The organism is Chitinophagales bacterium (assembly GCA_020636495.1).
Classification (GTDB): domain Bacteria; phylum Bacteroidota; class Bacteroidia; order Chitinophagales; family Chitinophagaceae; genus UBA5543.
The window spans coordinates 1-56,170 of record JACJXQ010000010.1 but is presented as its reverse complement, the minus strand read 5'-3'; the positions used below and the strand labels follow the sequence as shown (position 1 = coordinate 56,170).

The window sequence follows — 56,170 nt, the reverse complement described above, 5'->3', positions numbered from 1 at the left end:
GAAATTCCGGTGTTGATATAGGCCAGCCATAAATCCAGTCACCCGTAGCTATTGAGATGCCACGGAATTTGAAATTGTTTATATATGGTTTTACTTGGGTCATGTTAGCTGTTTTTTTTTGGTTCTGCTACGAATAGTTGATAATAACCGGCGGGGTGTTTTATCTTACGCACCTTACGGTAAAGCTCTTTAGCCTCCTTGATCATACCAGCATTACGTTCATCGGTCATACACAAATCAGCATAGTTTACCATGCGTACTCCGTTTATTGTCCTGTAACAATCTGATTGATGTTTCATACCACAAATGTAAACACTTGCCGACATTTAGTACATACTTATATTTTATCGGGCGTATAGACAAATCCTATGTAGCAAAAAACGGGTAACAATCTTTACACGTCAGGGTAATGTGTAAAATATCTTTACATAAAAATACCCCGTAGAAACGGGGCAGGAAATAATTATAAATGTTCAGCTCTTGGACCACAAATATAGCAAAACCCGCTGGTACGAAAAAATTAACTCACTTAATTTTTCACATTTCAAATCACATAAAAATCGTATTTGTATTTACGGGTAAAAGCACCGTAACTTTGTACCCAACGGGTCTTAAAGTTTTCACCCCCGGTGGTTAGGAAAAACCACAAATGAAAGTTCTACGCTCTTTATAAGAAAGCCCCACGGTAGAGATAATATCAAGTTACGTGAGGAAAGTATGGACATCCCCGAAATACCTGCGCTGAATTAAAGGCCGTCAACAGGTAACCTATACGATACTGTTCAATCAGTCACAGAGGATGATCCCCGTCAAGGTATGCGGATTTATAATTAGCCCGATTATCTGCCACTTAGTCAGTTGACAAGCCTGGATAATACAAACCTTAAGATAATTTACTGGTGTATTCATTTATTGAATATTTAGTGGTCAAATGTCGTGATGACACAAATCCCCGCCCCAGTCAGTTATCGGTAGGTAAAGGGCCTGATATACCCCGAGGGGACGAGGGGAAATACTAAAACATAAGAAAGGAAAACCCCCGGGACGGGTAAGTATTAAAAAGGGGGATACCCCCGAATAGAAAAAGGGGCAGAGATAACTCCCCGCCCCCGCATATAGTAGGACAAATGCGCTATTAATCAGTACACTCAGACCATTCACTACACTCCCGGGTACCTCCCCAGGTCTCATCGTTTATACCCGTACCGTTCGCATTACTAAGCCAGTACTGCTGGTAATCTTCGTTCGCAGCATACCCGTAGCCCGCCGGATCAGTAGGATTAATGTTATCAAACCCGTAGGCTACATTTTCAGCATCTTTGAGCACATCCATGTCAATATCATAAGATGTTATCAACCCACCGCAATCGGTGATGACGTGCAGGCTTTGTGATATTACGTAGGGTATCCCCGCAAATGTACCGTAGTGGGTTTTCTTTATCTCAGTCACCTGGCACCCGTTGTTGTCTGTGTAATACCTGGTAGATGTTGTGTAGAACAGGGCACTGGCCACTGTAGGTAGTGCTATTGCTATGCACATGAATAACCCGATCAACGCTATTAGTTTTTTCATAAGTTTTAACTGTTTTTTTTTAAGTAAATTAATTAGTGTAAAAATGTATATAATTCCCCGTACCGGGCGGCGCTCTTGTGACCATGCTGATTATTTTTTAGATTTTAATAATGCTTCAACGAGTTCATTATCCATTTTTTCCCGCATACGGACCATGTTATGCTTCACCTACAGGCATTCCTGCGAACATACTACCCACCACGTCATCAGGTGGTTCCGGTGTAAACCTGTACAGATCACACACCATAATATGCCCGATGTCATGGAGGTCATGCAGCAGGTTGTGTAGTATCTCCATAAAAGTACCAACCTGGTATGCAACTTTTCTACGCACCAGGTATTTATCCTTATACTTCTTAACCACGTCCTGCCCGCCATCCAGCTCATCCGTATTCAATAGTACCAAGTTATCGAATACTATAAACTTGCCTTTATCCAAGTTACATAGCTTTACTACCATCTTGGACGGGTTACCGGTAAGTGTGGTTGATCTGTATATGCGGGTAAGCACATACCCGTCTGTGTAACCAATCTTAAATGCTTTCTGTAATTTTTCTGTTGTCATGCTCTGTATACTTTAAGTAGTTTGATTGTCCAGTCATACTCGTTGCATAAGCCAGGGTATGTATATACCATACTTATCGCCGATAATATACACTTAAATTTGCCTATCTTTCTGCCTGCGAGGTGCGTATCGTATAAATTCCATAGTTCGTCATGGCCTGTCAGCGATTGGTGAAAACTGTCGGGTAGGCCGTCTACTCTAATGTTCCCATTATTAGTTTTTACGGTACACTTATACAACCCGTAAGATGCCGTGCAGACATCACCGCCGAATATGTGCGTTGAATATGACGGTCTGTACCGTAAATACCCGTGCACATTAAACGGGTTAAGTGCTTTTATACGGCGTATCATGTGCATGGCTTTGTATACCATACGGTCTTTAGATGCTGTGCGGGTAAATGATGCTTGTTTGGTCATACTTTATAGATTGTGTATTATGTAATTAATAATCCCGCAGATAGCCGCCATAATAGCCAGCATGAGCAGGAATACAAACCCCCGGATGTAATGATGTTTGCTCATATTATTCAGATTTAGTTATAGCTAACCCCGCATCTACCAAGTCCCATATGGTAATACGCTCCGTACCGTTGACACCAGTATATTCTGTAAGATACCCCCGCATACGTAGATAATCCAATACGGCAGGTCCGAAAAAACCAGCTAACCAACCCTCACTCTGAGCAATTCTGCCCACAAAGTCAGAAAATTTCAGGTTTACGTGTATGCCCGCATCTATGGACTTGGAACAATCAACGAAATATGTGTACGTATTACCCGATACTTTACCCTCTGTGGCTATATTGTTGCCTGTTATTATTTTGGCTACTACCAAACGGTCCATAGCTGTTATTTTAGATAACGGCGTAAGTACCAGCTTACCGTTAGCAAAATTTTCCTGTATGGCAAAGTCAAGTGTTTTAGCGTCTACCCGACAGGGTGTGCCCTCATCATCTACATAAGTAGTAAGGCATCCCCAGTAGGATGCGTATAACCTTGCCATAAATTCATTAGTGTATTTCATACTATAGTTTTTTAGTCTATGATACTTTGCCAATATTTGCCGCTTTTAAAGCTGCAAAACCATTTACGGGTAGTTGTATATACCCTGACGGAGAATTTGCCTGTACGGTGGAGATATACCCCCAATACGTGCGGGTTTTCATAAGACACCCGCTTACATTCCTGTACCGCATCCTCAAAGCTATCAAATAATGTGGTCCTCATATCAATTAATTGAGTTAATGTTATACGCATCTATACCCGTTGCTTTGTTGTAGGCTGTCATCAGTTTCCTTACCTGAGCTTTCCATGCGGGTAATTCCCGTTTATTGCGGGGACGATTATCCAGCAGGGTAGTTACCCGTTCAGATAGCCTTACGGGGCAATCATCGGGGTATTTGGTATCTGTGACGTGCTTAATCACCGGATACCTCATTTACTTGCCCCTGGTGCTTTTCCTCTAACGCTGCGATGTATGCGTCTGCTGTGGCGATAGCTCTACGTATTAAGTAGTCGGTGCTGGCACCACTGTTTACGGAATTAGCCAGCACGCCCTGCAAAGCGGCTGAGTAGATTTGGTTCTTTTCAGATCGTGTCATATGAAAATTGTTTAGAACTCAAAACTACAAAACCAAAGAATAATAAGTAATACTTATAATTTATAGGTACTATAACATTTGGTTATAATAAAAAACCCCGATGTAGAAACACCAGGGCTTAGGAAAATTGCAATTAAGCATCTTTATAGTTCCAGCACGGACAGCAGGTCATCCTTTCGGTACTTACGCCAGTCCATAGCGATTAAGTCAAAATAGTTCTGCCAATCGGGGTTAGGTGTAGGTGCCTTACGACCTACCGTTGGAGAAATGAGCTTGTCGAGTGCTTCTATATGCGGTTGTATGGAACTAAAGAATGAGGACCCGTCACTCTCTGAATCAGACTCATCCAGCCTATACGCACTGGTAATGCTCTCAGCCAGGTTGCGCACCTGCCGTAACTTAGCTGTTTCTTTAGCATCATTCAGTAATGCCGGGTGTAGTGTACCTACGGTCTGTTTAACACTCCCGTCTTTTTTGGTGTATGAGAATATGCATACCCCGTGATTCATGCGGTCCAGTGCCAGTTCCTGTAATTGTACGGGGTCTGCAGCGGTTGCGTTGTCTACCCGTAGTGCCGGGTCCCCGATGTGTGTTGCTTTTAGTTCAAACATTTGTATCTGTTTTTAAGTTAATTAATTTTTTATTCCCCGCATAGCTTTTCGGCGGTTAATGTGAGTTGTTAACGTCTGTCTCTTGTGAACGATGTTACCCTCCTGCTCTTTTTGGGCTTTCCTACCTTAATCCTAATGCTATCATCTGTACCGTCTGTTAACAGCAGTGATGTTATTTCATTTGACCTGCGCATGTCTTTAGGGCTTATAAATGCAGCATTTTTCATTTTAATAGTTAACTGCTCCTGTTCTGATATTAAAGCATTACGTTCGTCTTGTGTCATACTTTTTATTTTGCCCTTTACAGGTGATTAGTCAATTAAGTAATTCTATTCCGGGGATTGCCCGCTGTTCGGCGTACAATCGTGCGGGGGCATTAACAAGGCAATTGATCGCAGCGAGTAAAGCCCCGCGGTGTACATAACTCAGGCTGTGCACCTGGTTATCATCATAATAGTCAACCGTGCGCCAGTCCCCGTAGGGTGACCTGAAAGTGACTATGTAGTTTTTTACCTGTGTATCCATTGTTATATAGCATTAGTTAAGTACTTTAATGATAACGTCCAAAGGCTTTACCCCCGCCTCCACGGGGTTTACTAAATCTTTAGCCTGCCCGATAAGTTTGTATTCACCGTCAGGTAGTTTAACAGACTGTGGTACATAATATGACCTGAATGACAGGAACGCCCCATTGTCGTTGTGGGTGATACACAGTCTGTCTATCCTGCCCTTACCGTTCATAGGTACTATCAGGAACTTATCATTTTTGTAAGTAAACAGTCGTATTTCATCAACCATAATAGGGGCAAAGTCTGTACAATCAGTCTCCTCTGTTTGTACTTCTGTAGGGTCACCATTTTCCCAGTGACCTTTGGTACATTCAGCTATACCCGTACATGGTGGATACTCATCCATACCCGTTCTGTATGCTGTGTAGTGTATGCAATTATTGCATATGCGCTTAATGTCTCCCATTATTTATGCTTTTACTGCCAACCCCGCTTCTATCAGGCTCGGCACGGTTATGAATTTAGTGTCACGTAGGTTCATAGGATCAGGGCTATCAAACCCCGAATACCCGCAATCGTACCCGAGTTGCTGCAATAACCTCACCGCTACGGGGGATTCCTTAACGGTATCGTCTACCCGAAGTTTTATAGGAGTTAATGGAATAACATCAGTAGAATTTGTCATAGGTATATGTACGTCTATGACAAATTTATTATTACCGAACCTACTGGCTATGGTCAATACCGGTTCGTGCCCGCCGGTCCTGTATTTATCCAATAGGTGCTTATGCAGCACCGAGGCCAGTAACAATACATGCTCTCCTGATATATCATACAGCGGGGTTAACCTGAGTTTCACATCTTCAAACGGCCAGGTATTTACCCGGTGGGCATAAACGCTCGTAGCCAACAGATCATAGTCATAATGCGCTACCCGAACACGGCATGGGCAATAAGTATGGAACATGCCGCTTAAAAATCTGTCGCTATACATATCTATATTTTATTTACTATTTATTTTAATGCCCCGTGCTGGCGTTATTTTTTCTAAAAGGTATAATCTACCGTCACGGTCATAGATAACCTCGTCAGTGGAAGATATGGCCGCCCCGCTGTATGTACAGCGTACCACATCATCTGAATTACCCGCTGGTTTTATTACCCGTGTTTGCCGGTACGCTTTTAGTGCCTGGTAGCGGGCAAGTCTTTTCATATTCACGGGCAGTCTGTGCAATAGTATCAAGTAAGTTCTGAACGTCTTTAGCATATCCTAATATTTTTTCCCCCGCTTCGGTGGTGGTTATGATCGAACCAGTGTTCCCCGCAGTACGGTTAATGAGTTGAACGTTTAATGAAGTTTCCAGTGCGGATATACCCGTGGTCACCGCAGGCTGAGAGATGCCGAGTACTTTTGCTGCCTGCTTTAAAGTCCCCGCTGTTACCGCTACCCGTAGGTATTCCAGTTGTTTTAGTGTCATTGATCTGTTTTTTGTTGTTTAATTTATACGGTTTGTGGAATTACTTCCAGTTCCTCAATAAGTTCCTCGGCTGTTATGTCGGATAATTCGTGTTTGGGTTCTACCTCACGGAAATATTTTACCCACACACCCCACGGTTCCCCGGTAAACGGGCATAATACTATATTCAACCTCATATACGGTTATGCAGATTTTACCTGTTTTGGTACACTTATCAACACATGATACTGTGTACTCATTGCCTATGACAAACGGTGCCGATACTACCTCACCGCCTATATAAACTACTCTACTACCTACTTGCATACTTTTGACTTTTAAGAACCCAAAACTACAAAACCAAAGAATAATAAGTAATACTTATAATTTATGGGTACTATAAAGTTTGGTTATAATAAAAAAGGCAGGGTAGAAACCCCGCCTGTAACCCTTAAACTAATAAACCATATCATTCGGCTGTATCGGAATCCTTTTCGGGTATTTCGATAGCAGGCTCAGGACGGCGGTCAATACCGAATATATCAGTACCACGCACCAGCTTGTACACCTGCCCATCTATTTCAAGTTCATTCCCCGCAAAACGGGAATAAGCAACGTAGTCCCCCGGATTAACTTCTATCACCCGGCCTTCCAGGTTAGTTCCTACGGCAAGTACCACACCCCAATGTGTTTTCTCATCCTCTTTCTTTTTGTTGATGGCGGTGATGATACCACTCTGTGATACTTTTTCCTCACCCTCTGGGTCGGGCATGATAAGCACACGGTCATCGAACACCCCGAAATCAGGGCAAGCCCCGATGGCATATTTCATACGACTCACCTGCGTTGTAACAGGTATACCGTGCGGTGCTTTGGATGTTTCGTAGTACTTCCCGTTTTTCTGTGAGTACGTGTACTCTGTCTGATCTGTTGTATTCATATGTCTGTAAAAATTAAGTTACTTAATTAAACCATTTAAGTTCTGTTATACCCGAGTATCCTTTCTCCCAAACAAACCAGGCATAAGACACAGCACTACTGCCTGACTGTGAAAAATCCCCGTTAATGGCACACTTTATACGGGAGGATGATACATAAACAGTTTTTGGTGGATACTCAGTAAACAATTCCTGTCGGCCCTTGGATTCAAGGAAAAGTGTCTTTAGGAACATAATAACATGCCTGCCATCAGGTACTAAACTCAATGCCTTTCGTACAAATTCTTCAGCGTATTTGTACGGGGGGTTTGTAATAATATCCCCGTCAAACGATTTATCCCAGTTAAGGAAATCTATACCGGCTTTACCGTAGCCGCGATCTATTAGGTCAGAACTGCGTACCTTAAACCCGGCAGCGGCAAATACTTTACTTAGATGCCCCGCACCGCACGCACACTCCCATATATTAGGGGACAACGGCAATAACCCCATTAGTAGTTCTGCAGCAATTGGGTCAGTAGCATAATAGTCGTGCGCTTCCCTATCGTGTGCTACATGGTTGGATGCCCCGAGTGCTGCATACGTACTGCGCTTATTCCCCGTCCAATCTTTATTTGCCATATGTCTGTAAAAATTAAGTTACTTAATCAATGTACTTTATGTCACCCTGTCCTAAAGGTCTTATACGCTTATCTATCATGGGACCTGAGCATAACGCAGCCGAAATTATGCTAAAATTAGTGAGTATCTTATCGGGGGTCTGCGTCCAATCATAATCACCCCGCATGATCGGCGTTATGTACGTATCACTGGTACCCAACGCATGTAACTTGTCCTTGTACATGGATACCTCTCCCACTATAAATCCCCCCTCCTGTACACCTAAAAAGAAAAACAGATCAACATACCCTACCGCATTACTTGGGCTATAATCCCCAACTGTCGCAAACAACGGTACCCGCCTACCCGCCTGATCCAACAACATCCCACGTGTTATAACATAGTACTGTTTCGAGCTCACGTCATTGTTATTGGGATAAGTCCCCTCGTATAATAGTTTTATCATAATACTTAGTTTTACTATCGTATTGAGTATTCCTGTGAAATAAACCTGTAAGTGTGCTCCCCGTGGTAAACACCTACCTGAGCAAGCCCCCTTGGGACCATTTCTTTGCCCGCCAAAAGTATCAGTGTAGGTAAGTTGGTCGGGGTCAGTAAAAATGTGTCACCATCCTGCTGTAAAGATACCCCGACCTTGAACGGGTATTCATACGGTAGTAATCTGTTATACACCGTGGCCAGTGCTACTAATAGCTGTTCGGGGTCGGGTTGCGTAAGTCCTGTCAGCAATACCGCGCAATGCTTCATACATACGTGTATATCGTTTATCATTATAGCTGCGGGGCTGTAACGGGGTAATGAATGTGCTTTCTGCTCTATGCCCCGTGCCCAGGAGGCCATGAACGCCCGTAATGCGGGTTGTTGCATTGTCAATTTGATGTTACCTGATAGCATATGTTATTGTTTTGGTTGATCCTTTATTTCATTGGCCATCCCCTCAAATACTTCCAGCATATCTTCCATCCAAGCTGCCCGTAGTGTCACCATCAGTATCAACTGGTCAAACTTATAGATTTGATATACCAGTATCCCCGAGAGTACGTAATCTGCCGTGTCCGACAAAGTTACATTACCCGTATAGTCCAGCACGCCCAACATTACTATAACGGCTATCACCGCGAGTCTGAATGCTTGCGTAACTATAAGTCGGGTTGTCGCAAGTTTCCTGAAATCTTTCATATCATTTATCATTTAGTAACTCAAATATGTGCCATACATAACCACTGCTCTGTACAGTAGCTAAGTAGATATGGTCAACCCCCTCAAACCCGAATAATTCGCGCGTACCGGTGGGGAATATCTGAAACCTGCGGGTTACAGTATCCTCCACGGGTATCAACTGATTAGATACCTCCGCAGTGTCCTTAACCCTGAACCTGTACCATATGATTATACTCCTGTGCTGTTCTTGTACTGATAAGATAACAGCGTCTTTTGGAAGTTGTAAACGCTGTGGGTCATCTACAAGTGTTAACGCCTGCTTATGTATAGTGAACTGTACTTTTTCCATAACACTTAATTTAGTATAGTATCAAAAATATAGGTAATAACATCAACATTCCACGCATTACCTATAAGGCGCACAGCCGTTGCCCTTGATACGGGCTTAGTGTAGCCGTCAGGCAACCCCTGCAGCCTCTCTAACTCTACCTGTGTATAGTACCTGAACGGTAGGTTACGCTTGAATGCATCCCTATACCTGCCTGGGGGTAAGGGTGACAACACATTATCCTTATCAACCGTAGTGATGGTACAGGCCTTATTGGGGTTATACGCCCTGACTTCTAAGCACTGCGTTATAGGTATCTGTTTATTATAGTCCTCCCGCACCCCAGATGCGTTCAAACGCCTACTTACTATACAAGCCTTATTAGGGGCACCCAAAAAATAATCAGACGGTTCCAGTATATCCTTAAGCAATATACCGCGATCCGCGGGTTGTGTAACACCGGGTATGTTTGTCCAATACAACCGCTTACGCGATTGTGCTGATACCAATGCAGCATCTATCATTATAGGGGGCAGTAATCTTGCCTGAATAGTAATAATGTCTCTCCACGTAGGACGCATTACTACATTTTCAAGTAATACCCGCGCTTTAGGATTAATACCCAGCAATTCACGCCATATACGTACAAACTCAAAAAACAACGCACTACGTGGGTCACTAAAATTAAGCCCTTTACCTGCTGAGGAAAACCCCTGACACGGAGAACCTGCGAGTAGTAGATCAGGTACATCAGGCAACGACTTAATAGTGATGCCCTTAACGTCACCTAATTGTACAATGTCAGGGTAGTTAGTCGAGCTAACAAGGATAGCCGATTTATCCACCTCTGACACATAGTATTTAGAAACACTGATACCAGCCCGTTGTAGTGCCACGCGCCCACATGATATACCGTCAAATAAGCTCAATACAATCATAGCCTAATTTAAATAATGAATAATCGGTGACGGGGGCGGCTGAATGCGGTATACAGAATACGGTTACGTTCCCGTTCTTTTCTGTTAGCACGGATGTCCCATTCCAGCACCACCGCGTTATCATAGGTACTGCCCTGGCTGCGGTGAGCAGTTATCGCGTAATTATACCCCACACGGGCGAATTTGCGCATGAACTTGTAATACTGCTTCCATGCTGCAGACGCTTCCCGGGAACCGGGTATCTGAGCTTTAGCCCCCGCTTTCATCATACCAAGCAGTTTCTCATATACTTCCTCACCCTCGTGTGTTGTGATGCGGAATACCTTACGTACGGGTAACCCGTCTATGCCTATACTTTCTACAGTGGTTGAGTAGTAAGGTATAACGAACTGTCCGTCATTTATGTCCTCAACGGACTCCCTGAATGATATGACCGTGCACTCCTCATTGGCTGACGCTATAATATCGTCCCCGTCAAATACGGGGTCAAGGGCTATCAACCGTTCACCGGGTTCTATGCGTTGCAGTGACTCAGGGTACAGCATTCCCCGGATGCGGGTATTTATACCATCCACCGTTTTATTACGCCAGGCTATTACTTTAGCGAAGTCGCTGTCTACTGCAAAGTTCTGAGAAGTGAAAAGCAGCCGTAACAGATCATCTAATCCCTTTGTGTCTGATTTATCCAGCACATACACCCCCATGTCATCCTTTACGGTATTTTCCGCTGGTTTGAACGGGGCGGTGGATGATATGTTCAATCGTACCTTGGTGGTTAACGCGAGTATAGGACTATCAGACGTTTGCCTCACCGTATCAGGCATGGTAACGTACTGGCACCTGAATTTCCTGCGCTGCCGGTTAATGAATAGGGTGAAATCATCCGTACCTACTGGCGGGATTTGTACCTGATCTCCTACGAATATCACCTTTAACCCGTCCTCGGCGTATTCCCAAAGTCCTTTTACCTGGGAATCCCCGGTGAATAATGTACTGTCCAACATAGAACACTCATCTATCACCAGCAGGTCGTATGTTGACAGGTCCACCTTATTCATCTTACGATCGTAGTCCTGTACGAACTTTATAGTACCATCCATCTGTATCTGCTCTTTCAGGCCAAGCAGGGAGTGTACGGTCATGTACTCTAAACTCGGGTGTGCATAATCAGCCATAGCCACACATACCCGTACTGCTTTGTTCGTAGTAGCGGTGTGTACCAGCTTAGGGCCTGACCCGGTGACCATGAAGTATTCCATGAATACTGACATGAGGAAGGACTTACCCGCACCGGCGGGGCAATCCAGCATCAGCAGGTTGGTGGCCTCATCATCCATGAACCCTATTATTTGCTGTAATGCATCCTGCTGTTGCGGGTATAACGTTGAGAAGTCAGGCATAGCTATACTACGCTTAGGCTTTGCCAACTTTAGTTTAACGGGTGGGAGTGTGAACATCAGTATATATTTTACGGTTCTATTTCAAATCTTATATAATGCGCGGATAACTCTTTATGCGGGTCGGTTATCAGCTTGGTATAATACCCGAAGCGGCATAGGTAAATGTACCCGGGTTGTGACGTAGCTATAGTAAACGAATGTGACTTAGATACCACCACGGGGCGGTGGATGCAGGCTATATCAGTTTTACTGTACACGTACATCAGGAGAAAAAAAGTAACGATGCGTAGCCACAGAGTATCTACATAACAAAATGATATACCATTAGCAAGATCGTAACCCACCCGATTTGTTCGTTCACCGGTGGGTAATTGCTTGTTGGGTAGTTTAAAGTCGTACGCCCGTTGCAGTGCGTTCATGTAACTTTCATACACCCAGTTCGGTATTTTTATATTGTCTGCCATATTAACTCAGTTAATTTTTTAGTATTATAACCTTAACTGGCAACAAAGTAAATCGAAATATCGGCAATTACCAACATATTTCTTTCTATCGGGGGTATAAGGAATATCTATAGCACAAAAAACCCCCGCAGTAGACACTACGGAGGTAAACCTATTTATAACCTGGAATGAAAAACTTATTTACCGTTCGGGGCGTACGCTAAGGTAGTTTCAGTAAGTACTACCTGCAGCAGCGGTTTGTCATGCGTACCTAAATCCACATAGTCCACATCCCCGCGTTTGATGGCTGCATAAATAGCATCAGAGGTAACCCCCATACTATCTGCGAACCCGCTGACACTCTTTATGTCAACCCCCGGCTTTAATATTGAATCTTTATCTAAAAGCATATGCAAACATACAAAAATATCGGCAATTACCTAAAAGCTATATACGCCAGCATACCTATGAATACAATGACCAAAGCCCCCCGTTCTATCTTTAACCAGCGTATCTTACGTTCCTGTTTCTTTAGGGCAGTGTCAAGTTGATTGATCAGTCCACGGGAATAGACCACATTACGCATACACGAATCCCGTTGTGTTTCCAGTATAACAATAGCCGTATCACGTTGTGATATAGATACCCGCATTGCGGTGACTATACCATTCAACATAATAACACTATCACGGGAAGCATTGAGTTGGATGTAACCCATACTGTACAGGGTATCCATCTGAGCTACGGTGATAGCTATAACACTGTCACCGTTGTAGTTAATCAGTTTCGGGTAACCACCTTTTGAATACCCCGATACGACCGCTATCAGGCAGGCTGCGATAGTTAGTAAGCACTTTCTCATATTTGTGTTGGATTAAATTAAGTGAGTCTATTTTATCGGCTACCACCGAATCCTGCATCACCGTACGTTTGCGCAGACTATCCAGGTCGGACTGTAAAGCGGCGTACATGCTGTCGAATATGCGGGCTTGCTGCTTGTAGTGCTCTACCTGTTCCCGTACCCCGTACATAGTAGTACGCTGTTGGTTGAACAGGGAAATAGATATAACTATCCCGAGCATTGATAACCCGAGCAGGATCGCAATAGCTACCCGCATATTCTTTACTTGCCTTGATTGTGTCATTTGTCTGTTTTTACTTTCTTAATAAGTTTTATGACGTAACACAGGATAGTATCATAGAAAGTAGTACCGATGCCAAAGGTTACAGCCAGCTTGAACCCATACACGGAATTATCGTCAGCACCCGCTACGGTGAGTTCATCAGTACCTAAATGTCTGAGCGCGGGTATGAAAAAGAAAGGCAGGGCTACCAGTATGCCTATGATAGCAACCGTCCAGTGCTTAGATGCCCGCTTACCCGTGATGTACAGGTCCCGGTACCATACCTTGCTCAGCACATCGTTCAACCCGTCCTTGGCCATGTAAGAGAACAGCATGAACGCTACCAGGTACACCGTATCGGTTATAGCCAATAGTGAGTTGATCAGTCCCTGAATGAAGTCAAAAAAGAATGAAGTATCCATCGTAGTAATGTTTAGGATGTAAATATATGAAAAATAAAAACCCCGCTGGTAAGAATACCGGCAGGGTAATATATAATGCTCATCATTAGGATACTTTTCGCAGGCGGTCATCCACTGTACGTGTTCCTGTTACCATAACCGATATATAACTGCAATTATACCCCGGCGGCCTACGAGTAAGGTTAATTCACTTAATTTTTTATTGACGGTTATGCTGGTTCAACAGATAACACCCTTCGGTACTGAACCTGTCGTATATCCGTTGCAGATCAGCTATTACCAGCTCTAAACGCTGCTTGTCCGTACTCCACTGCAATACACCATTAACATCACCCGACTTGGTAGCTGCATCCAACATACCCGTTACAAAGGTAAGAATACTCTTGTAATCCCGTATCTGCAGCCTGAGTGTGAACAGTAACATTACTTTGACAATTTAGCGTAGGCATCTGCCATACGGGTATCGTAGTTATTTTTCTTGTAAGCGGACCCGTTGTAGCGCAGTGCGAACCCCGCCCAGTCTTTAGCTATCAGGTATTTCTGCAGTTTCTTATATTTTATGAATGCTATAAACATTCTCAGGTGCCCGTCAGCCCCTTCAAACGCATCATTGATAAAGTCCTGCAGGCTGGCATACCCGAGGTCTTTCCACTGGTATGCCATTACCTGAAAAGCCCCCCAACTACAAGATGCCAAAGCTGCATCACGGTGTATCTTAACCGCCCGTTGTAGTTTACGGTGCTGTTCTGATTCTGTACCATACCTTACCTGCCCGTAACGTTCCGCGATAAGTCCCCGGTTAGTGGGGTCACGCATCAACTGTTTCGGATCAAGCCCGTGCAGTTCCAGTTGTTCATAGAATACGTGCGCCTCGAAAAGTATCTTAGGCTGTCCGTCAGGTAAGAACCCGCTACCCCGGCTTTCAACCGTTGCCACCGCTTTGATCGCGGCTATTTCGCAGCCTAACTCTATGGCAGCCTGCCTGTACATAGCTTCGCTTATTGTCTTTTGCATATTACTTAGTTTGATGAGTGTCTATGTAATTTACCAAAAATTGTAGTTTATTCACTACGTAAATGAACCGGTCATACGGATAACGCTTCACCAGGTCACTTAAAAGATATGCTACAATACCATCACCTGTGAACTCCTGCGGTACCAGCAGATCGGGTACAGACCCTCCGTAATCGGTGGCCAGCACTACCAAATAATCCTGGTACTTCTCACCGTCATGCATAAACTTACCAAGCCCGTTATAACGTATCATAGCCATAGGTAACCGTTGGGAACGCACCGCATCGGTGGTAGCCTGCTTCCATATCTTATATACTTTGGAGTTTGCCCGTAATTCTTTAGTGTAAGGAACCGCTGCCAGGTGCTTTGTTTCTACTGAGAACGGAAAATCAAATCCTTTGGTATCACATACTATATCCCCGGTTACTTTAGCATTGTCCTCCCAACGCAGTCCTCCCGATTGAGGTACCCGAACGAACCTTGCCCCCGTCCAAAGTCCGAGAGACTTCGCAGCTTCCCGTTCATTGGCATTACCTTTCTGCTTCCCGTTTATACTACGGGTGCGTACGGGTAAATTGAATATATCATGCCTCATCGTTCTCTTTGGTTCCGTCATCTATAAACTGTTTAAACCTGTCAGCGTATTTTAAGGGTACATCCTTTACATTTTTCCGGTGACTGGTGACATGTACCATATCACAAAATTCGCATCTATATGACCGCAACTGCTTACCTGTACAGAACTTCTCAGCTTCCCGTAGTGTCGGGAACGTAACCTTACCCGATGGGCACGGTTTCAATGCTCTGCGTATCTTGGCCTTATGCGATGTCATGGCACATATGTAGGTGGAGATTTGACATTACCTTCTGCCGCGCCCTCAGCATCATAATCGAGTACCACATCCCCGTCATCTTTGCCTATACGCATGATGAGTATGGTGCATAAAACTACCAGTAACAATAGTAGCAAAACCACGCATACTACAAACGCTGTATTTAAAGTATTCTCAACAGACATATACCTATTTTTTACGCAAGTCTAATATGATCTTTACAATGCCCCAAGCGGTGATACCTAACGTAAGCACTACCAGTAGCCCCAAACAGGCAACTACCCCATAACTTAATACCGTGTTATCCATATAACAAATTTACAAAGATTAATTAAGTTCACTTGGCTGCCCGTCAGTACCCCCGGATATTTCTATGCGCACAGCATCGTTTACCTCAACGAACGGGGAGTGTGACACCACATACACCGCCTGTTGTTCAGACTTCCTGCGGATAACCTCATAAGCCAATTCAATACCCGCCTGATCGAGTGACTCGAACAACTCATCCAATATAAGCAGGTTACACGGGTTCTTGTAACAGGCAAGGTCATTCATAGCGAATGCCAGTACCACATCTACCCGTTGACGCTGCCCGCCTGACAAGTCTGAGTAATCCAGTTCGTGCCCGTCCTTGTATATGGTAGTGACAAACGGTTTCGACTTCTTATCGAGGTCAATAAAGAACTTGACGTGGTACCCGAAATAAACCGCGTACTGTGCTGCGAACTCATTGAGCTTGGCCAGCATGGCACTGAATATATAAGACTTCAAGCCTTTTGAACTGAAACCCTCAGTTATCCACCAGGTTACCTTATCCAGCCTGTTAGTGAGTTCTTTTGTCTTAACTGAATTTTCCCGTTGTTTGGCCTCGGCCTGCGCTATGGTATCATCAAACGCGGTGATGTCCTGTTCAACGGGTTCCTCGTCCTGTGCTTTGGTCAGTCGTTGCTTAGTACGTTCCAGTGCTGTGCGTGTCTCCTCTATGCGTGCTTCTATAGAGGTCACATCATCAGATACTGTTGACTCGAATTTAGCTTTAACTAGCTCATACTCTTTGTACGCGGCATCGTAGGTAGCCCCCGCTTCCTGCAGTTCCTTATCTAACCGTTCCAGTGCGGTGACGTAATCTCCCTTGAAACTGTTCAACCGAGCGCGTTCAAGTTCCTGCTCCTTCATCTGATCACTCAGATTTTTCTTTAATGTCTTTATCTTGTCAGGTTTCACCGGGGCACCGCATGTCGGGCATTCAGTGGCTATATTTGTAGCCTGCCCAGAAAGCTCCTCAATTTTACGGGCAATTCCAGCCGTTTTACGGTCAATATCATCCAGGTTGGACTTCTGTACCCTGATGTCTCTTTTAAGTGCGTCCTGAGCTTCCTGTGCAGCCGTAGCGGCATTTAAAGCAGACTTGACATCGGCAGCGGTAGTATTACCCGCTTTTTTCTTATTGGCAGCTACCATGGCATCCCGTTGGGCCTTCAAGTCCTCATACCGCTGCTTAAGTTCCCTACCCTCAGATTTGATGTCATTTATGCGCTCCTCTTTAGCCGCATTGAAGTTATCCAGGTAGGCCTTAGCCTGATTACGTTGTGCGGTGGCTGAATCTATCTGCACCTGTAATTTGTAGTCCTCCGTGGATAACGCGGTTATCTGATTGTTCAGGTCTACTTTTTCGAGATCGGCCTTGGCCTTAGCATCCTCTACCCACCCGAGATCAAAGAACTCCTCGAACAATTCCCGCTTCTCAACCCCCGATGCTTTTATCAGCCGGGCAAGCCCCTGACCGAATACCAGCGAGTTTATAAAGGCTTTTGCGGATAACCCAATGATACCGTTTATGTACTGCTGCTGGTCTTTTTTGTACAAAGCATCATTGACCATATGTTCGGATGTGAACTTACCCTTATCGGTAACAGGTTTGGAAAATATCATCAATTTTGATTCCCCTTTTAATCCGAAGGTAGCCCCCGAGTAGTTAAGGTGGCGGGCTATCATGTACACCGTACCCGCTATCTGCATACGCAGCATTACCCGGGTACCTTTGTACTCTTTGCCCTGCATCCATTTATAGGTCTGTACTGCTTTGTTGTCTGTCTCATGCAGGTTCTGCCCGTACAGTGCCCAAACCAGTGCGGAAAACAGGGTGGTTTTACCCACCCCGTTCGGACCGCTTACCTGGTATAAACCCTTATCCCCGAATTTGAAATCTATCGGGTTGACATATGATCTGAACCCTTCAATACGAATAGCTGATATATTAACCATAATTACGCTTTTAATATTCCATTTTTATGCGGTGGGGGCAGGACTCGAACCTGCATGTAGACTTAGGTGCTTCACCAATGACCCAAACAACAGTGTGCATGTGCCGTCAATCAACTTACGTCTATGGCTAATAGTCAGCGGGTGCTAACTGTCTACTTCCAGCGGCTACCAATTTCGCCACCCCACCGGTTACAGGCGGGGAGATGCTGGTTATGTTGCTTTATGCATCTCCCCTGTTATACGACTACCTGTAAGTTTATACTATACTATTCCCCGAAGTCATCGAACTCATCCTCAGCATCGGGGGCGGGTTCGTCCTTTTTCTTAGCTACCTCTTTTTTCTTTGCGGTAGCTTTAGGGGCTGCAGCCTTTTTAGTGGTTGCTTTCTTTGCTGCTTTTTTAGTAGCAGGCTTGTCATCCTCAGCGGCTGCTTCCTCCATCCTGTCTTTTAGGGATTTTTTCTTTTCAGGTGCAGCCGGTGCGGGAGTCTCCATAACGATAAACAACGGAGCTATCTCTACCACCTCGCATTTACCCGATACCAGCCTGATGAGGGCATCGAGTATTTCCAGCGGTTCAGGCTTCACCGTTTCTTTAGGCTGCGCAGTTATTGACTTGTACAGGCCTTCCAGTATATCTAAAGCTGGTGCCATCTTTGACTTGGCCGGTGCGGGTTTACCTTCCGGCTGTTCAGTGTCCTCATCTTCGGGGTCGGCTGTGCGTTTCTTAGTAGCCGCCTTAACAGAACTTTCACCGACACGTTTTTTACCTGACTTCTCAGCATGTTCAGCCGCTTCTTTGGCTATCTCATCTGCCTCCTCCTGGTTAGCTGCCGCATTCAGAATATCCAGCGCAGCCGCCATGGTAACAGCACCCGCTTTTACCTGTTCTTTCAATGTAGGGGACGCTTCTTTCATGAACTTAAGACAGTTGGTAACATAGGCGGGGGTTTTACCTATTTTATCAGCGATGTCTTTACCTTTCATTTTCAGTTTGGCCAGCCTTTCGATACCCTTTGCCTGCTCGTACGGGGTAAGTTGCTTCTGCTCAGTACCCGTTATCAGCATAGCCAGCAGCATCTGTGTCTCAGTTGTCTCTTTAGGGTAGATACTCAACGGTATAAGCACCGGGTTGTCAGGATTCTCCTCAGTCAGCATAGTAGCCACCCCGAGCCTGCGTGCCCCGTCAAATATCTCGTAGATAGGCTGCGTGTTACCTGCATCGTCTGTTATCGGATTGTTCGCACCATCCATCAGGATGCGGTCCGTTTCCCGCACAAGACAGTTAACCAATATACCTTCCTCCTTAATAGAGGTCTTTAATTCGGCTTGTTGTTCAGCCGTTCCGAAATCTTCACGGGTATTGAACCCTGGTATGATCTCGATCTGATCGCAATATGCGTAACCCATTTCATGTTTCATATAAACTATTTATTTTTTGGACTGTAAAAATATACAATATCGGCAATTACTAAAATTTTATTCTACGAACCTGACACCCATATCCACCAGGTCGGGGTCATCATTACCTTTCTCAGCTACGAAGTTGGCAACCAAATCCCGCCTCGGGAGATTATTGCTGAATGCTCCCGCATCAGCTAACCCATCTATTTTAACATCTACCTCGGGTTGTTGGATGATGAAATTGTTGTCATCTATTACACCTTCCCCGGCGGGTACTTTGATGAACTCAGGGTATTTACCCCTACGCGATACGAACTTTATAGTGTTAAGCGGGTCTGATAAATCCAGCAGCCATATGCCTTTATCCCTCCCCGCATCGTTGGCATCTTTATGCAGCGGGTTACCACCCAACAGAAACTTGTCAGTTACCCACTCAGAGGCATGTATATCCCCGCAGAGTATGAGATCAAACATATCATACAGTGGGTCTGTTGGATCGGTATCAGCCTTTACAAGCGGGTTAGACTTATGAGGTGGCTTCTGATGTATCATAAGTATCTTACTTTTAGCCCCCTTATAGTTAACGTCCAACTGTGTAGCATTTTCCAGCATCTGCCTGTAATGCTCAGGGAACTCGTAGTTAGGGATGCCGTAAACTACCGCGTCCCCAATAACAGTGTAGGCATTGTCCAGTAATACTATATTGTCAGGGAATGCCTGCGTAAGAAACTCTATGGAAGATATAGCAGGCTTGTCAGGAAGATTCTTACTGCCGAAATCATGGTTACCCGTAATGCAATACCAGGTAATGTCAGGATATGCGTCTATCCAACGGGCAAACCGTGCGGTTGTCTTATTGATAACCTCGGTGAGCAGGTATTTTACCGTGTCAAACATATCCCCTGACATAAGTATATGCTGCGCCCCGTGTGATGCTGCCAGTTCATAGCAATCATCTATGACCCGCAGGCAATCTTCCAACCTGTCTGACTTATCAGCGAAGTTGTTATACTTGTTAATGTGTATATCGGTTACGTATACCGCTTTCATATCAAAAAATTAAGTGAGTTAATTTATCTGTTGTCTAAGAAATCATGCAGGTTATTATTCTTTGTAGGTTCGGGTATATCGCATCCCCGTTCCATCATCTCTTTGCGTATCGTTTCAACGGCATTGTTGAACTCAGTGGTAGACATGGCTGAGAATTTCTTACTGGTAAGTATGATCACTTCCTCACCCATTATAGTACGCACTACCGGCTTCTGCCCTAATATATGCGTACGTAACCATGTATATACATCATCGGCTGTGAACGTTTCCCCCTGGGTTTCTTTAAGCCACATCCTGACAGTAGGTACAACCACTCCCCACATGTACCTGTTCTGTGCGGCGGTTCGTAATTCCTTATAGGGCTTTATGGTCAGTTCCAGCTTGATGCCTGTAAGCGTACCCAATATGTACCTGTTGAGTGCGTGCGGGTCGAGCTTGATAGTAGTACAATCATCTGACATAGTACCTGTTAAATCGAACTCCCGTTCCTGTGGATTGATACCCATTACAATGTATTGTGCGGGCAATGCATAACTACTGCGTAGAATCACCGATACCCGCGGTGAATAAAAAGCGTGGTAACCGTTAAGCTACCACGCTCTAATAGTATTAATTGAACTCGTCAAAATCATCTTCACCGGCGTTGTCTGCCGCCTCAGCCTCATCTTTTATCGCTGCTGCCACGTTAACCTTACGAGTGGCCGGTTTACGAACGTTACCCGTAGCCGGTGCTTTTTTAGCTGGCGGTGGTGCAGGTGCTTCGTCCTCCATATCAAACGGTAATTCATCGTTATCCTCAAAGTCATCCGCTGCTGACGAGGCACGATTCGCAGTAGCCTTAGCGGGTGCTGGTGCGGGAGTTTCTGCCTGTTTAGCTGCCTGCCTTTCTTTGACTGCTGCCTGTTTCTTGGCCTTGAACTGGTTCTCCTTTTCTATAACCGCTGCAGGAATCTCCTCACCGTACAGTACCTCACGTATGAATGCCCGTTGGTAATCGGCGCATGGTGTGAACAGTTTAGCCAGTTCGTACAGGTCGGGGAGTGAATTAAATACAGACTCGTCAACAGCCGATTTATCTATCACATTAGCGGAGTACTCCACCTGGTCCTTACCATCAGCACGCTTTGAAGTCTTACGTAGCAGTTCCACGTTAACGCCTTCTACTGTATCAAATATACCCAACTCAGTACCGTTCCTGCCCCAACGGGAGCCAATGATGCTGGATATGTCTTTACGCAGACCAACAGAGTTAAATTCCAGTATCTTCGCATCATCCGTTGGCACCAGTGTACCATCTGCCTGTTCAGCCATAACCACACCGCCCATCCATAATATAGACTCCTTGCGTATGATCTTGTCATCATGTGCGATACGGGCAGCTTTGGCATCACCGGATTGTACTGCCTCTGTAAGCTCCTGTTCTATAACACAAGGCTTATCAAATGTGTGCAGTGAAATTATCGGGGTTTTCTTTATCCAATAGCGCGTAACTACTAACCAGGGAAGCCCGTTAAGTGATAACGGTGGAGGTGCGAATCTGAAAATCATTGATCCGTCTATTTCCTTCTGACGCAGGAAATTGCTGTTACCGCCCCTTTCTTTGTCTAACTGTTTTTCTGACTCTGCCAGTAGCGACATGTCAATTCTTGTCTTTGCCATTTGTAATTGTTTTAATTGTTGTTATTGTTTTAATTGCTCTAACGAGACTTCAAAGGTATAAAATATCGGCAATTACCAAAATTTTTACCTATCGTTATTATTTATACACTGAATAGATTTTGCATATAGTGCTGTAACCGTTCCTTGTAGTGCGTTTCAGTGTCCCCGTTATGCGCTATACGTACACCTGCCCAAATCATAGCAGATAACTGCCGTGACTCTACCTGCATACATGCTGCTACAACCCTTACCCAATCCTCTATCATACTGTACTGCCTATCCGTAGCCCCCGAATTACGTAGCTTACCAAGCGCGTACCCGTCTGTATTACCAAACAGATCAACAGGCATATCCGTCAACTTAGTTTTAGTCTGAAACTTCCTATGCATGTCAAAAGCCCGGAGTAACCATATGTCCACTACAACAGCATTCTTATCCCCCGACATCGCAGCAGCGAATGAACTTATCTTACGCCCCGATAACGGCTTACGCTGCTTCATAGGGTTTCAGGCTTAACCAATTCGTAGTAGAGTACTCCATGTCAGCCGCTAATTGTAGTTTGGTCAGTTTAGCGTTAAAGTACTGTTCCGTAGGTAAGTTCTCCGCGGTGTGTTTCATCAGCTTGGCTGCATAGTTTACATGCTCATTACGTACCAGCACCATTACGTTATCGTGGATAGTATTAACGAACATGGATGATGCGGGTACACGGTAATGTATAAGCGCAGCCGCGAGTAAGGTCAGTTCACCACATGTCCCCTGTACGGGGCTGTTGATGGCAGCACGTTCAGCTTCCCCGCGCAGGAACTCGTCATCACTATTTATGTCAACAAGTTCCCGTGTCCTGCCCAGTAATGTCCGTACGTGCCCGTACATCCTTGCCTTGGCTATGTACTCCGCGTGGTAATCCCTGAGCTTGGGGTATGCTGCAAAGAACGCATCCCGTAACTCCGTTGCCTCCTCTATGGTCATATCAACCCCGTAGTTGTTACGGGCGTATTCCATGAACCCTTTAGCCTCCTGACCGTATATCAACCCGAAGTTGGCTGCCTTGGCCTTACTACGTAGTTGCTTCTGCTTATCGGTAGGTAATTTATAGAAATCATCCAATGAATACCCCGATAACCTGGCTGCAGTAACAGCGTGCAGGTCCTGCCCGTTATTGTAGGCTTCTATCATAGCGTCATCACCGGCCAGTTCGGCTATGATGCGCAGTTCGGCTTGTGACAGGTCCATGGATAGTAATGTGTACCCGTCAGGCACCTTAAACACCGCCATGATCATCCTAACTACTTCCTCCACCGCGGGGTCATCTATCTTCACATGCTTGGGCACATTTTGCAGGTTTGGGGCTACTGATGAGGCCCGGCCTGTGCGGGTGCCGTGCAATAAGAACCCCGTATGTATCCTGTCGTTATCATCCAACAGTTCAAGGAAAGCACGCAGGTAAGTACTCAGGTTCTTAGCTATCGTACGATGCACCATAAGGTCGGTGATAAACCCGGTAGTGTCCCCTAATTGTTTTAAGAATTTGTTGTCAGTGTTCGGGTGTTCTTTACGTTTACGGCGATCATATGGCATTTTGAACCCGAACCCTTCTTTACTGTATAGTAATTCCCCGAGTTGCTTCGGCGATGCCATGTTGAATCCCTCATATGCAGTAACCAACCCGAGCTTTATATCACTGATACGCTTCTCCAACTTTTCAAGGTTTTTACCAACAGCGGTACGTGCCCGTGTCTGCAGGTCACCTATCTTAGCCCCGTCAACCATACGCTGCTTATACAGCGTAAAAGCCTTAACCTGCGGGTATGACATCAGCTTATCTTCCCGTTCCTGTAAAAGCTGCTCAGCACGCGCTATATATTGTTCCAGTAACTTGCGGTCTACCAGCATACCATTGTGTTCGGCGTGCCACATCGGTTTCAGCATGAACATTACCTGGTTACGGTATACCCGGTATTGCTGCATATCCTGCAACAATTCATACTCGAATATAGAACACATTCTGAATGTAAGGTCAGTATCCATACCCGCATACGGGGCGAGTACTGACAGGGGGGCTTTAGCATACCCGTATTTCTTTACCTCGTCCTCGTACCCACCGGCTTCGGGGTAATAGTCAGGGGCGAAATCTTTAAGACCATGCCGCTTATAGTCCCAAAGCAGATGGTGCATTAGCATCGTGTCATCCAACCTGCCACGGAATAACGGGAAACCAACAGCACGCGATACACTCATATCAAAATTTATGTTCTGTGCTATTTTCCGTATGGCGGGGTTAGCGAATATATCTGTACTCACTTTCTCCATTATCTGCATACACTCTTTGTCGGAGAACGGACTCTCGTAATGCCACAGAGGTATAATGTGTGCAGACCCGTGCTGGAAAGATATAGACAACACCGTAGGCCTGAAACCGGGTTCGTATGTTTTCAACCCAGTCAGTTCGGGGGATTCATAGTCAAAGCAGCACTCCCCAGTTGTATGAACGTATTCTATGACCTTGTTTACCTTATCCATGGTATCGGCCATAACTATCTTTGTCATGTCGGCTCCCTGGGTATCATCCATAGCGGCATTATAAGCACGCACTATAGACTTCGCAAATGGGTGCAGCAGTTTAGCGTTAGACTTTACGACAGACGGTGAGTAGGTTATGTATGCCTTTGTAGTGAAAGCCGTTTTACCCTTACCCACCGTTACGTCTTTGGCAGATGCTGCCAGTTTATCTATGTCACCTATAAACCCGAAAGATTCAGCGGGTATGGTACCCATGAGTAGTATAGCCTTCGGTCGGATAGTCTGTATCTCGTTTACAAGATATTCATGACAAGCCTCTATACTTTCTAACTCGGGGCGTACCCCGGCGGTTCCTGTACCACACTTCACCGCATAGGTAACATACATATCCTCATTGGGTATGCCGCATACGTTATTCGCTATGTGCCAAAAAAGTTCATCCTTGGCACTGGCTGCTATCGTACCCTTATTGTCATCCGTAACAGACGGGTAATCTACTATGACCATCAGGCGGTCACCGTCAGTTACCGGCATCTTAGGTTCTATACAGACGCTTGACGCTACTGTACATAGATCGCACTTGTTGCACTTCAATCCATTCATAGGTTATTACTTTAACGACTCGGAATAACTACATCAGCGGTATCGCCGTGTTCAGGTGATTGGGTGTATACGGTGTAGTCTTTACCAGGTAAAGCTACATCAACCCCGCCCCATACAGAGGTTACATGTACAGCGGCTGGTACCATAGCCTGATGGTATACCGTTTTAACTACATCTACCCTATCACTGGAATACGGTGACACTACCTGTTCTATACGCTGTGATACCGCAAACCCGTGGGGTACATACCCCTTAGCTATCAAAGCGTTTACCTCATCGGTGAATGCCCCGATGTCATCTGATTCGACTATTGTGTAAGTGTTCATAAGAACATAAATTAAGTGAATTAATTATTTATGTGATGTTGCACTGATAACATCCAGCACAGCCTTTATAGCGGTGATGTCGCTATCAGTAAAGAAAGCCGCTTTTTTATACACAGCATCACCAGCTATACAAGCATCTGCGATACCGGTCATAGTTATACCTATCTCAGCAGCGAGTACGGCTGTGACGCATACTACGGTGCCTGCCTGTATAGTGCCCAAATCCTCCGAACGGCATATCGCATATTCCCGCTGCGGGGTGTTCAGGATATACCGCCCCTCGTTTATTTTAAGAGCTATCTTACCCTGCTTTGTCATCGTGTTTACCAACCACTCAAAGTTGTGGGGAGATGCCAGTACTACTATATCGTGCTTTGCCATTGTAGTTATTTTTTAAAGTAGATAGTCCCTTTTTCCGCGGTGAGGTGGTCATTATCCAGTACAAAACTCTTGCACCAATATCTGACAGTTTCTTTATCAGAACACCCCGCCATTGCGTATACGTAGTCCACCATCTCAGAAAATTTACGCGGTTTGGTCTGTATCCATATGATAACCGCATTCCTATCAACCCCATCCAGGTCTGTTTTATCCAAGAACGGGGCAGGTTCACTCTCCTCAACCTTGGCTACCAGTTTCTTTACGTTGGCATGGAATACCATACCACATATGTCTATATCGTGGCACATCGCACACAACCGTTCATTTGGTGCCCATTCCTTACCAAAACATGTATCCCCGAACTTTTTCTGATCGTAAGCCATTACCTTATCCGTTTTTACAGGTATTGTATAATCAACCTTTTCGTAATTATTCTTGTCCCTTGGTTCGCGCATACTATATAATATTATTAACAGTTTTTACCTATGGTGTGTTGCATCCTTTACCCCACAAAAACCATTACATTCCATTAGTGGTTCTGCCATTCTACCCTTCATCATAGATATGTCTTTAATATTCGGATAATCTGGGTGTGGTTTCAAGAATACTAGTCCACCGCCTTTTGACTGGTCTTTACATATAGTTACCGGCTCCCCTTTTTCGTTTGTCAGCTTGTGTTCCATTTCTGCCATCCTATCAAACCTATCAGGGAAGTCTTTTTGGAATTTCTGCCAATAGCCGATACCTCCTTTTACACAACCAGTTTTAAGGCAATTGTTGTTTGAATAACCCATTCTATATGAAAGCGGTGGTTCTATCCCATTTTTTTGCAAAACCTTTAATGCTTCACCTTTTTTATACATTTCGTATATAAGTGGGAATATCGGCTTACTGTCAGGGTAATTGCGCTTCATGTTTTTTGCTCTACGTATCTCATCTGCGTCAAACCCGAAAACCTGATGTGAAAAGTTATTTTTCATTTGAAAGTCCTGCCTAACTACACGCTTTAGTTCGGTAGAGCATATTGCACCAGTAGCAACATTTAATGATAAATAATGTTCCCATACTTCTTGTATATTGTCCCATTTCTTGGATGAAATTCGATATATTGTTACACCATACCACCTTTCACAGTCATACATAAAACGAACAGTATCGTCATCTTCATTGCGAGTATCTATAAAAATTACCACGACACAATCTTTACCCCACCAATCTAGAGCCAACTTGCAAGCCAATGCACTATCAACCCCACCACTCCACCACGCTATTACTGGATTATCTTTACTTATATGGTTGAACATACTATTATCATTTAAACAAAAGTAACAGTTACTTATATACCGGCTGATACTATTATCCTATACCCCGTATTGGTTTATTCTATGGGGTCATCTGTTATGAACTGCGGTTTAGCTTTCGGAAACAGTTTAAGACTTATGTAGTAATAAGACGGTTGGTGGCGTAGCACCCCCATACGCATATAGGTCCTGGGGGGTTTCTCACGTAGTGTGAGCTTACATAAATCAGGTATAACACACTGCCCCGTTTCAAGCATCTCCTGCATCAGTATAGCTTCTATGGTCACCAATACATCATCGGCATGTGGGCGGGCAACTTGTACCTGTTGCAGTGCCGACCGTAGTGCCGCCCGAAATTCATTGCGCTTTAATGCTTTCCATCTTCCCATATACTACTGCTTTTTAGGTATCCCACGTTTGTCTGCGTTATACTGGTAATTAATATCAAACCCCTCTTTCTTATAGTAACGGATGCGGTCACGGGAATGCTTGCTCACCCACTCTCCCTCATCGTATATGTCTACCCAAGTATAGGTAGTAGCGTCACCATTACGGCGTTCACCGCGCCCGCCCCACTGGCTTAAAGCTACCTCGGCTTTCTCACCTTGGGCGAATATAATAACTTCTATCTCTTTTATATTTATACCTTGGGTAAGTATAGATGACCCGAACAGCACACGGGTAGTTCCATCCCTGAACCTATCCAGCCGGTCCGACCTGTCCTTATGTTCACCATGCACCCAGTCCACATTACCGGTGTTGAACTCCAACGAGTATTTTTCCAGCAATATATCCATCATCAACTGCCCGTGCTTACGCTCAAAGAATGTTACTATGATCTGTTTGTCAGCATGTTCCGCTATAATATCGGCTATAAGCTCCGCACGGTGAGCAGACGTAGTAATTACCTTACTGAACTCGTCCCCGTAATCGGCTGCTACCGTCTTAGCAGAATTATGGTACATTTTAATGACAGGCCGTAAACTAAAACCTATATCCATCAGTTCTGCCTTACGGATGCTGCATAATACACCGCCTGTGATCCCAGTAAGTTTATAGGCTTTCATTTCGTCACTCATATCTAACGGGGTTCCTGACATACCCAATATGCACCCCGCATTGGCCGCCTGAGCTATCGAAGTCCCCGCGGTTGCTACAGCACTGGTATGACACTCGTCATAGGCAAGTACATTAACCTTGTTTAAGAACCACGCTGCCAGGGTAAGGTCTTTCTTAAGACGATTGGCGAATGTTTGGACCATTACTATCGTCAATGTTTTACCTGTTTTATTGTAGGACTTACCCTTATAGTTGCCTACCATGCCCACATCCCCGAGCACACTCCTGTAGTAATCTACATGCTGTTCAAATAACTGGGTAGTATCTACCACCAGCACCGCGCACGGGTCTACCATATTGTTCAACACCCCGTAGAAAGAAGCCGTTTTACCCGAATTAGTGGCAGCTTTCCACATACCCCGCGGGAAGTACAGCCGTTGCCCTTTATACTCTATGCAGTTGTTGACACTTTTTACAAGTCGTTGTTGGTGAGGGGCGAGGTCAAATTCAGGTGTTGAAAAATCGTAAGAATCTTTGAACTCAGGTAAATTGGTTCTACGGTCATCGAACTCAACCTCCAGGTCGTAATGTGGTATGAATGTTTTGAACAGTACCGGCAGAAACCCTGTTGCGAACTCCCCCGAGTTATTCATAAAGTTGTGCACCCCATCCCATTTGAACTTCTTACCCATCTCCCGCATCTTTTTCTGTATAAAGAAACTACCGGGCACCTTAACAGATAAGAACTCCTTAAGTTCCTTATTGAAGTCGGGACACCTCACATAATCATCACCGTCCGTCACCACCCGGGTCTTTAAGTTCTCTACTATAAATCTCATCAGTTTATTTTTTTAATGTCTGACAAAAAATCCTCCTTATTCACATCAGACAGATGTTCGCTCACCGTCTTGCGGGCGTTCGATATGTAGTTCCAGTACCGCTGCTCAGCATTGTCGCTTACCAGTTGTGTAAGGCTGGGAACTACACCTAAAAAACTCAACCCATCGAACTGCGCATTTATGTAATCATCATAGTAAGCGTCTAAAGCGTCTGCCTGCTTACGGGCCATGACAAACATAGCCATATCAGTTGGTTCGGAGTATTTACGCTTCAACCCCGTACGATTGAATAATTCGGTCACCCACGTATTACAAAAATCATTAGTTGCCTGCCTATCATCATCCTCCTCTACTTCTTTGACCGCCGCATAGTACTCATATATCTTTTCCTTATAGTACTTGAACTTGTTCAGGCCGTACTTACCCCGCATCATGCGCAACCCTATACTAATAAAAACCTGGCACCCTTTGACGGTATCCGTAAACCCGCAGGCTGCAGAAAAATCACTGGCCAATACAGCTACCTCTGCGAGTGCTGTCCACATAGCCTCACCTTTACGTATAGGGGTGATAGCCTTATGCCCCGCAGTCTCACGGGCGGTATACAGAATACCATTGAACTGTTCTACCGATATGGATGATGCGGCTACTGCTTCCTTATGTTTTACAGCACGTTTGGCAGCTTTACTACTGAGCTTGACATCGTACCTATCCTTTATAGCATATGGTGCGGATTCCGTCAATATCCTTTCAGCATTAACAGCAGGGTTCCTGATGCCCAGTTTAGTTAACACAGCCGTCAGCCCCGACAAGGTAATATGTAGTGCGGGGTCACGCATTCTGCTTCAATGTTTTGGTTATAGCATCAGTCAATTCATGTTCTGTTTTAGGCCGGTAACATTTGCGGGTAGGCTTCGGGGATGCCTGCTTACCCTCAACGGTTATGGTGTGTAGGGGGACATCCAACAGACACGTATACACACCCGAATTATGTTGTAAAGCCTTACACCCGCTGCACTTCTTACGATCACTTAAAGTAATTCCCATATTAACTCACTTAATTTTTTGCAATCAATTTTAATATACCTCCATAGGTGACCCAGGGAGTAGCATCATACAATTCCTTAACAACAACACGACCCGCAGCGTTGACATCCTTGGCCCCATCTATCCTGTTCATATCAACTACTTTTACCTGCTTACCTACCGCGGCCAGCCGGGCGGCTACCTTCAATGCTTTGTAGTAATAGCTTACCCCGTAATCATCTACACCCGCATCGGGGAATAGCGCAAATCTTTTCACGCCCGATGTCATGTACATACCGAGTTGTATATCAGACAATGCCCACCCCATAGTAGCGGTGCCATCCTTCCCCCAAGTGCGGGCATCTGCCCAACCCTCCATAATACCCACCTCATCGTACAATAACAAGGCTGGTTGATTGTATATTATTTCTGATTTATTTACACCACCGAAGTCACTGGGTGGATTTTTGTATCTGAGCGGGTTACCTATACAGTCCCTGCCTATGTAATACCGTAACGCCCCGTCCTGCTTGAATGGTATTATTATATAGCCATAAAAGTCCCGGTTAAACTCATCATGATGCGCGTCACAATACCCGAATCCCTCACTATCCAGTTCCGTAATATCAAACCCCCTGGCGGTCAAATCCCTGCGTGCCATGATAGCTACGGACGAGTCACCTGACAGTAACGGTTTGTACCCGTTAGGCATGGTAACCTCGGAACTCACTGTGTATATCGTGTTACCAAGGTCGGGTAGTTCCTGCCTCGGATCGAGTGCGCGTACATAGTTCTTAGTACGCGCCATGGTCCACCCGTTCACCTTACATATAAACTCCAACAGGTCCCCCTTATAGTCACATGTCCAACACGATGTAACCTCTGAATCAAAATTAACCCCGCGCTTACGTACTCCTCCGCACAACGGGCAGTTAAAATTATACCACCCTGATGCTGTTTTCTTTTGCAGGTCGTATGCATCCGAAAAGTAGGTAAACAGCTTGTTTTTATATGTACTATGCCCCCGCATCAGGTGTCTTTTACAGTATTACGTTTTGGGAATCGTGTGGGTTCCTGCTTACTCAACCCGTCACGTATCGGCTGTAATTTCTGCAGGTAGGTTTCAGAGTCAAGTTCTGTTATCTGCATCACCTCAGCATCTACCTTTATAGCACAGGTAGTAGCAGCGTTATCTAAAAACTCAACCCCCTCGCGTTGTGCTATCGGGGTTATACGCAGCGTACCAAGTTTACGCTCAGGTTTTATGCGGTTGATGGCAAACGCTGCGGTACAGTTGTATATCTTGGCCTTGTCCTCCCCGAAGTCTTTCTCCTCCAAAGCCCACTTATCATTAGCGTCTGCGGTTATCGGTGACACTGTGAGGGAGAACGTACCCCACTTTGCATTCAACCAGTCCACATCAGCATACACCGCCTGTATTTGGAACCTGCGTTCTCTTATATACTTATCCCGGGGCTTGTACCTATCCACATAATCATGTATGATACACTTAGGCCGCCAACCATACTCAGTCTCGTAATAGGTAAGTACCTCGTCAATATCCTCTACCGTAGACCCCGGTGGAAAGAAGTGTACTACCACGTCACCACCGAACGGTAGTACCCGCGATACACCCTCTATAAATGCGTCCCTGTACCTGATGAGTTCTTTACGCGTACAGGCCAATGCCACCTGCTTAAGACGAGCACGGGTGAGCTCTTTACCATTCTCCGTATCAGCTATGAATACAGGCGTGCCTGTAGCGGCATAATCGTAGGCAGCATTCAGTAACAGCCCGGTCTTAAACCTCTTTGCACCACCAAGAAATATTATATTCTGCCCCGCATAAAAACCCCCGGCAGCAGTCATAGCATTGACCTGCTTTAAAAAGAACGGGTGTATCTCAGGTTCTGTATACATATCCAGGTGTTCAGCAGCATCCCTGAATAAAAAACCCCCTGCGTGTTTCTCGAACTCACCCTCAGCATCTCTTAAGGATATGATCTTACGCATCTCCCCGTAAAAGTCTTTGTAGTCAGCGTCAGTAGCTTTATCAGTCACCTCAGCCATCCTGAGCGCGAGTTCGTTAGTTTTCTTACGCATAGCGTAATCTATGATGCGGTCACGTATGTACGCGGTACCGCCGCCTAACGGGGTGTACAGGTACTCTGCATGTGACATATACTTATCGGCTATCTCACTACTCACCGACTTAGTGGACATGGATATAGCTGACCGGAGAAATTCCATATAGTCAACCCGTGATGGGGTTATTTTGTACTCACTTACATAAGCCCTGAGTATTTTATAAAGCTGCTTATCGGTCGGTGAGTCGAACACGTCCGCATCCAACAGTTTTATGTAAGCCTTAGCAGACTTTACCTGAAACAAGTACTTTAATATGGTTTGCTGAAATTCTAATGTCATACGTCTAAACTGTTCAACTCATCGTCTGTAAGTAGTTTGGCTACCGGTATATAGGAATCGCCTGATACGATACACAATAAAGCCATGGTAGCCCCGTCACGCTGCATAGTGATGACCGCATAATCTAACGTGCTACTATCCTGTATATGAGCGTATGCGGCCTGCTGATGCGGAGTGAGTGCCTCATCTTTCTGACTCATCGGTAGGCAGTTTTATGGTATGGCTACCTAATACCCCGCTGGTCACAGAGTCTACCATACGGGAATCTGCTTTCTGTATATAGTGCTGCATATCCTTGGCCATCTTTCCCTGCACCTGGTCAACAAAATACTCCCGTGCCTTAAAATTCACCGCGAATGATTCGTGTGGCAGCATAAATATGATGTCATTGTAAAACTCCTCATAGAACCTGACAGCAGGGGCATGGCTATTAAACATGATGAACAATAGCATGTAGGATAGCTGCAGCGCACTCTCCGTACGTGCAGGCCAATCAAATGTCTTGTTCAGGTAAGGCACATTAACATTATTATGTGCGCCTATTGGTACACCGTCTACATATACCTGGGTGTTAACGAGTGTCCCCTCTACGTGTATACATTCGGGCAAGTCTGTTACAGAATCTATAATGGCTGTCATATCAATTGTTTACAAACAAAGATAAGCAGAAAATATCAGTAAGTCCTAATATTTTCTGCTTATTGACCGTATAGATTTGGTCTATACGGCTACGAGTTCCGTGACTATCGTAAACGAGAGATATTGATCTGTGCCATTACCGAATGAGGTACCATCCAGCTTACGGAGCGTCATCAACGACTGGTCCGTAGCACCTGCAGCAGCTTTGCCGAGTGTAGCGTATACGGCAGCGGCTGCTGACGGGCTATCATACATACCACAAACCTGTACAAGCCCCGGTGCGGGAAATCCCAATCCTAAGTCCTGTATAGCTGTGGGCAATTCTATGACAACGGCACCGGGAGTGCCTGTTACATTCACGCCTTCAAGATTACATACCCAAGTAAACTTGTTGCTCCCTTCCAGCAAGTATCTGTTATATTTTATGTCACCTGTGCCTATCGTGAAAGCCCCCGTATCAGTATTTGCGGTGTAGTCATTACCGTCTACCCAACCCCCGGCATACATACGGAAAAGTGTCCAAGCTGATGCCTCCTCTATGATACTAAAATAGGCTCCATCCGTCACGTTCGGGTTTATAGCCGATGTATCTAAGGTAGCGAACGCAGACGTGTCGGGGGTAGCCCCATCTACTATCGTTATAGTAGTGCCTGCAGTTCCTGTGTTGACCAGTTTAAGTATCACCTGTGCCCCCTCTTTAGTACGGGTAGCTAAACCGTCCCACCTGTTTTGGAAGGTAGTTATAGCCTTTATCTCCCCGTCAGTGAGCGCGGTAAAGTCGAACGATACTACGTAGAAGTTACCGTCACCGTTCAGTGTTATATGCCCGTTATCCAGGTCTATCGTAGCCGTTCCTTTGGTGGGTATCAGTTGTCCGGTGAGCTTCTCTGCATTAGCCCTGCGAACACTACCACCGCCAAGTAATACGTAATAATCACTCACACCCGAAGCTATCGTACCGGCCAGCTTTATGAACGATACTACCTCCCCAGGTTCTATAAGTATATCCCCAACTGTGGGCGCGTTCACAAGGAATGCTCCCGTAGTGTCTATGCGTAGTTTCTGCATAGTGAATATGTGTATTACCTCGAACCCATCATTAGGAGTAGTGATAAGTTCTACCTCTTTGTAGTTGGAGTCTATATTGGCCACGTAATACCAGTTACTACGGACGTTAGTGATAAGTTCTTTAGTACCAGCGGTGTATGTCATGGATGACAATGTACCCTTCATGTACTCATGCAGCAATGATAGCACATTACGTACATACCTGACAGATGCATCTGAAATATCCGTAGTACTGGCGGGCCAGTAAATGTAGCCTATGATAACCTGCTTATTCGGGTAGGTTAGTGATGGTATGGTGGGCGTAGCGGCTGCGGTACCTGCTATCTGCCCATACGTTGCGGCAGCACCACCGACAGTCTCTACACGCTCATGTTCCAGGTAGATAATATCTATGCGTGGATTACCCGCAGCATTACCTGTTATACTGATGGCTATGGCCTCATCCTCCACAACTATCATACCTTGTTTGGTCTTTATAGCACCTTTAGGGTCAGATGCTGTCTGATCCACAGCCACGTCAACATACCCCGTAGTTTCATGAAACAGTGTAAGCGTAGTACCCGATGAGTTGTCAGAGTCGTAATCAAAGCCCTTGTATAATCCCTCGGGTAGCATAGCCAGGTCTTTCCTGTTCAATGCATCCGTTGAATCGTTTGCCTTATAAGTATGGTATAATGTCTGTGCCATAATCTGTATTATTCAGTATCTATCGGAAAATCGTCAATAGTAAGTGTAACTACTTCCATACTGCCCCAATCTATATCAGGCCAATCATTAGTAGCTGATGTATTAATGACCCAACGACCGTAGTTATCTTTTACAAATATAAGCCCTTTGTCGTTATTTATTTTGCCATTATTCTCCTCGACTATACTATCGGGTACTACCAGGTATGTATCCATATGATCAATAGTTGTATCTGCCTAAAGTGGCCATGAATGTATTTATTATAGAGCTGAATATAGGTATCTCAGAAGTGCTCAGAGATTCGCCTATACTGTAAAAAGCATGTTTTAGATCACTACGGTACAATACACCCGTACCGGCACTGTTACTCTCAGCACCTAAAAATATCTTGGTAGATACTGCGGCATGTGTGGTGGCTGCAGCGGTGATATTGTGCAACTGTACACCGTTCCTGAACATGTAAGCATCCGTAGTATTACGTGAAACCACGTATAGTCCCTGCTCATTATTGCTGCCTACATCTACCGATGTAGAACCCACACCAGCCATAGAGTACCATGCCTTATTGTTCGGAGCAGGTGCATTGAAGCTGGCTGACATCTCCTGACTATTCAGCCCGTTACCTATCGCACCCATCTCCATAGCCGCGCGGTAGGAACTTCTGTCATCGTTAACTACCACGCACAGGTGCATGTTCTTACCTCCCGTAACACCGGTTGAGGGAACAAAGTAGGTATCACCATACTGTGTTGTACCATTCCACTTGACACCGTAGGCATCAATAGGCGGGGAATTATAGAAGGTAATACGGTATGCTACATCCAAATCCCTCGGGTCTTTCAGATTGTACTTGGCCGTAGCGGCATTACTACCCAACAATGGGTACATGGCCTTTATTTTGGTCCACAGACTCGCCGCCTTCAACGCCAGTACCATAGTATCCAATGCCTTTATAGTAGTAGTGTCAGTAATACCCGTCTCTGTTACAAAGGCCTCCACGTCAGCATCCTGAATAGCATATATGTTGAAATTAAGCGTAGGGTCCTCCGTATCGAAGTCATCTATCACCGAAGCCCCATTATATGTTATTGCGGATATAGCAGCGTTAATGGGTTGATTGAATCGTAGTATGGTGGTTATATTAGTAATATCACCAGCGGTCAGGCTACCGGCAGCCCCGGTAATGGCCACACTATAGTCTGAGCATGACGGGCAACCGCTGTCAAAGTCCCGGGCGGGTGAATCGAACGTATACATGCTATCGAATCCCCCTTCTACGAATGTAGATGTTATGGTTACACCAAACCCCAACCACCCGAACATAAGTTCGCAGCATCTGACGGTACAAGCTATGCGTTGCAGCCTATCCATTATGCGGGCAACGTTACGCCTGAACGTGATAGTATTACCTGAGAACCATTCCCAGTTATCCAGGTAACCTTGATCGAGTTCTGAATAAGGAACTATACGGGATAATTGTCCTTTACCCATCAACACATTATCGTTCATGTCCTCTATAAGCGGTATGGTATTGTCATCCAGTTCCTTACCCACCGTCTCCATGTAACGCTGCTGAGTACCCTTATCATCCGCATCTTTATTAGGATCACTCCGGCGGTCGTAATCGGTGAAAAACTCGTCAAATATGTATGTTTCAAAATTAGGTGATGACATTATATACCTCCTGTTACGGTTAACGTAATATCACCTGCTATAGAAACAGGTAATGATGGTTCTGTGAGTGCTATGCTGGTGGACACATAGGGGTAAGTGAAAAACTCGTATGAGTTACCGTTAGAGTACGCACCATTAGGTATAGTGAAACTTATCTCAGACAATGACACTAATGCCCCGGTACTGTAAGTCCCTATAAGCGTACCACTACGTATCAGCCTGAACGTAGTTGATCCTGTAAACTCTATGGCCCACCGTATCGTGGTTGCTGCACCCGATAAAAGCTGGGGTGTCCACACCAACGCGGGGGTAGAACCGTTTGTCGGGCGTGCGTAAGGCTTGGGGTAGAATGCTGTTATCTGAGCATTCAGAACCCCGTCAGCGGCTTCCATCTTCTGATAGATGTCACCTATTACCACGGTGCCGCTTATCTGCTGATTAGTGGCTGCCATGTACGCCACAACGGCATCCGATGCATTAGTGCTGACCGTAGAGTTGGCATACCCTGGTACAGCCTTTATAGCCGCTACTATAATGATATGGACCTCACCGGCTGCGTATACATTAAGATTGAACCCGATAAGGTTACGGGTATTCATGAATGTCTGCGTGTCTGCTATAAGCGTACTTGACGCGATACCACCGCCTACGGGGCTGATGTACAGGTCAAGTGCTTTACCACAATTGAATACCTCACCCGCACGTTGTACACCAGGTGCTAACTCAGCTACTGCTGCGAAGTCTCCTCTGCGTACCGCCCTTTCCAGTGTACGGCGGGCTACGGGTATATGCCGTTTTATACTGTCAGTATCCTCAACATTACTACCTCCCGATGCGCGCTCAGGATTGGTTACCGTAGCGGTGATGCTGCCCGGCAATGTTAAAGAACTTACTATCGTATCTATTGCCCCGGCGGGTGCGTAGCCGTCTGCACCTAATGTTACTTTGTAATCTGCCTCTAAAGCATCGTTCGTACTCGGCATTAAACCGTAGGGGTCCTCGTTACCGAAATATACAACAGCGTTACCGTCCTCATTTACCGTCTGCACATAATGCTTATCCGTAGGCAGTGAATACCCTAACGTAGTCTGCGGTGACCATGCTACAGTGGCTACTTTCATGGATATACTATCATGCACTACCTTATCAGTGAATACTACCTCCTCATCAGCTATACCGGCAGCCACCCCCATACTTATACCCGTTTTCTGTATGTACTGCTCCGCTGTTACCAATGTGGATACGGTCTGCCCGGCTGTAACAACCGCGTCCGTCTGAGTGACGTATTGAATGTCCCCGTAAGATAATATAGTCCCCGCGGGTATAGTTATGTCGGAACCGTAGGTAGCTGATATGGTAAAACGTACATCCGCAGAGTATGCCAGGTTACCTATTATCTGATAATCATTAGCCTTGGCATGTTGTACAGAACTCTTGTACAGACGGTGTGCTGTGAGTATAGCCTCCCGTGCAGCATTATCTACATAGTAATGTAACTGCTCGTTCATACCCGAAAATATGCGCAGATTACGTATGTACGGATTAGTGTCGTTATGGTCGGTCATTTCAGGTACCTTGTACCCAAGAATAGCCAGCACACTATTGAACACCTGCTCAGCGGTGCGTATCGTGTACCCTACCCATGTATTAGTCAGATTAGCCAATGTACCTGTTTTAAAAAATTAAGTCAATTAATCTATGCCACGCGCTTCTTAAAGTACGGATATACAAATGTATCTACCTGGTCAGTTGCCAGTATCTTATAGCGTATATACACCAGCGCGGCATCCAACCCCTGATCTACCCGCACATCAATTACCCGTATACGTTTCTCCCACTTACCTAAACTGTCATATACAGCGTCCTTTAACTGCCGGGCCAGTACCTCATCATTCGGATGAAATACTAAAAATATGTTACTACCGAACTCAGGGTTAAAATATGCCGTACCTATCGGTGTGGTAAGTATCATCAGGATGCTACCATATATGACATCGGTGCCCGTAGCTACTGCCACAGCACCGTTAGTTATAGTCAGCGGGTATTTAACCGCTTTACCTAAATATGCCAAATCCACCATACGACAAATTTACACAAACATTTTAAGTATCCGTAAAAACTCTTTGCGACTTAATAAGGGGTTGCAGCGTGTTAGCTATTACCTGCAGTGCCGCAACTGACGCGGGTGACGCTGTGCCTACTGCACCTGATACAGTAACCGTAAATGTATTAAGGACATTGAACAAAGCATCCAATAAACTATCCAGTTCCGTAGCTTTAACCATGGCATCACTCGCAGATGATGACCCGAGCAACACTTTAGACTTGCTGACTGTTACTTTGTTACTTCCATTAGTTACCGTAACATTGGTATCGTCCAGTGTCACAGAAGCCCCGGCTGAATGTGCCAGCACTACTTCCCCATCAGCATCATTCAAAAACAGGGAATGCCCGCTTACCGTCTTTATGATAATGCCCGTAGGAACACCCCCTGCGTCATATAGTTCGGAGAGTGACATACCCGTGTCGGTGGCGTTACCATATTCCCACATAGGGTAACGCTGATCACCGCCTATGAAAGTCACCCATACCTTATCGCCTATGGCGGGGATAAACCAAATACCGGCGGTATTCCCCGTAGGTAGGTTACGCGGTCTTGCCCAATAATCATGGGTCTGTCCACCGAATATATCCATAGATAATTTCACCCTGCCCAACTTGTCAGGGTCTTTATTGTCTGCTACAGTACCTTCATAAACAGAGTAATACTTACCGTAGTACTCTGTGCCATGCGCTCTTATGTTCTTTTCTATATCCATCACTTGCTGTATCTACCTGTTTTACGAACGTCCGTGGTTGTTATAACTGTTGGCTTCTTTATCACTGGTTTGCCCTCCGTGGTGGTCACTGCACCGGTTTGCGATACTATCTGAACTGTCGGGGAATCGGGTGTAGTGGTAGCCTCCGCAGGGGTATCATTAACCTTATCATTCTGAACAAGACCGCTACCCTGTAAACCATCTTTAGATAGCGTAGATGTGGTTGTGTAATCAGCCGATCCTATATTGTGCACTACCTCCGTAGTTATCCAATTACCCGCGTACCGTTTTATGATGTTAGAAAAAGTAATCACCTGGTTGATGGTCCTTACCGGGTTACCTACTTCTACATACGTAGCCTTTAGTACATCTTCCACACTCGTTTTATAGTCAGAATTTATGGTGTTCAGTACCTCATCGTCTGACATATCAGGACTGATGGCGGGGGTTTGCTTACCCGGGAAAAAATTATCAATAAATGCACCCACCGTACTATCCGATTTAACAAGCACTTTAGCGTCAGGCGGGGTCTTGGCCGGGTTACTGTACACCAGCTTACCCGTAGCATCGGTAGATATTTCAGCATACGTATTATCACCTACCTGCACTACCTGCTTCGGCACAGCGGCAACGGTGTTACCATTCCTGTCAACTACATAGGGCAGGCCGTTACGGGCAGTTATGCGCCACTGTTGCAGGCCTGTCGCTGATAACTGTTCCAGTGAATTTGCGCTGAACGCTTTACCTCCCTTCACCTTGGACACGCCCGACATATTCGGGTCAGGTTGTGATTCCTTGTGCCTTACGGTAAACCGCATAGTACGGTTATCCTTACCTACCGCTACCTGCTCTATGGCCGATGTTCCTTTAGGTCTTGTTATAAAATTGAGTACGTCATCCTGTATATACACTACGTAATCCCCACCTGTTTCCCGCTTGGCCAGCCACTTAAGGAACTGCATGTTATCCATACCCTGCTGTGGTAAACTGCCCCACGTCAAAGGGGTACCTATCTGCTGAAAATTAGGGGTCAGGCCATGCATAGCAGCTATCTCTGAAACTATACCCGCGGTTGTGATATTTTTCCAAATACGACTACTGCCTACTTTACGTAATGATAGCCCCTTATCCAGTGCACGAATAGTTAAGGTAAGGCCCGATGTGGTATAATCAATACTTACATCAGTTATCACCGTAAGATGGTAAGGTGACATAACCCCTTGTATATACCCGTATGAAAATATAATGGCCCTACCTGTTTCCAGTTCGGGCATGTCGGCTATTACAGCAGCATTATCACCTGTTATTACGAACTCAGCATGGCTATGCTTCTTAGTGGATTCTGTATATACGATGTAACTCACATCATCAGATATGTCCACACCCGATAAAGATGTGCCGAGTATTACTTTTTTTATAACAGACGCGTAGCCGGTTGCCATTAGTTTATTCTTATATTTTCGTATGCCGGTATCAGAAGTGCTTTACCCACGTAATCAGACAGGTCAAATGGATTATGTATATTGTTGGCATCAGCTATGACCCACCATAACCTGTGCGGGGTAGTTACTTTACCCTTATACATGCGCCAAGCTATCAGGTCAAGCCGGTCCCCGTCAACCAAAGTATGCCACTTATCATCTACCGATGGTGTGAATACTACTTTATCCCGGAGTAACAGTTGCTCACCCGTGCCGAAGCTATCATACAACTTGGCGTTGGCATACAGATTGTCTATACTCAATGTAACTATATCAGCCATTATAAGCGTAACCTTTGTACTAATCTACGTAATATGGATTCAAAATTATTGTCGTTTGTTATGTTGCGCCATGCCTGATCTTCGGCAGGTCCTTCGTAGGCAGGCCCAAGTCTCAGCGGGTCGTTACCATCCTGCTCCCCAAGCTCGGTGTAGGGAGCTACATCATCCCACCCCCAATTGAAATCAGTGTCCAAGAGTAGCTGCACCTCAACCGTTGCCCTGTCAGGTAGCATACCGAACTCATGATTAAACAATTCTTTGGTGGGGGTAACAGACTTTACTATCCAGCGGTGCTTATCATACATATTACCCCATGCCAATATCAGCCTGCGTGCCGGACGGTTACCGCCATCATTATATGTAAAAGCCTTTAACCAATTTATCTTAGCAAGTACGGAACGGTGTGAACCCTCATCAGCCACAAAGTCCAGGTTAAGCGTTAATGAATCCTCACCCCCTGTATGCTGGTAACGGGGATTGTTCCTACCTATAACTTTCAAAGCAGCTATATCGGCAGTACGCGGGTCACTGAGCGTCTGAGGTACGAACTGGGCTTCTAACACACCTGCCTGTTCGGGCGCAACACCCGCTTCCATCAGGTATATTTTACCATAAGTAGTATTAAGCCCCTTGTTAACCAGTTTCTGCATACTGACAAAATTAATGTATTATTCGGAGTGTCGTGTACCTAACATCCACTGGTACTGTTCCATACTCTCCACGGCTACCTTTTTAGCTATTTCCTGCCCGTCAAGATACACATTCACTACGGTATCACCCCGCTGCGTTGGTATTATGTCGTTGTACCTACTTAGTACATCACGCCTCTGTGCTACCATAGAATCCACAGGTATTGACGGAACACCCGGGCCGTTGAACTTACGGGCCGCTGCTTCCTTTCTTGCAGCCTCAGCCCTTTTCTCGGGCGTATCTAACATCGTCCAAGGGGTAACGGCAGTCATAGCCGCGTTCATAACACTTAAGCCCGCACCTGCCATGGCCTTAGCATCATTCTTAATAATTCCCCCTATATACGGGAATACTCTATTTTTCAGCCCCATCCACTGATATTCCCAGTATCCGTGCTGGCCTGTAGTATCGAACCCTAAAAACCCACGCCATGCGTTACGCACCATCATACGCAGTTCCTCAGCTACATCCCATGACTGTATGGCATCACTAAACCCTTGCACAAGATGTGTTCCCATGGTAGTACCTAATCCCGCCATATCCATATTCTCCATGCCCCCGAAGTATTCCTGAGCAACTGTGTTCATATTACCCCACTGTGCGGTCATCTTCTTTGTAGTACGGTCACTCCATGTCCACCAGGTTATAAGTGCTGCCACTATCAAACCTATTACCACATATATCGGCCAATACGCCAGGAACATCGCCCCGGCCTGTACGAGTGTCACCGCTGCCAGCATAACAGTGCGCGCTATCATGAACCCCATGTATACAAGTAAACCGCCTAAAACAGCACCGAGTATGATGCCTACCTTACGACCTACCAATGCCCACGCCTCTAATGTACCCGAAGCCTTCGTAGACCACCATTGGAATAACCCGAGTTTATTAAGCAGATTCTCAATAAGTCCTATAAAATACCCGACAGCATCACGTACCCCCGTCTTAAAACCACGCCATGCATATATGAGCCTGCCTACCCACATGGCCATATTACGTGCCCAATCACCCATGCCTAACCTGACCATAGCCCGGTACATCTTACCGTCAATATCGAACACTCCTTTACTACTTACCTCGAACCCTCTGAAAAGCATCATCATCCAGCGTACAGCACCCCCGAGTTTCTGTAAAAAACCCATAAACCCTGTACGAGGTTGTAACAGGGCACTATTCTCATAGAAAGTATCAAACTCCTTAACACCACGGTAAACCGCATATATACCGGCGGCAACTGCCGCTAACGGGGCTACCGCTGCGATCATTTTAGGGATACTCTTAATAAACACCCAACCCAACTTCGCCCAGGCGGCGGTTAGTCCTTTAGTGGCCAATGTTTGCATTACCGTAGCCTGCGTACTACGGGTCATCATGGCGGCTGTACCGAATAATGACCACCTGAGTATAGCGGCAGATAGTATCAAAGCACCGAAGGCAGCAACAAGTACCGTTACCTTAAGTGCGGTACGGGCGAACCACTGGCCTAACGGTGTTTGTAGAAAAGACTGCAGTTTACCCATTACCTTAGCCAACCACTCCAACATACCCATAGTCTCCCTACGTATGGCCTTACCTACCTCACGGTAACTGAAATTCACCATCTCATGCAGCATACGTATCCTACCTTCCACCGTCTCCATAACCCGTTGTAATGACTTAGCATATACGGTTCCCGAAGCTGTGGCACGTTTAAGCACCTCATCTACCATGTCTACGGTGAGTTTTGAGGCTGCCCCCTTACTCGTAATATCCATACCCAGGTAACGCTTGAACAGTTCGATCAACGGCACACCCGCATAACCGAACTGTATAACGTCCCGCATATTGAAAGCTCCCATTGCCAACTGTTGCAGGTTGACACCCATACGGCGTAGTTCCTCGTTACCCTTACCCGTAGCAAACATGATGGTTGTCATATTTTTTACTATGCGGGCAGCTTGCTCAGATGCTACACCACCTGATATGAGCATAGTGTTGGCTTCCAACATGGCATCATACTCAAACACCGGGTTCTGCAGTGCGTCCTTTTTTATGCCCGCTATAACCTGCTGAGCTTTTACAGCAGACTGTACAAAGTTCTCAATACCGAACTCCAACATCTGAAAACGGGCATCTATCTTGGCAGCCTTTATGAACTGGTTAAGTCCCAGGAAAGAAGTGAACAGCATACCTACACCGCCCGCTGCCATAGCCATGCTACGGTTAACCTGCCCGTGTAGTCTGTCTGCCCCGAGTTCCAGCCTGCGCATTTCCCCCTGTATCTTACGGGAAGTGTGCGAGAAGTTATCGTACAAGGAAAATGCGATACCAAAACCTAAACCGCTGTCTGTGAATCTCATATTGTAAAGTTACATTACCTGTGGTATTTTATGCATAAAGGGTGTCTGTTTTTGCGACACCCTTTAATATTAATTGACTTAATTTTTAGGCTTACCATTCCTGGCAGCATCGTAAGCATCTTTTATACGCTTGTAATGCTCATCCATAAGCCGTATATAAGTACGTATCCTGCCCAAACTCATACCCTCGAACTCTGTCAGACTAAGCGGCAACCCTTCCTGTCCCACCGTCAGGTAAAAATACATATCGTCTACATCTGACCCGAAAGGAAGAAAAAAGATAGTTCTTGTAACAGGTCTATCTGTACGGTAGCCCCCTCCCCAAGACTGTTGTCATCCTCCGGCTTATCGAACTCCACAACTGTTTCTACCTTACCCTCAAATATGCGCAGCACCAGTCTTATGTATTCCAGGTTAAGCTGATGCATTTTATCAATATCGGCTATACGGGAGTTTATGGGTATGTCACTGCCTATTACATAATGTCGTAGGGTGCGTGCCATTAGAAGCGTATGCGAGCTTATCTCTGAACGTTTCACCGTCTGCATATAAGTAGCCCCGGCCTCTCCCATCATACATATACTTACACGCCCGCCCGTTATAACGGGGTCATCCTTAATGGGTACATCAAACTCCATAACCGCTGCCTGCTTCGCCTCATCAACTGTCATACAATCGAAGTCCTCGGCGGTGTCGCGAATACTCTGCCAGTTCATGCGCAGGTCACTTATCGACCTACCGGCTATTAACGATGGGTCAAATTTCTTGGCAGTAAATTCGGGGACACCATCTGTCAGGTCCATCTGCATTTCCTTTGAACGCTTCTTACCTGCCGTGTCGGTGTAATCGTAGGTAAATATATAATTAGGGTCGGACTCATAGGTTATCGCCCGTGCCGCTATAAACAATTTCTGCTTATCGCAGGATAATAACCCGGATACCAGTTTCAACTGTTCATCATCTTTCAGGTCAGATAACGTCACGTCCCCGAGTTTCTTTACAAAAGACAATAACATCCTGTTCATCTTGTCGGGTGTCGGACCTTGTTTGCCCTCAGTAAGTATACGCTGTTCCTTTCCCCCTAAATTTGTGATTACGGCGGGGATACCGCTTAGTAGTTTTACCGTGTGCATAATTCCATTTTATGTAACCAAAGGTAACAAAAAAAAATAAACACCTGTTTATTTTTAACAGGTGTTTACATATGAAAAATGTAGTATGTTATATCTGTGTTACCCGGTCTACGGATATGGTCACCGTCTCTATAACATTATCCTCAGAAGTACGATCCAATCCTGAATGTTCTACCTTACGCACCCAAGCCCCCGTATATACGAAAGAACGCAGGATAGTAACACCGTCATCAGAAAGCTCGCGTACAACCACCGTGGCCTTGTAATTAAGAGGTAAAGCACCACCGCCTGTGGCCATGTTACGGGCGGTCTGTAACCATGTCATTGCCCATGAATCACCTCCGGGGGCTGGTACAAGTTTCTCCAATACCATGTCCTCCAAAGCTATCCTACCCGCCGTTTTCACATCGTAGTTGGTATCACCGTGAGATACTGCCCCTATTTCGGGTAATGGTACATTACACTTCTGAGCCAGGAAAGAGTTCAGCCCGTTAACCTCTATCAACCAATTAAAGCTCTTTTGTGCGTTACTTACGTTAGCCATTATGCGTTATATTATAGAATACTCAAAATATGTTAAATAGATACCACCTCCCGCAATTCACCGAAGTCTACTGAACTATTGGCAATGATCAGCGGCATTTCTATGTATTTAACTGCTACTTTAGGCTGCAGGAATATACGTGCCGTATACTTACCCGCGTCAATATCGGCAGAGTTATTAACCACCGCCTCAGCAACAGATGATACGTTTTGGTCACCCTGGTACCACAGGTCAACATCCTCCTCTTTGTTCCATAACGCACGGTTACGGATGAGACTGAATATGAACGGTGTTACGCGCCTGTATATCTCACGCCATGTCTGCGGGTCGTTAGGTTTCCACATAGATGCAGGAAGTATTGTACGCAGTGACCTTTTTACGTAGATAATAAGCTCAGCTACCTCCGCTTTCTGCAGCAGGCTTGGCGTGGTGTACAGGGTAGCATTACCCTGTACCTTTATGTTCTTTGTAGCATCCTGTATAACAGGTATGATGCCGTTATCGTTATACGCGTCTGCCTGTGCGGCGTAAGCACCTGTGCCGACATTTACCAGTACTTTGTTAGCCCCCCTAACGGTGTTGATCCCGTCAATAGAAAACGAGTAGTGCTCGCCCAACTGACTGTCCTTAGTAGCTATGATACCTGCTACGTCAGCTATCTCAGATATTTCAACGTTAGTAAGGTCAGCGGGGTTAACTACTTCCAACCCACCAGTGAACATCAGGTTAGCCCAACTATTTATAGGCGTGTGTGAATAAGCACCCGTACCCTTACGATATTCCAACACCGTTGCGGGTGGTACGTTTATAGGCGTGCGGTGCAAACCCATAATATCCCCGCGGGAATCTACATAGTCTGCTACAGACTTGGCGAGTGTACCATCGACTATGGCAGGTACGCATATCTTAGTGATGTCCACATCAGCATCGAATGCGTGCATATTAGTAGCCTGGGATGAATCGCCCGCATAATCATTAGCCACCAGCGCGGTGCCGTCAGCACCACCCGTAAGTGCGGTACTGAACGTAGTGAACACGAACGCACTGTCTATCTCTACGGTTGACAGTAGTATGGAAGCCGCTTGTATCTCAGCCACTTTAGTAGCCATGGCAGATGATGTACCCAATCTTGGTACATTCCTGTAAGTTTCTGTCGGGGCTGTGCTATCAGATATGCTGACGGTCAGGTCAACATAATCAGGATCATTTGTGTGTGTACAGGCAACAGTAACTTTATTGTACCCCGTACCCTTTGCCTTTGCGGTGAATACGGCTTCCGCACCACTCGTATTGGCATAATTACCTCCTGAGAAATTAACCAGGTAAGAATTAAATGTTACACCACCCGTAACGGTTACCACAAGCTGTAAATTACTGCCCCATGACCCCAAACTGGCGGGGGCTGTTATATCCAACTGCGGGGCAGAAGTATCGTCTGATGAATAACCGTGGGTACCCGTACCGGCATCTATCGCTGATTCAAGTGCTGCGGCTATTGCCGTAGGTGTATCACCGCTTGTAATGGCTACTGCGGATGCTATAACCACATCGGCGGCGTTCGGACGTTTCACAGTAAGCGTCACCGTACCATCGGCAGATGCATTAGCACTTGCCGTAATAGCGGTTGTAGCTCCGGCGGCTGACGCGGTAGACTGCGTTATAGTAAGGGCCGCTTTGGTACCGGACAGTGTAGTCTTATCTGTAGGATTAGTATACTTACCTGCAGGTACGATACGCAACTTAGCACCGCGCTCCAATGCACGTTTACAGTACAAAGGGAAGTAGTTACCCGAAATAAGCCCACCCAAATAAACCTGGTACTCAGCCCATGAGTTTATGGAATACACCTTACTCGGTTCACCGCGCTCCGTAACTCCCAAAAACCCGGTTACGCCCTTAGCGTATGTGTTGTATAGTATGGAATAATCAACTACCGGTATATCTACCCGTGGTCTACCCGTTGGATTTGTAGCCATGTGTTTTTAAATTTTGTTGAGTGCTTGATGCAAATATAAGAAATATTATTATCGCAGGTATTTTTAATTGAATTAATTTACTATGGGGCGGGGGTATCGTACGATAATTCTACATCAGGATCACCCGACATGTCTACACTATCCGTAGAATTACCCAAGTACAGCCCCGGGTTTATCTCGGTCAACGCAGGTATATCGGATGATATAAGTGTAGCTGGCTGCATGAATATATCCTTGACCTGGTATCTGTACATGCGCTCCATGAAATGTGTGCTACTCAGGTCAACATTCCCCTCAAAACACACGAGGGCCTTACTGGTGGTATCGTTACCCGAAGCGTCTACTGTAGCTATATACTTCCTGTTACCGAGTGCTTTGTCTACTATCCCGCAAGCTATCTCATCATAAGCAAGACTGTCCGTTATTACCCTGATACTATAACTTACATGATTGGTAGCATCGGGGTAAGCATACTTTGAATAAACAGCCGATGCGCCCGATCCCGATGTCGCGGTGAAGTACACCTCATTAGTCCCACCTATGGTACCCTTGGCTGAACCCTCCCGCGTAACCACTATGCGGCATGAAGCCTTATCCATATAATTATCCCACGGTCCGGGACCGAATACCTCTATCAGTCTGCCGTTAGCACCTAATGAAGTTTTAAGGGATGCCTTGGCAGCCTCATAACCTGCGGGGTCCCCGATATAAGAAGCCACGTCAGGTAAATAACCGGCAGCTACTACGGCGCGTCTGAGTACTTCCTCAAACATCCTGTCAAGTTCCCCGTATGTGACTGCTGTTACCATGCTGCAATATACTACTTTAATGTGTATTTGGATATGCTACCAACAGGTTTAGGCGTACCGCCGGTAGTAACTACCTGGTATTTATTCACAAGCATCTGTATCGCCACTTTTTTGTAATCGTTATGCTGCAGATGCCATACCATAACCCGTTTATATGTAGGCTGCCAAAGCGGGCGGGCGGGGAGTACAGCGTTACCGAACTCCTGCCACTTAGCTATAGTAGCTATCTCCCTGCCGACATTACCTTCCTGAGACTTTAATTTCTTATGCTTACCGGATGCAGTGGTAACTGATTTGAAATTAGGGTACGTCTTGCCGCGCTTTACCCCCGCATTAGCGGTATCGCCCACCACAAATGATGTTATAGCCTGAAAATAAGTAGTAGTCTCTATGAGTGTATCATCGGGGTAACCTAACCGTGCTTTACGCTGACGGGTGTATACAGATAAAGGCAGCCACGTACCATTGTGCGCAAGTTCCTGGCTGTTCAGAAATTCCTTAGCTATACCCTCAGCCTTAAGTGCCCATCGTTTTAGTACTACCATGCGGGCGTTGGCCAGTTCTTTATGCAGGTTGGCTGCCAGTAACGAAAACGAGTTCCAGTTACCTACCTTATGTGCGGATAATTTCATTAAGCAACATTAGGCTTCGGGTCTGCATAGATGATACATAAAATGGGTTTTGCTTCGAGTGGGCCATCGTAAGTAAGCTGCGTTATGTCATACTCCTGGTCACCTATGAATAACCTGTCTGCCCCGTAGTTCATTAGGGCTACGTTGTTGGTACCATCCCACAAAGAGTGTGTACTATTCAAGTAATCCACATTCATAGTTATACGAACCGAGGCAGAATTTAGTTTACCCGAATCATTGACCGACTCCTGTATGATAAACCTACCGCTTTCCAAATTACCGTATTCTACCAAAGCCAATATAGAATAGTCAGTGTAAGTTGAATCCCCCGAACTGAAACGGGTAGCCCTACCTACCCACTTCTTATAGGTAATGGTAGTCTTATTAAAAGTATCGGATACATCCCGCAATGCAGCACGTATCTCAGCCCTATCGGATGGTGTTAGTAAGTCACTCATGAACAACCGCAGCTATTTAGTACAATAATTGGATACAGGCCGTTAGCTGATTCCTCAGTGGTACAATCGGTGCATACATCAAGTATACAACCTAACCCACGGGCGCGGCGTGCTGCACTCGTCTTGTAGTAAGCTATCGTAGTATCTATGTTAGCGAACATACCCACACCATCCTTGACGGAGAATTGCCCCCACTCAGTTTCAGCAGACCCCGCTTTAGCCCTTTTCAGATACCGGGTTGTAGGCGTTGACCCCGAAGTACCCTCGGCGTTCTGAATAGACCTGTACATAAGCAGATAACATGCCACTACATCGGCTATGATGCTTTGCATAACAACCGTGTAATAGGTTTCCTGTCCTACCCTATCAGCGTCCGATGCCCCTACCTGGAAACATGGTTCAAGGTCGTGCATTACCTCAAATATGAAAGAATTTACCGTACTTACCGTACCGGCATCCCCGTCATCTAAATAAGGTAACCGATTAAATACCATATCGGCGGTTGTCAGGTCGGATGTTCTGTAATCTGTGCTTGGCATACAACAAAGGTAAATAAAAAAGCCCTCACGTATGAGGGCTTTTTCCGATTTATAAAGTAAGTGTAGCTTAATTTTTCTTACCACCGAACCTACCGGTACGCTTACCTGCAGTGCTTGCTTTAGGTGTTTCAGCGGCTGGTTCGTCCTCAACAGACGCTTCCTCCTCCGCACCATCAGCAGCACCCGTGGCAGTATCCTCAACCGTCTCATCGGTTGTATCCTCTGTACCCTCAGCAGACGCTTCGATAGCTGCCTGCTCAGTGGCCTCCCCGGGGTTCTGTTTCTCCCACAAAGACTGCCCGTTAGCGGTGGTCAGATCAACCAATATGCCAGCCTTTATCTGTGGGGCGAAACTACCCATAGCGCGGGCGGGTACCTTGGCTATACGATCCCTGACTATTGACACGCCGGTTACGGCATCATAGAAAGTTGTCTCCGTATCGGTCAACCTTAAGTATATAAAATCACTGTTCTTACTCATTGTACAAATGTTTTATGCTATTAACAAATACTATTACTGCTCATTGTAGGCAGCAGCCGCTTGCAATGCCAGGGCATCCATCCAAGACGGTGTACCGTAAGAACTATACGCCAGTGACTTGTCTATGATAACACGACCGTCACGGTACAGTATACCGAAACCTGTAGTCAACGTAGCGTATGCGCCTTCCAGTTGACGTTCTGCGATACGCGCTGTATCCATGCGCAGGGCAGATGAGTTGAACTTAATCAACGAACTGTTGCGGTCTATCAGCATTATCTGATTTGACGCAGGCATAGCCCCGTGTACGTCATAGTTAGCCGACTGCGGAACAGGTGTACGCAAGTTAATACCCGCTGTATCAGATGTACCGTAGCGCATATAGTCACGCCTAGAGAACTGATCCAAGCCAAGTACTGTCATAGCCATGTCTATGTTAGACAGTATGCTTTGCGGCATACGACCAGCAGCCCCCATGTATATCCACATACGGAGTATGTCGGCATAAGTCAGCGTACCAGAGGATGCGACACCTACAACCGGCGCACCGTTAGAGTTGCCATCACCGTTGATAAGAACACTCACAGCATGGTAGTCAGTACCCATTGCCAACTGTACGCCCATATCCTGCATAAATATAGACAACAGGTTGAGCGATGTATAACGGATAACCTCATCAGTCAGCTTAAGACCTACACCCAGTTTGTGCAGCTTAACTTCTTTTTGGTTAAACGCCAGGGTACCCGTAGGGATAGTCTCAGCCTCACCTATCTTAGTGACACGAGCATCACTCATGTCAATAGCAGGCATTTTGATACTCGGCTGTGCGATGTTCTCCTCCATAGCGATGATGCTTGGGTAGAGTGGATTACGGCGATAACCTAACCTGATAGGTTCACGCAGTACCTCAGCCACCAGCCAACGGTAACCCTCATTGTTGTCACTCATCTGCGTCATATACTGCAGCGTGTGACGTGACGGGTTCAAACCGATAGACCTGAAAAATTCCTCAGATACCCCGGAATTGTCAGCAGTAGCAAAGCCATAGCGTTCATTCACGAACTCCGATAAAGATATATCTACAGGCCTTTCCTCACCGTTACCGGTACGCATAGCGTCCAAAGCCTTAACCATTTCGGGCATATCGCGCATCACAGCGTTGGTAAGATCAATCGAGGTCTTAGAACCTTTCTGCGGTGCTTTATACTTACCGAACTCAATGCCCTTATTGGCAGGGTCATCTTTTAATAGCCCCCTGACGGTATCCGTAGTTTGCTCGAAACTGGTCTGTGACGTATGTGACATAAGAGTGTGTTTTTTATCTTTTGCTTTAAAAATAGTATAAGTAACCTAAAAAATTAAGTCAGTTAATTACGGGGCAGCTATGATACCTGCGGCCACAAGTGCTGTTATGATAGCATCTATCTTAACCTGGTGTGCGTCAAGACGTGCTTCCGTTTCAACCAACGGGGCGGCGTTACTACCGCTACCATCCACACCTACCAGGTTGGTTTCAGTACCTATCACGGCTATGTTGGCCTGTGCTTCCAAAATATCACCCAACTGGAACGGTTGGTAAAGTATACCTACGCGACCGGTTGTCGTAGTATCTGATGCACCTGACTTACATACAGCAGATACCCAGTCACCTACGGTAGCTACCTTATACTTGGGCAGTCCCGATGTAGTGTCATAACCGCTGCATGACAAGAACTCATTCTCGTCTATGTCACCGTCAGCGTAGGCAGTATGCTCAGCTATGAACGGAACAATAACCCGTACATGATCCTCATTGTTACCATCCCAATCTGACGAAACACGTCCTAACGGGCGGTCTGTAACAGCAGCTACGGGTGATACCGTTCCGTTACTGTTAAGTTTTACCATCATGTTCTTTGCGAAAGTACCTGATGTGTACGGGAAACCTATGCATATAGCGTACGAGTTCTCGCGAATCTCTTTACGTGTTACCCCGTTGCCTAAGCCGTAATCTGCGCCCATGATTGTGTGTTTTAAATTTTGTTATTATAAAATGACGTTAGTCGTATTGGTTGTAAAAATAGTAAAAATTATTTAGTTGTCGGGACAAGTGTTGTCCTGTTAAACTTGTCACGCATTGCCGCTACGCTAAACGAAGCGTTATCAGGCGTTTTGTGATCACCTTTACCCTCACTGGTATCAACAGTGCTACGCATGTCAATATGCTCACCGCTGTTACAGTGCGTACAGAACGCTGCTGTTTTCTGAACAGCTTCTTTACCGTACTGCTGTAACATACCTTCCAACAGGTCAGCCTTAGCATCCTGTATGTTCTTAAGCACAGCCTGGTTAGGCTCAGCTTTACCCAGTGACAGTTTGTACAGACGTTCACACTCAGAACGTTGGAATGCGATATGCTTATCACCCATGGTAGCCCTCTCCTCCAATGCCTGCTTAGTGTCAGCATCCATAGCAAGTTTTGACTTGTCTACAAGTGCTGTGTACTCAGACTTAGGTACAGCCACAAACTCACCTTTATTAGCCAACAACGTAGCGGGGGCTGCAGCTATTGCTTCCAGTTTATCGTTAGCTACAAACAGCCTGTTTACGAAGCTCACCGCATCGGGGGCTGCCGGATCTTTGATGCCTAACTTGGTAAGACCCTCTGTAAGTTTACTTACTTGGTCATCCGTTAACTGAGTTTCCTCGGTTACTTCAAAATCTATTCCGAGTGATTTACCGAAGGTGGCTATGAAAGCTATAGCAAATTTATTCATCTTGACCTCTTTTGGTGTTTGTGTAGAAAACTGTGTAGTTACTTTTTCTTTCGACAAAGATAGAACTGTTTGCGGAATTGCAAAATTTATATGCAATCTTTTTTCATCAGTGTACTCTTTCATCTCCTTGCTGTCTGCCTTATCATATGACACGGTATCAGCCTTGGAGAAGTACACCGACTTATGATCTACGTTACGTAATGTACCATCGGGTGCTTTTGTTTTAGCATACGGGTCAGCACCTAACCACACGAAAGAACTCTCATCGTAGTCCAGCACCTCCGTAACGACACGTCTTACCATCTTGTTATCGGAATTACTGATGGTACCTACATTGCGGAAAAATTCCTCAGCATCTTTAAAAGTATGCGATGCCTCGAAATTGAACGTAGCGGTAACAGAGGATGAGTAAATAGCACCTGATAACACCAAACGGGCAAGCCTCGGGTTAGACTTATAATCTACCATGGCATTACCCGATATGCCGCCGGGTACGAATTGTTCACCGGTGCCCGTAGCAGATTCCCAGTACGGGTTAGCTATGAGGCCTACTGCGTTAAGTACCTCTTGGTCGTGCTCAGTAAACATGGGCTTACCCCCTAACCTTTGCACCGATGCTTCCAACACGCCGGGCGTACTGAAATCTGTTGCTTTCCAGCTACCACCGCCTACTATGGCCTGTGATATAAAACGCATGGGTATATTTACGTAGTCCTCAGCTTTCGGCATTATATCTTCCAGCTTAAGATCAGCGTAGAACTTATTGGTGCCAGCACTACCACCGAATAGTCCGTATTCTGCACGTATTCTGTCAAACTCCTCAGTAGTTACGCGGCTCGGCATACCCATAGGAACGCCCGAACGCTGCATACTCACCGTTTCGGGGTGTGGAAGTACTGCGTTAAAACTAAGTTTAGCTGTAAGTATCTTTCGGGGACGTAGTAGTATCATCGTAGTACATTTTCAAGTTGCCCGCCCCTTTCTATGGGCTGTAATTCCAGGCATTCCGTTTTATCGGGAGTCAACCCTATAACTATCTTAGGGCGGGTAGTTCCCTCACACCTCGTAGCCTCCGACATGAAAGCATTGAACTCACACGAAGCGTCTACAGAACTATACATATCACTTAAACAGAATGCCATGATGCAAATGTAGTAAAAAAATTAAGTCAATTAATTATTTAAAAAATTGACCCCCTTCATATGAATACGAAGGGGGTAATGGAATGAGTGCTTGTGCACTGTGCGTACAGCAAATATAGTTATAAAACAGCTACTATCACACAGCGGCAATGCCCATGTGACGGTGGTATGTGTATTCCGGATGCCTGTATCTGTGCCGGGGCAAGTTGTTTGAACCTTTCAACGCCATCACGCCCACCGTACACTGAGGTAACGAATGGTAGATCATATTTTATAGCCTGTGGTTGACCGTGCATAGCTTTCTCAACGGCTGTGTATGCTTCCTGTACAGAAAATACCTGACCATCCATATGTGCACAATATTGACACTGATTAGCCGACCTGATACCTATGCGCTTGAACGAAGTAACTCCCGCCTGTTGCATATAAGACAATGCCCCCGTGTTACGCATACGGTTAACTGAGGTATCTATTATCCGGCGTATCTTCCAATCTTCCAGGTACATAAGTTCCCTGAAACCATCCTTAAAGTTCTCAATGGCCTGCGGGTTCTTACCTATCGGGGTACCGTCTACCAGGTAAGCCTGCTTAACAAATTCAGTCACCGCCCTGCGGGTGTCCGTATCCGTTATGAACTTACCTAAATAAAAATTGTCACTATCCTCAAAGTACTGCAGTGCCCGTATATCGAACAGGTCGAATGATGGCTTAACATCAGTAGCAGTTCCGAATATACCCTCAGAATCTCTCCTGAATATATCGTAAATGTTGCGTACCCATTTCTTTATATGCTTCTGTTGGGCTTGGTTGAATGTGGCATCCCATTCACTGTATAAAATGTAAAATACCTTATCTGTCAACTGTTCAGCAGTAACACCATTACCTATGCCCTCTAACTCTGAAACTATGCGTAGTGATGCCCTATCTATCAACTGACGGTACTCATAGTTCACATCACTTTGATACAGAGCTATCGCATCGTCTATGTTAGGTTTTTTCTTTTTGTCCTTGTCCTTTGCATAAGAGATAACGTGGTCGCACTCTCCGCAGGTACATTCATCCCCATAGTCGAACTCATCAGCCCCGCGGTGTATTCGGTGGTATAGTAACGTAGCATTATACGCAGTAGCCCCCGATGCGGTAGGGTCCTGCGCCTGTGCGGGGTCAACGGTAGTTGCCGGGTTGGTCGGGTCTTTAGGTACCGCCTGTTTACCCTGTGCCTGCTTTTCCAAAGACGGTACAGTATAATCTACGTTACGTTCTGCGTGTGGTTCCTCGTACCCTACTTCCTGCGCCATGTCCTGCTGGCTTATGATGCCCATATCACGCAACTGCATACGGTTCTTTATCTTAGCTGCGTAAGCCTGTTCATCCCTCAGCTTGTCACCGATCATGGCTGACTCATACTCAGTATATACGGATTCTACAGAGTAGCCAGCCAATTTCAACGCCATTAACCTGACATCAGAAACAACCGTACCCACCGAACGCTGGTAGTTACCTACCTGGGTAGTCAACTTAGCCATAATTACCCGTGACATGGTTTCAGCTACGTTAAAGTTCTGATTCAGCATAAGAGAATCCTGCTTCAAGCCTGCGTGCACACGGCGGGTTATTATA

The 56,170-nt window shown here is 45.6% G+C and carries 76 protein-coding genes (1 of these 76 cut by a window edge); all 76 read right to left on the bottom strand.

What is annotated here, in order from left to right:
- A protein-coding gene (locus tag H6550_16220; GenBank protein ID MCB9047681.1) for a hypothetical protein crosses the window boundary here: on the bottom strand, window positions 1-103 show its 5' end (the start). It extends 278 nt beyond the left edge of the window; the window shows 103 of its 381 coding nt (coding positions 1-103); its start codon is at window positions 101-103; its stop codon lies beyond the left edge, outside the window.
- A gap of 1 nt (window position 104) precedes the next feature.
- Window positions 105-299 carry a hypothetical protein gene (locus H6550_16215; GenBank protein ID MCB9047680.1) on the bottom strand — a complete coding sequence of 65 codons (195 nt, stop codon included), beginning with the start codon at window positions 297-299 and terminating at the stop codon, window positions 105-107.
- 836 nt (window positions 300-1,135) lie between these two features.
- The gene (locus tag H6550_16210; GenBank protein ID MCB9047679.1) at window positions 1,136-1,573 is read right to left on the bottom strand and encodes a hypothetical protein; all 438 of its coding nucleotides are present in this window, start codon (window positions 1,571-1,573) and stop codon (window positions 1,136-1,138) included.
- A gap of 157 nt (window positions 1,574-1,730) precedes the next feature.
- Window positions 1,731-2,138: a hypothetical protein gene (locus tag H6550_16205; protein MCB9047678.1), complete on the bottom strand. Its 408-nt coding sequence runs from the start codon at window positions 2,136-2,138 to the stop codon at window positions 1,731-1,733.
- Entirely contained in the window at window positions 2,135-2,557 is a 423-nt protein-coding gene (locus tag H6550_16200; GenBank protein MCB9047677.1) for a hypothetical protein, read from the bottom strand. The genes H6550_16205 and H6550_16200 overlap by 4 nt, the downstream gene beginning before the upstream one ends.
- A 106-nt stretch (window positions 2,558-2,663) precedes the next feature.
- Window positions 2,664-3,164, bottom strand: a complete 501-nt coding sequence (locus tag H6550_16195) for a hypothetical protein (GenBank protein MCB9047676.1) — start codon at window positions 3,162-3,164, stop codon at window positions 2,664-2,666.
- A gap of 11 nt (window positions 3,165-3,175) precedes the next feature.
- Window positions 3,176-3,367 (bottom strand): hypothetical protein, encoded by a 192-nt coding sequence (locus tag H6550_16190; GenBank protein ID MCB9047675.1) that lies wholly within the window; start codon window positions 3,365-3,367, stop codon window positions 3,176-3,178.
- A 1-nt stretch (window position 3,368) separates the two neighbouring features.
- Window positions 3,369-3,566, bottom strand: coding sequence for a hypothetical protein (locus H6550_16185; protein ID MCB9047674.1), 198 nt, complete (start codon window positions 3,564-3,566; stop codon window positions 3,369-3,371).
- Window positions 3,559-3,741: a hypothetical protein gene (locus H6550_16180; GenBank protein ID MCB9047673.1), complete on the bottom strand. Its 183-nt coding sequence runs from the start codon at window positions 3,739-3,741 to the stop codon at window positions 3,559-3,561. Before H6550_16180 ends, H6550_16185 begins: the two co-directional genes overlap by 8 nt.
- 143 nt (window positions 3,742-3,884) lie before the next feature.
- Window positions 3,885-4,352 carry a DUF2693 domain-containing protein gene (locus H6550_16175; protein ID MCB9047672.1) on the bottom strand — a complete coding sequence of 156 codons (468 nt, stop codon included), beginning with the start codon at window positions 4,350-4,352 and terminating at the stop codon, window positions 3,885-3,887.
- A 68-nt stretch (window positions 4,353-4,420) separates the two neighbouring features.
- Window positions 4,421-4,636: a hypothetical protein gene (locus tag H6550_16170; protein MCB9047671.1), complete on the bottom strand. Its 216-nt coding sequence runs from the start codon at window positions 4,634-4,636 to the stop codon at window positions 4,421-4,423.
- Between the two features lie 31 nt (window positions 4,637-4,667).
- Window positions 4,668-4,877, bottom strand: coding sequence for a hypothetical protein (locus H6550_16165; protein MCB9047670.1), 210 nt, complete (start codon window positions 4,875-4,877; stop codon window positions 4,668-4,670).
- A gap of 12 nt (window positions 4,878-4,889) precedes the next feature.
- Window positions 4,890-5,327, bottom strand: a complete 438-nt coding sequence (locus tag H6550_16160) for a hypothetical protein (GenBank protein MCB9047669.1) — start codon at window positions 5,325-5,327, stop codon at window positions 4,890-4,892.
- A 3-nt stretch (window positions 5,328-5,330) separates the two neighbouring features.
- Entirely contained in the window at window positions 5,331-5,855 is a 525-nt protein-coding gene (locus tag H6550_16155) for a hypothetical protein (GenBank protein MCB9047668.1), read from the bottom strand.
- A 148-nt stretch (window positions 5,856-6,003) separates the two neighbouring features.
- Window positions 6,004-6,339: a LysR family transcriptional regulator gene (locus H6550_16150; GenBank protein ID MCB9047667.1), complete on the bottom strand. Its 336-nt coding sequence runs from the start codon at window positions 6,337-6,339 to the stop codon at window positions 6,004-6,006.
- A 23-nt stretch (window positions 6,340-6,362) separates the two neighbouring features.
- On the bottom strand, window positions 6,363-6,515 hold the full coding sequence (locus H6550_16145) for a hypothetical protein (protein MCB9047666.1): 153 nt from the start codon (window positions 6,513-6,515) through the stop codon (window positions 6,363-6,365).
- A 272-nt stretch (window positions 6,516-6,787) separates the two neighbouring features.
- Window positions 6,788-7,258 (bottom strand): co-chaperone GroES, encoded by a 471-nt coding sequence (locus tag H6550_16140; protein MCB9047665.1) that lies wholly within the window; start codon window positions 7,256-7,258, stop codon window positions 6,788-6,790.
- Window positions 7,259-7,280: 22 nt separating this feature from the next.
- Entirely contained in the window at window positions 7,281-7,877 is a 597-nt protein-coding gene (locus H6550_16135; GenBank protein ID MCB9047664.1) for an NAD(P)-dependent oxidoreductase, read from the bottom strand.
- 22 nt (window positions 7,878-7,899) lie between these two features.
- Window positions 7,900-8,322, bottom strand: a complete 423-nt coding sequence (locus H6550_16130) for a hypothetical protein (protein MCB9047663.1) — start codon at window positions 8,320-8,322, stop codon at window positions 7,900-7,902.
- 14 nt (window positions 8,323-8,336) lie between these two features.
- Complete coding sequence (locus H6550_16125) at window positions 8,337-8,744, bottom strand: hypothetical protein (GenBank protein MCB9047662.1); 408 nt, start codon at window positions 8,742-8,744, stop codon at window positions 8,337-8,339.
- 30 nt (window positions 8,745-8,774) lie between these two features.
- Window positions 8,775-9,056: a hypothetical protein gene (locus H6550_16120; protein MCB9047661.1), complete on the bottom strand. Its 282-nt coding sequence runs from the start codon at window positions 9,054-9,056 to the stop codon at window positions 8,775-8,777.
- A 1-nt stretch (window position 9,057) separates the two neighbouring features.
- On the bottom strand, window positions 9,058-9,387 hold the full coding sequence (locus tag H6550_16115) for a hypothetical protein (GenBank protein ID MCB9047660.1): 330 nt from the start codon (window positions 9,385-9,387) through the stop codon (window positions 9,058-9,060).
- Between the two features lie 5 nt (window positions 9,388-9,392).
- Window positions 9,393-10,262, bottom strand: a complete 870-nt coding sequence (locus tag H6550_16110) for a DNA cytosine methyltransferase (protein MCB9047659.1) — start codon at window positions 10,260-10,262, stop codon at window positions 9,393-9,395.
- A 50-nt stretch (window positions 10,263-10,312) separates the two neighbouring features.
- Window positions 10,313-11,761, bottom strand: coding sequence for an AAA family ATPase (locus H6550_16105; protein ID MCB9047658.1), 1,449 nt, complete (start codon window positions 11,759-11,761; stop codon window positions 10,313-10,315).
- Window positions 11,762-11,772: 11 nt separating this feature from the next.
- Window positions 11,773-12,168 carry a hypothetical protein gene (locus H6550_16100; protein MCB9047657.1) on the bottom strand — a complete coding sequence of 132 codons (396 nt, stop codon included), beginning with the start codon at window positions 12,166-12,168 and terminating at the stop codon, window positions 11,773-11,775.
- 176 nt (window positions 12,169-12,344) lie between these two features.
- Window positions 12,345-12,557 (bottom strand): hypothetical protein, encoded by a 213-nt coding sequence (locus tag H6550_16095; protein MCB9047656.1) that lies wholly within the window; start codon window positions 12,555-12,557, stop codon window positions 12,345-12,347.
- A gap of 26 nt (window positions 12,558-12,583) precedes the next feature.
- A complete protein-coding gene (locus tag H6550_16090; GenBank protein MCB9047655.1) occupies window positions 12,584-13,009 on the bottom strand; it encodes a hypothetical protein in 426 nt (141 codons plus the stop codon).
- Entirely contained in the window at window positions 12,924-13,292 is a 369-nt protein-coding gene (locus H6550_16085) for a hypothetical protein (protein ID MCB9047654.1), read from the bottom strand. Before H6550_16085 ends, H6550_16090 begins: the two co-directional genes overlap by 86 nt.
- Window positions 13,289-13,693 carry a hypothetical protein gene (locus H6550_16080; protein MCB9047653.1) on the bottom strand — a complete coding sequence of 135 codons (405 nt, stop codon included), beginning with the start codon at window positions 13,691-13,693 and terminating at the stop codon, window positions 13,289-13,291. The genes H6550_16085 and H6550_16080 overlap by 4 nt, the downstream gene beginning before the upstream one ends.
- Window positions 13,694-13,892: 199 nt before the next feature.
- A complete protein-coding gene (locus H6550_16075) occupies window positions 13,893-14,117 on the bottom strand; it encodes a hypothetical protein (protein MCB9047652.1) in 225 nt (74 codons plus the stop codon).
- A complete protein-coding gene (locus H6550_16070) occupies window positions 14,117-14,707 on the bottom strand; it encodes an N-acetylmuramidase family protein (protein ID MCB9047651.1) in 591 nt (196 codons plus the stop codon). The genes H6550_16075 and H6550_16070 overlap by 1 nt, the downstream gene beginning before the upstream one ends.
- 1 nt (window position 14,708) lies before the next feature.
- On the bottom strand, window positions 14,709-15,323 hold the full coding sequence (locus H6550_16065; GenBank protein MCB9047650.1) for a hypothetical protein: 615 nt from the start codon (window positions 15,321-15,323) through the stop codon (window positions 14,709-14,711).
- The gene (locus H6550_16060) at window positions 15,292-15,540 is read right to left on the bottom strand and encodes a hypothetical protein (protein MCB9047649.1); all 249 of its coding nucleotides are present in this window, start codon (window positions 15,538-15,540) and stop codon (window positions 15,292-15,294) included. Before H6550_16060 ends, H6550_16065 begins: the two co-directional genes overlap by 32 nt.
- Window positions 15,537-15,725, bottom strand: coding sequence for a hypothetical protein (locus H6550_16055; protein ID MCB9047648.1), 189 nt, complete (start codon window positions 15,723-15,725; stop codon window positions 15,537-15,539). The genes H6550_16060 and H6550_16055 overlap by 4 nt, the downstream gene beginning before the upstream one ends.
- A gap of 142 nt (window positions 15,726-15,867) precedes the next feature.
- The gene (locus H6550_16050) at window positions 15,868-17,805 is read right to left on the bottom strand and encodes an AAA family ATPase (GenBank protein MCB9047647.1); all 1,938 of its coding nucleotides are present in this window, start codon (window positions 17,803-17,805) and stop codon (window positions 15,868-15,870) included.
- 266 nt (window positions 17,806-18,071) lie between these two features.
- Window positions 18,072-19,226 carry a ParB N-terminal domain-containing protein gene (locus tag H6550_16045; protein MCB9047646.1) on the bottom strand — a complete coding sequence of 385 codons (1,155 nt, stop codon included), beginning with the start codon at window positions 19,224-19,226 and terminating at the stop codon, window positions 18,072-18,074.
- A 57-nt stretch (window positions 19,227-19,283) separates the two neighbouring features.
- Window positions 19,284-20,258, bottom strand: coding sequence for a metallophosphoesterase (locus H6550_16040; GenBank protein ID MCB9047645.1), 975 nt, complete (start codon window positions 20,256-20,258; stop codon window positions 19,284-19,286).
- A 23-nt stretch (window positions 20,259-20,281) separates the two neighbouring features.
- Entirely contained in the window at window positions 20,282-20,809 is a 528-nt protein-coding gene (locus H6550_16035) for a hypothetical protein (protein ID MCB9047644.1), read from the bottom strand.
- Between the two features lie 58 nt (window positions 20,810-20,867).
- Window positions 20,868-21,917, bottom strand: a complete 1,050-nt coding sequence (locus H6550_16030; GenBank protein MCB9047643.1) for a hypothetical protein — start codon at window positions 21,915-21,917, stop codon at window positions 20,868-20,870.
- Between the two features lie 101 nt (window positions 21,918-22,018).
- Window positions 22,019-22,417, bottom strand: coding sequence for a hypothetical protein (locus H6550_16025; GenBank protein MCB9047642.1), 399 nt, complete (start codon window positions 22,415-22,417; stop codon window positions 22,019-22,021).
- Window positions 22,404-25,043, bottom strand: coding sequence for a hypothetical protein (locus H6550_16020; protein MCB9047641.1), 2,640 nt, complete (start codon window positions 25,041-25,043; stop codon window positions 22,404-22,406). The genes H6550_16025 and H6550_16020 overlap by 14 nt, the downstream gene beginning before the upstream one ends.
- An 11-nt stretch (window positions 25,044-25,054) precedes the next feature.
- Window positions 25,055-25,369 carry a hypothetical protein gene (locus H6550_16015; GenBank protein MCB9047640.1) on the bottom strand — a complete coding sequence of 105 codons (315 nt, stop codon included), beginning with the start codon at window positions 25,367-25,369 and terminating at the stop codon, window positions 25,055-25,057.
- A gap of 24 nt (window positions 25,370-25,393) precedes the next feature.
- Window positions 25,394-25,750, bottom strand: a complete 357-nt coding sequence (locus H6550_16010; protein ID MCB9047639.1) for a hypothetical protein — start codon at window positions 25,748-25,750, stop codon at window positions 25,394-25,396.
- Between the two features lie 5 nt (window positions 25,751-25,755).
- On the bottom strand, window positions 25,756-26,205 hold the full coding sequence (locus H6550_16005) for a hypothetical protein (protein ID MCB9047638.1): 450 nt from the start codon (window positions 26,203-26,205) through the stop codon (window positions 25,756-25,758).
- Window positions 26,206-26,229: 24 nt separating this feature from the next.
- Complete coding sequence (locus H6550_16000) at window positions 26,230-27,054, bottom strand: hypothetical protein (protein MCB9047637.1); 825 nt, start codon at window positions 27,052-27,054, stop codon at window positions 26,230-26,232.
- Window positions 27,055-27,128: 74 nt separating this feature from the next.
- Window positions 27,129-27,440, bottom strand: a complete 312-nt coding sequence (locus tag H6550_15995; protein MCB9047636.1) for a hypothetical protein — start codon at window positions 27,438-27,440, stop codon at window positions 27,129-27,131.
- A 3-nt stretch (window positions 27,441-27,443) separates the two neighbouring features.
- Window positions 27,444-28,949 (bottom strand): DEAD/DEAH box helicase family protein, encoded by a 1,506-nt coding sequence (locus tag H6550_15990; protein MCB9047635.1) that lies wholly within the window; start codon window positions 28,947-28,949, stop codon window positions 27,444-27,446.
- Window positions 28,949-29,788, bottom strand: coding sequence for a hypothetical protein (locus H6550_15985; protein MCB9047634.1), 840 nt, complete (start codon window positions 29,786-29,788; stop codon window positions 28,949-28,951). The genes H6550_15990 and H6550_15985 overlap by 1 nt, the downstream gene beginning before the upstream one ends.
- Window positions 29,789-30,006: 218 nt before the next feature.
- Complete coding sequence (locus tag H6550_15980) at window positions 30,007-31,005, bottom strand: hypothetical protein (protein MCB9047633.1); 999 nt, start codon at window positions 31,003-31,005, stop codon at window positions 30,007-30,009.
- A complete protein-coding gene (locus H6550_15975) occupies window positions 31,005-32,402 on the bottom strand; it encodes a hypothetical protein (protein MCB9047632.1) in 1,398 nt (465 codons plus the stop codon). Before H6550_15975 ends, H6550_15980 begins: the two co-directional genes overlap by 1 nt.
- Window positions 32,399-32,602 (bottom strand): hypothetical protein, encoded by a 204-nt coding sequence (locus H6550_15970; protein MCB9047631.1) that lies wholly within the window; start codon window positions 32,600-32,602, stop codon window positions 32,399-32,401. Before H6550_15970 ends, H6550_15975 begins: the two co-directional genes overlap by 4 nt.
- Window positions 32,586-33,041 carry a hypothetical protein gene (locus H6550_15965; protein MCB9047630.1) on the bottom strand — a complete coding sequence of 152 codons (456 nt, stop codon included), beginning with the start codon at window positions 33,039-33,041 and terminating at the stop codon, window positions 32,586-32,588. The genes H6550_15970 and H6550_15965 overlap by 17 nt, the downstream gene beginning before the upstream one ends.
- Window positions 33,042-33,122: 81 nt before the next feature.
- Window positions 33,123-34,796: a hypothetical protein gene (locus tag H6550_15960; protein ID MCB9047629.1), complete on the bottom strand. Its 1,674-nt coding sequence runs from the start codon at window positions 34,794-34,796 to the stop codon at window positions 33,123-33,125.
- Between the two features lie 8 nt (window positions 34,797-34,804).
- Window positions 34,805-35,011 (bottom strand): hypothetical protein, encoded by a 207-nt coding sequence (locus H6550_15955; GenBank protein ID MCB9047628.1) that lies wholly within the window; start codon window positions 35,009-35,011, stop codon window positions 34,805-34,807.
- 4 nt (window positions 35,012-35,015) lie between these two features.
- Complete coding sequence (locus tag H6550_15950) at window positions 35,016-36,470, bottom strand: hypothetical protein (protein MCB9047627.1); 1,455 nt, start codon at window positions 36,468-36,470, stop codon at window positions 35,016-35,018.
- On the bottom strand, window positions 36,470-38,134 hold the full coding sequence (locus H6550_15945; GenBank protein ID MCB9047626.1) for a baseplate J/gp47 family protein: 1,665 nt from the start codon (window positions 38,132-38,134) through the stop codon (window positions 36,470-36,472). The genes H6550_15950 and H6550_15945 overlap by 1 nt, the downstream gene beginning before the upstream one ends.
- Before the next feature lie 32 nt (window positions 38,135-38,166).
- Window positions 38,167-38,550 carry a GPW/gp25 family protein gene (locus tag H6550_15940; GenBank protein ID MCB9047625.1) on the bottom strand — a complete coding sequence of 128 codons (384 nt, stop codon included), beginning with the start codon at window positions 38,548-38,550 and terminating at the stop codon, window positions 38,167-38,169.
- A 22-nt stretch (window positions 38,551-38,572) separates the two neighbouring features.
- Window positions 38,573-39,289, bottom strand: coding sequence for a hypothetical protein (locus H6550_15935; GenBank protein MCB9047624.1), 717 nt, complete (start codon window positions 39,287-39,289; stop codon window positions 38,573-38,575).
- Complete coding sequence (locus H6550_15930; protein ID MCB9047623.1) at window positions 39,289-40,731, bottom strand: hypothetical protein; 1,443 nt, start codon at window positions 40,729-40,731, stop codon at window positions 39,289-39,291. Before H6550_15930 ends, H6550_15935 begins: the two co-directional genes overlap by 1 nt.
- On the bottom strand, window positions 40,731-41,051 hold the full coding sequence (locus H6550_15925) for a hypothetical protein (GenBank protein ID MCB9047622.1): 321 nt from the start codon (window positions 41,049-41,051) through the stop codon (window positions 40,731-40,733). Before H6550_15925 ends, H6550_15930 begins: the two co-directional genes overlap by 1 nt.
- Complete coding sequence (locus tag H6550_15920) at window positions 41,051-41,701, bottom strand: hypothetical protein (protein ID MCB9047621.1); 651 nt, start codon at window positions 41,699-41,701, stop codon at window positions 41,051-41,053. The genes H6550_15925 and H6550_15920 overlap by 1 nt, the downstream gene beginning before the upstream one ends.
- Window positions 41,702-41,719: 18 nt before the next feature.
- Window positions 41,720-44,080: a hypothetical protein gene (locus H6550_15915; GenBank protein MCB9047620.1), complete on the bottom strand. Its 2,361-nt coding sequence runs from the start codon at window positions 44,078-44,080 to the stop codon at window positions 41,720-41,722.
- A gap of 78 nt (window positions 44,081-44,158) precedes the next feature.
- Window positions 44,159-44,326, bottom strand: a complete 168-nt coding sequence (locus H6550_15910) for a hypothetical protein (protein ID MCB9047619.1) — start codon at window positions 44,324-44,326, stop codon at window positions 44,159-44,161.
- Window positions 44,327-44,331: 5 nt separating this feature from the next.
- Window positions 44,332-45,213: a hypothetical protein gene (locus H6550_15905; GenBank protein ID MCB9047618.1), complete on the bottom strand. Its 882-nt coding sequence runs from the start codon at window positions 45,211-45,213 to the stop codon at window positions 44,332-44,334.
- Between the two features lie 88 nt (window positions 45,214-45,301).
- On the bottom strand, window positions 45,302-45,757 hold the full coding sequence (locus H6550_15900; GenBank protein MCB9047617.1) for a phage tail protein: 456 nt from the start codon (window positions 45,755-45,757) through the stop codon (window positions 45,302-45,304).
- Between the two features lie 32 nt (window positions 45,758-45,789).
- Window positions 45,790-47,733, bottom strand: a complete 1,944-nt coding sequence (locus H6550_15895) for a hypothetical protein (protein ID MCB9047616.1) — start codon at window positions 47,731-47,733, stop codon at window positions 45,790-45,792.
- An 80-nt stretch (window positions 47,734-47,813) separates the two neighbouring features.
- Window positions 47,814-48,542, bottom strand: a complete 729-nt coding sequence (locus H6550_15890; GenBank protein MCB9047615.1) for a hypothetical protein — start codon at window positions 48,540-48,542, stop codon at window positions 47,814-47,816.
- Between the two features lie 11 nt (window positions 48,543-48,553).
- On the bottom strand, window positions 48,554-49,174 hold the full coding sequence (locus H6550_15885; protein ID MCB9047614.1) for a hypothetical protein: 621 nt from the start codon (window positions 49,172-49,174) through the stop codon (window positions 48,554-48,556).
- On the bottom strand, window positions 49,174-49,632 hold the full coding sequence (locus H6550_15880; GenBank protein MCB9047613.1) for a hypothetical protein: 459 nt from the start codon (window positions 49,630-49,632) through the stop codon (window positions 49,174-49,176). Before H6550_15880 ends, H6550_15885 begins: the two co-directional genes overlap by 1 nt.
- On the bottom strand, window positions 49,629-50,171 hold the full coding sequence (locus H6550_15875; protein MCB9047612.1) for a hypothetical protein: 543 nt from the start codon (window positions 50,169-50,171) through the stop codon (window positions 49,629-49,631). Before H6550_15875 ends, H6550_15880 begins: the two co-directional genes overlap by 4 nt.
- A gap of 67 nt (window positions 50,172-50,238) precedes the next feature.
- Complete coding sequence (locus tag H6550_15870) at window positions 50,239-50,652, bottom strand: hypothetical protein (GenBank protein MCB9047611.1); 414 nt, start codon at window positions 50,650-50,652, stop codon at window positions 50,239-50,241.
- 33 nt (window positions 50,653-50,685) lie between these two features.
- Complete coding sequence (locus H6550_15865) at window positions 50,686-51,957, bottom strand: phage major capsid protein (protein MCB9047610.1); 1,272 nt, start codon at window positions 51,955-51,957, stop codon at window positions 50,686-50,688.
- 66 nt (window positions 51,958-52,023) lie between these two features.
- Complete coding sequence (locus H6550_15860) at window positions 52,024-52,653, bottom strand: hypothetical protein (protein ID MCB9047609.1); 630 nt, start codon at window positions 52,651-52,653, stop codon at window positions 52,024-52,026.
- A gap of 68 nt (window positions 52,654-52,721) precedes the next feature.
- Window positions 52,722-54,359 carry a hypothetical protein gene (locus tag H6550_15855; GenBank protein ID MCB9047608.1) on the bottom strand — a complete coding sequence of 546 codons (1,638 nt, stop codon included), beginning with the start codon at window positions 54,357-54,359 and terminating at the stop codon, window positions 52,722-52,724.
- The gene (locus H6550_15850; GenBank protein MCB9047607.1) at window positions 54,356-54,550 is read right to left on the bottom strand and encodes a hypothetical protein; all 195 of its coding nucleotides are present in this window, start codon (window positions 54,548-54,550) and stop codon (window positions 54,356-54,358) included. Before H6550_15850 ends, H6550_15855 begins: the two co-directional genes overlap by 4 nt.
- Window positions 54,551-54,669: 119 nt before the next feature.
- On the bottom strand, window positions 54,670-56,170 hold a 1,501-nt coding region (locus H6550_15845), incomplete at its 5' end, for a hypothetical protein (GenBank protein MCB9047606.1).

Coding starts and splice junctions, on each gene's coding strand:
- H6550_16215 (MCB9047680.1), bottom strand. CDS start 299: ATGAAACATCAATCAGATTGTTACAGGACAATAAACGGAGTACGCATG.
- H6550_16210 (MCB9047679.1), bottom strand. CDS start 1,573: ATGAAAAAACTAATAGCGTTGATCGGGTTATTCATGTGCATAGCAATA.
- H6550_16205 (MCB9047678.1), bottom strand. CDS start 2,138: ATGACAACAGAAAAATTACAGAAAGCATTTAAGATTGGTTACACAGAC.
- H6550_16200 (MCB9047677.1), bottom strand. CDS start 2,557: ATGACCAAACAAGCATCATTTACCCGCACAGCATCTAAAGACCGTATG.
- H6550_16195 (MCB9047676.1), bottom strand. CDS start 3,164: ATGAAATACACTAATGAATTTATGGCAAGGTTATACGCATCCTACTGG.
- H6550_16190 (MCB9047675.1), bottom strand. CDS start 3,367: ATGAGGACCACATTATTTGATAGCTTTGAGGATGCGGTACAGGAATGT.
- H6550_16180 (MCB9047673.1), bottom strand. CDS start 3,741: ATGACACGATCTGAAAAGAACCAAATCTACTCAGCCGCTTTGCAGGGC.
- H6550_16175 (MCB9047672.1), bottom strand. CDS start 4,352: ATGTTTGAACTAAAAGCAACACACATCGGGGACCCGGCACTACGGGTA.
- H6550_16170 (MCB9047671.1), bottom strand. CDS start 4,636: ATGACACAAGACGAACGTAATGCTTTAATATCAGAACAGGAGCAGTTA.
- H6550_16165 (MCB9047670.1), bottom strand. CDS start 4,877: ATGGATACACAGGTAAAAAACTACATAGTCACTTTCAGGTCACCCTAC.
- H6550_16160 (MCB9047669.1), bottom strand. CDS start 5,327: ATGGGAGACATTAAGCGCATATGCAATAATTGCATACACTACACAGCA.
- H6550_16155 (MCB9047668.1), bottom strand. CDS start 5,855: ATGTATAGCGACAGATTTTTAAGCGGCATGTTCCATACTTATTGCCCA.
- H6550_16150 (MCB9047667.1), bottom strand. CDS start 6,339: ATGACACTAAAACAACTGGAATACCTACGGGTAGCGGTAACAGCGGGG.
- H6550_16145 (MCB9047666.1), bottom strand. CDS start 6,515: ATGAGGTTGAATATAGTATTATGCCCGTTTACCGGGGAACCGTGGGGT.
- H6550_16140 (MCB9047665.1), bottom strand. CDS start 7,258: ATGAATACAACAGATCAGACAGAGTACACGTACTCACAGAAAAACGGG.
- H6550_16135 (MCB9047664.1), bottom strand. CDS start 7,877: ATGGCAAATAAAGATTGGACGGGGAATAAGCGCAGTACGTATGCAGCA.
- H6550_16130 (MCB9047663.1), bottom strand. CDS start 8,322: ATGATAAAACTATTATACGAGGGGACTTATCCCAATAACAATGACGTG.
- H6550_16125 (MCB9047662.1), bottom strand. CDS start 8,744: ATGCAACAACCCGCATTACGGGCGTTCATGGCCTCCTGGGCACGGGGC.
- H6550_16120 (MCB9047661.1), bottom strand. CDS start 9,056: ATGAAAGATTTCAGGAAACTTGCGACAACCCGACTTATAGTTACGCAA.
- H6550_16115 (MCB9047660.1), bottom strand. CDS start 9,387: ATGGAAAAAGTACAGTTCACTATACATAAGCAGGCGTTAACACTTGTA.
- H6550_16105 (MCB9047658.1), bottom strand. CDS start 11,761: ATGTTCACACTCCCACCCGTTAAACTAAAGTTGGCAAAGCCTAAGCGT.
- H6550_16100 (MCB9047657.1), bottom strand. CDS start 12,168: ATGGCAGACAATATAAAAATACCGAACTGGGTGTATGAAAGTTACATG.
- H6550_16095 (MCB9047656.1), bottom strand. CDS start 12,557: ATGCTTTTAGATAAAGATTCAATATTAAAGCCGGGGGTTGACATAAAG.
- H6550_16090 (MCB9047655.1), bottom strand. CDS start 13,009: ATGAGAAAGTGCTTACTAACTATCGCAGCCTGCCTGATAGCGGTCGTA.
- H6550_16085 (MCB9047654.1), bottom strand. CDS start 13,292: ATGACACAATCAAGGCAAGTAAAGAATATGCGGGTAGCTATTGCGATC.
- H6550_16080 (MCB9047653.1), bottom strand. CDS start 13,693: ATGGATACTTCATTCTTTTTTGACTTCATTCAGGGACTGATCAACTCA.
- H6550_16075 (MCB9047652.1), bottom strand. CDS start 14,117: ATGTTACTGTTCACACTCAGGCTGCAGATACGGGATTACAAGAGTATT.
- H6550_16070 (MCB9047651.1), bottom strand. CDS start 14,707: ATGCAAAAGACAATAAGCGAAGCTATGTACAGGCAGGCTGCCATAGAG.
- H6550_16065 (MCB9047650.1), bottom strand. CDS start 15,323: ATGACGGAACCAAAGAGAACGATGAGGCATGATATATTCAATTTACCC.
- H6550_16060 (MCB9047649.1), bottom strand. CDS start 15,540: ATGACATCGCATAAGGCCAAGATACGCAGAGCATTGAAACCGTGCCCA.
- H6550_16055 (MCB9047648.1), bottom strand. CDS start 15,725: ATGTCTGTTGAGAATACTTTAAATACAGCGTTTGTAGTATGCGTGGTT.
- H6550_16050 (MCB9047647.1), bottom strand. CDS start 17,805: ATGGTTAATATATCAGCTATTCGTATTGAAGGGTTCAGATCATATGTC.
- H6550_16045 (MCB9047646.1), bottom strand. CDS start 19,226: ATGAAACATGAAATGGGTTACGCATATTGCGATCAGATCGAGATCATA.
- H6550_16040 (MCB9047645.1), bottom strand. CDS start 20,258: ATGAAAGCGGTATACGTAACCGATATACACATTAACAAGTATAACAAC.
- H6550_16030 (MCB9047643.1), bottom strand. CDS start 21,917: ATGGCAAAGACAAGAATTGACATGTCGCTACTGGCAGAGTCAGAAAAA.
- H6550_16025 (MCB9047642.1), bottom strand. CDS start 22,417: ATGAAGCAGCGTAAGCCGTTATCGGGGCGTAAGATAAGTTCATTCGCT.
- H6550_16020 (MCB9047641.1), bottom strand. CDS start 25,043: ATGAATGGATTGAAGTGCAACAAGTGCGATCTATGTACAGTAGCGTCA.
- H6550_16015 (MCB9047640.1), bottom strand. CDS start 25,369: ATGAACACTTACACAATAGTCGAATCAGATGACATCGGGGCATTCACC.
- H6550_16010 (MCB9047639.1), bottom strand. CDS start 25,750: ATGGCAAAGCACGATATAGTAGTACTGGCATCTCCCCACAACTTTGAG.
- H6550_16005 (MCB9047638.1), bottom strand. CDS start 26,205: ATGCGCGAACCAAGGGACAAGAATAATTACGAAAAGGTTGATTATACA.
- H6550_16000 (MCB9047637.1), bottom strand. CDS start 27,054: ATGTTCAACCATATAAGTAAAGATAATCCAGTAATAGCGTGGTGGAGT.
- H6550_15995 (MCB9047636.1), bottom strand. CDS start 27,440: ATGGGAAGATGGAAAGCATTAAAGCGCAATGAATTTCGGGCGGCACTA.
- H6550_15990 (MCB9047635.1), bottom strand. CDS start 28,949: ATGAGATTTATAGTAGAGAACTTAAAGACCCGGGTGGTGACGGACGGT.
- H6550_15985 (MCB9047634.1), bottom strand. CDS start 29,788: ATGCGTGACCCCGCACTACATATTACCTTGTCGGGGCTGACGGCTGTG.
- H6550_15980 (MCB9047633.1), bottom strand. CDS start 31,005: ATGCGGGGGCATAGTACATATAAAAACAAGCTGTTTACCTACTTTTCG.
- H6550_15975 (MCB9047632.1), bottom strand. CDS start 32,402: ATGACATTAGAATTTCAGCAAACCATATTAAAGTACTTGTTTCAGGTA.
- H6550_15970 (MCB9047631.1), bottom strand. CDS start 32,602: ATGAGTCAGAAAGATGAGGCACTCACTCCGCATCAGCAGGCCGCATAC.
- H6550_15965 (MCB9047630.1), bottom strand. CDS start 33,041: ATGACAGCCATTATAGATTCTGTAACAGACTTGCCCGAATGTATACAC.
- H6550_15960 (MCB9047629.1), bottom strand. CDS start 34,796: ATGGCACAGACATTATACCATACTTATAAGGCAAACGATTCAACGGAT.
- H6550_15955 (MCB9047628.1), bottom strand. CDS start 35,011: ATGGATACATACCTGGTAGTACCCGATAGTATAGTCGAGGAGAATAAT.
- H6550_15950 (MCB9047627.1), bottom strand. CDS start 36,470: ATGTCATCACCTAATTTTGAAACATACATATTTGACGAGTTTTTCACC.
- H6550_15940 (MCB9047625.1), bottom strand. CDS start 38,550: ATGGTGGATTTGGCATATTTAGGTAAAGCGGTTAAATACCCGCTGACT.
- H6550_15935 (MCB9047624.1), bottom strand. CDS start 39,289: ATGGATATAGAAAAGAACATAAGAGCGCATGGCACAGAGTACTACGGT.
- H6550_15930 (MCB9047623.1), bottom strand. CDS start 40,731: ATGGCAACCGGCTACGCGTCTGTTATAAAAAAAGTAATACTCGGCACA.
- H6550_15925 (MCB9047622.1), bottom strand. CDS start 41,051: ATGGCTGATATAGTTACATTGAGTATAGACAATCTGTATGCCAACGCC.
- H6550_15920 (MCB9047621.1), bottom strand. CDS start 41,701: ATGCAGAAACTGGTTAACAAGGGGCTTAATACTACTTATGGTAAAATA.
- H6550_15915 (MCB9047620.1), bottom strand. CDS start 44,080: ATGAGATTCACAGACAGCGGTTTAGGTTTTGGTATCGCATTTTCCTTG.
- H6550_15910 (MCB9047619.1), bottom strand. CDS start 44,326: ATGTATTTTTACCTGACGGTGGGACAGGAAGGGTTGCCGCTTAGTCTG.
- H6550_15905 (MCB9047618.1), bottom strand. CDS start 45,213: ATGCACACGGTAAAACTACTAAGCGGTATCCCCGCCGTAATCACAAAT.
- H6550_15900 (MCB9047617.1), bottom strand. CDS start 45,757: ATGGCTAACGTAAGTAACGCACAAAAGAGCTTTAATTGGTTGATAGAG.
- H6550_15895 (MCB9047616.1), bottom strand. CDS start 47,733: ATGGCTACAAATCCAACGGGTAGACCACGGGTAGATATACCGGTAGTT.
- H6550_15890 (MCB9047615.1), bottom strand. CDS start 48,542: ATGGTAACAGCAGTCACATACGGGGAACTTGACAGGATGTTTGAGGAA.
- H6550_15885 (MCB9047614.1), bottom strand. CDS start 49,174: ATGAAATTATCCGCACATAAGGTAGGTAACTGGAACTCGTTTTCGTTA.
- H6550_15880 (MCB9047613.1), bottom strand. CDS start 49,632: ATGAGTGACTTACTAACACCATCCGATAGGGCTGAGATACGTGCTGCA.
- H6550_15875 (MCB9047612.1), bottom strand. CDS start 50,171: ATGCCAAGCACAGATTACAGAACATCCGACCTGACAACCGCCGATATG.
- H6550_15870 (MCB9047611.1), bottom strand. CDS start 50,652: ATGAGTAAGAACAGTGATTTTATATACTTAAGGTTGACCGATACGGAG.
- H6550_15865 (MCB9047610.1), bottom strand. CDS start 51,957: ATGTCACATACGTCACAGACCAGTTTCGAGCAAACTACGGATACCGTC.
- H6550_15860 (MCB9047609.1), bottom strand. CDS start 52,653: ATGGGCGCAGATTACGGCTTAGGCAACGGGGTAACACGTAAAGAGATT.
- H6550_15855 (MCB9047608.1), bottom strand. CDS start 54,359: ATGATACTACTACGTCCCCGAAAGATACTTACAGCTAAACTTAGTTTT.
- H6550_15850 (MCB9047607.1), bottom strand. CDS start 54,550: ATGGCATTCTGTTTAAGTGATATGTATAGTTCTGTAGACGCTTCGTGT.